This window comes from Litorivivens sp. (assembly GCF_057445395.1).
The window spans coordinates 1-42,632 of record NZ_JBVBUV010000030.1 but is presented as its reverse complement, the minus strand read 5'-3'; the positions used below and the strand labels follow the sequence as shown (position 1 = coordinate 42,632).

The window sequence follows — 42,632 nt, the reverse complement described above, 5'->3', positions numbered from 1 at the left end:
GTTTTTATGATGCTGGCGGGCATCAACTTTGCCGAACACTTCTTTACCTGGCGAACCAAACGGCTCTACCACTACCTGCGCGACTCCGAAACCCGCTTCTACTTGCTCGCCGTGGCGTTCGCTGCAGTCGTGGCGGCCGGCTTTCTCAGTTTAACCAACACCTACTCACCACAGGACAGTCTGATCCTGGGTATATTCCATACGGTGTCCATCGCCACCACCACCGGCTTTGCTGCAGCCGACTTCTCGGTATGGCCAACCTTTCTGCCCATCGGTCTTATACTGATGTCTTTTATGGGCGGCTGCGGTGGCTCAACTGCCGGCGGTATGAAAGTGGTACGGGTCATGCTGATTTCGAAACAGGGTGTGCGTGAACTGAAACAACTGATTCATCCCAACGCCATCATCCCGCTTAAGGTAGGCAACAAACGGGTAGACGCCAAAACGGTCAGTGCCGTATGGAGTTTCTTTGCCGTCTACATGTTCTCCTTTCTGCTGATTCTGTTGGTGCTGATGGCCTGCAATATGGACTACATCACCGCCTTTTCTGCCACCAGCGCCACCCTCAACAACCTCGGCCCCGGCTTAGGTGATGTCTCCGCAAATTACGGCGCCGTAACCCAGACTGCAAAGTGGGTGCTGTGCTACGCCATGCTGCTCGGGCGACTGGAAATTTTCACCCTGCTGGTACTGTTTACACCAGCTTTCTGGCGGCATTAACCGCGGCTATGAACCAGCGCGACAAATGGAACAAGCGCTACGCTACCGCCGACGCTCCCAGCAGTCGTCAAGCCTGCGAGGTGTTGCGGCGCAATGCCGCGTTACTGCCAGCCTCGGGCAGGGCACTGGATCTGGCCTGCGGTCTTGGCGCTAATGCCTTATTTCTGGCCGAGCGCGGCCTGGCCGTTGAAGCCTGGGATATTGCCGATGGTGCACTGGCCAAACTGGCGGACACAGCCGCGCACCAACAACTAGCCATTAAAACCCTTGCGCGTGATGCTGAGCAGCAGCCACCAGAGCCCACAAGTTTCGATGTTATTTGTGTAAGCCGCTTCCTACATAGGCCAACGCTGCCCGCGCTGCAGCGTGCGCTGCGGCCGGGCGGGCTACTGTTCTACCAGACCTTTAATCAGGACAAACCTCACGGCGGCCCCAGCAACCCCGACTTTCTGCTGATGCGCGACGAATTGCTGACAGTTTTCTCGGGCCTGCACCTGCGTTTCTATCAAGACTACGGTCAGCTTGGGGATACCGAACAGGGCAACCGCCATGAAACCCTGTTTGTGGGACAAGCACCGACCGTAGCGCCGAAGCGTTAAATGCGAATCGAGCTAACGTAACGCTTGCTTGTCATTTGTAAAACTCCATAGAATTAAGCGCTTGATTTGCCTGCTATACTTTCTCACTCAGGTTCGCAGGTGTTGTAGTCTTCTTTGCGCGCGGCCAATTCAATAACAAGCGCGCATCCGTACGCATAAGGGAGTCAATTATGCGCAGCCGGCAGTGGCTTTTGATACTGCTCACGCCTCTGCTGGTCGGTGTAATCGCCTATTCGCAGCTCGGTGTGTTGTATGGCCTGGCCGCAATTGCAGCGATCTACTTGCTCGCCTGCATTTACTTGATCAGCCGATGGTCGGAAGCGAAAGACACCGGTACCGCCTATAAACGCTACCTGGACCAGTTGCTGTTCGGGCTTGAAAGCAGTCCGCAATCGATTTTGTTCACCACAGCCGAAGGCAACATCGCCTACGCCAACGGCAACTTTTGCGAATTAATCGGCTTGGGCGGCAACGACCTGACCGGCAAAAACCTGCGTGATTACCGTGATATTGGTGTGCCGGACACACTTTTTGACGATGTAGGCGAAACTATTGCCAAAGGCGAAGAATGGCACGGCGAACTGTTCTTTGAGAAAGCCCCCCCTTCGGGTAAACACACCCTCACCACCTGTCGCCCCATCTTCAACGAAGACAATGAGTTCGTTTTCGTGCTGACGCTAATCGATGATATTAGCGACGAAAAGGTGTTTACCCAGCGGCTCTACATGAATGCCCACTACGATGCAGTGACCGGCCTCCCCAACCGCAGCCACAGTATCGAAAAACTTGAGCAGGCAACGCTGGCCGCCAAATCCCGCGAATCGTTTTTTTCACTGGTTTACATCAACCTCGACCGTTTCAAGTTACTGAACGACTCCCTGGGCCACAACGAAGGCGACCAGGTGCTCAACCAGATAGCGGGGCGCTTGCGCAACACCGTGCACAGCAACGATTTGGTCAGCAATCTCGGTGGCGACAAGTTTATGGTGCTGCTACAGAACCAGCGCGACGAAGACGCGGTGCGCAGTGTAGTGGCTATACGAAAAGCAATTGCGGAGCCGGTAGACGTAAGCGGTCAGGAACTGAGCCTGTCCGCCAGTATCGGATTGACCACCTTCCCAGACGACGCCAAAAACGCGCCAGATCTGTTGCGCAATGCCGAATCGGCCATGTACCACGCTCGTGAACAAGGCGGTGACGGGTTTTACCGCTACCGCCACGAAGTGGACAATCGCGCCGCCAGCCGTTTGGCCATGGAAAGCCATCTGCGCTATGCCATTGACCGCGATGAGCTTCATTTAGCCTACCAGCCAGTCATTTCCCTGGAACAAAATGAACTGGTTGGCGCCGAGGCACTGCTGCGCTGGCGCAACCGGGAGCTCGACAACCCGACGCCAGACATGTTTATCCCCATCGCCGAAGAAACTGGCCTGATCTTGCCCATTGGCGACTGGGTGCTGGAACAAGCCTGCCTGCAGGCCGTGGAGTGGCGGCGGCTAAACCCGAATTTCGTGATGGCGGTTAATATCTGTGCCAAACAATTTGAAAAAGGTCACATTCTCAATGCCGTAGAGCATGCGCTATCCGTTAGTGGCCTGCCGCCGCACTGCCTGGAACTCGAGGTTACCGAACGCCTGCTCATGGGTAACGACAGTCTGACCAAAAACCTGCTCTACCGCCTCAAAGACATGAATGTACGGTTGGCATTGGACGATTTCGGTACCGGCTACGCGTCACTGAGCTACCTGAAACAGTACCCCTTCGACCTGCTGAAAATCGACCGCAGCTTCATCGCTGACTGTCAGGAATCGGAGCAGAGTCGGCAACTGGTGCTGGCCATCGTCAGTATGGCTCACTCACTTGGCATGAAGGTCATCGGCGAAGGCGTAGAGCGGCTCGAGCAGCGCCGCCTGCTCAAAGATGTCGAGTGCGATATGGCTCAGGGCTATCTCTTTACCCCCGCCATTACCGCCGATCGCTTTACCAGCTGGGCAGACCAGTACCAGCAGCTGCAGATCAATTGACCCGGTTGACACTGAACACCACACACCCTTTTGCTTAAGCCCTTCGCGTAGGGCCCCGCCAGACGTTATAATTCCCGCCTTTTTGCACAAGACAGGTGGATATCACGTGAGCAAGGCAGACGTCAGTACATTTCAGGGGCTGATTCTCGCGCTTCAACATTTCTGGGCAGAGCGCGGTTGCGTGATTCTGCAGCCACTTGATATGGAAGTGGGGGCGGGCACTTTTCACCCCGGCACCTTCCTGCGCGCCATTGGCCCGGAAACCTGGAACAGCGCCTATGTGCAGCCCTGCCGCCGTCCCACCGACGGTCGTTACGGGGAAAACCCCAACCGACTCCAACACTACTACCAATTTCAGGTGGTGATGAAGCCCTCGCCCTTGGCCATTCAGGAAATCTACCTGGACAGCCTGCGCCATCTCGGCATTGATCCGGCAATCCACGATATCCGCTTTGTCGAAGACAACTGGGAATCACCTACCCTTGGCGCTTGGGGCCTGGGCTGGGAAGTATGGCTGAACGGCATGGAAGTGACCCAATTCACCTATTTCCAGCAGGTAGGGGGTCTGGAATGCTATCCAGTCACCGGCGAAATCACCTACGGCCTTGAGCGTATCGCAATGTATCTGCAGGGTGTGGATAGCATCTACGATCTGATCTGGACCAACGGTCCGGATGGCCCTGTGACCTATGGCGATGTGTTCCACCAGAATGAAGTGGAAATGTCCCGCTTCAATTTTGAAGAAGCCGACGTTGCAGAACTGTTCAAACAATTTGATCACTGCGAGGCCCAGAGCCAGCACCTGATTGAAAAAGGTTTGCCCTTGCCGGCCTACGAAATGGTGATGAAAGCGTCCCACGCTTTTAACCTGCTCGATGCCCGCCACGCCATCTCAGTTACCGAGCGTCAGCGTTTTATTTTGCGCGTGCGCACGCTGGCGCGCGCCGTCGCCCAGGCCTATTTTGACGCCCGCAAAGCCTTGGGCTTTCCCTTGGCACCAGAGAATCTGCGCAATGAAGTGTTAGCGGCAGAGGAGGCCAAAGCATGAAGCAGAACGATTTATTGATCGAAATTGGCACCGAAGAACTGCCGCCTGTCGCTCTGAAGGGCCTGCGCGACGCCTTCGCAAACAGCATAGAAAAACAGCTCAAGGACGCCGCGCTAAACTTTGCCAGCGCCGAACGCTTTGCCAGCCCCCGCCGCCTCGCCGTGTTGCTGCGCAGCCTCGACCAACAGGCTCCCAGTCAAACGCTGGAAGCGTGGGGCCCACCCGCCAAAGTTGCCTTCGACAAAGAAGGCAACCCGACCCGAGCCGCCGAGGCGTTTGCCCAAAAGAATGGTCTCGATATCGGTGAGCTGAAAAATCATATCGCCAACGACGGCAAGCAAGACAAGCTGTTCGTAAAAAACGAGCAGGCGGGTGCCCAAACCACCGCAATCATTTTCGACGTTATTGAAAAAGCCTTGGCGGCATTGCCTATTCCCAAGCGGATGCGCTGGGGCGCCAGCCGCGCCGAATTTGTACGCCCGGTACACTGGGTTACCGCCGTTTACGGCAGCGAAACGCTGACCGGTGGGGCGCTGAGCCTGACGGCAGGTAACACCACTCGGGGCCACCGTTTTCACGCGAACACTGAGCTTACCCTGGCCAGCGCAGCCGACTACGAGACGCTGCTGTTGAACGAAGGCAAGGTGGTCGCCAATTTCGAAAAGCGTCGCGACATGGTGCGCGAGCAGGTTATCGCCGAAGGCAAAAAGCTCGGCGGCAAAGCCGTGATCAGCGACGACCTACTGGACGAAGTAACCGCCCTGGTGGAATGGCCGGTGGCGCTGGCCGGTAGTTTTGAGGAGCGCTTTCTGAAAGTGCCCGCCGAAGCCCTGATCTCATCGATGAAAGAACACCAGAAGTACTTCCACGTGGTGGATGCTGACGGTGCACTAATGCCGCATTTTATCACCGTGTCCAATATAGAGAGCCTCGACCCCGGGCAAGTCATTGCCGGCAACGAAAAGGTTATACGCCCACGCTTGAGCGATGCGGCATTCTTCTTTGAGACCGACTGCAAAACCTCCCTATTTGATCGCCGGGAAAAACTGAAGTCCATCGTGTTTCAGGAAAAGCTCGGCACAGTGTTCGACAAGACCGAACGCATTGCTGCGCTCAGCAAGGTATTGGCAGAAAAGATCGGTGCCGATGTGACGCTGGCCGAACGCGCCGCGCTATTGTGCAAGAGCGACCTCGTGACCGACATGGTGTATGAGTTTGCCGATATGCAGGGCATCGCCGGTTTGTATTACGCCAACAATGACGGCGAGCCTGCGGACGTCGCCAAGGCGATGGACGAGCAATACCTGCCGCGCTTTGCCGGCGACAGCCTCCCAACAACGCAAACCGGCAGCGTGATCGCGCTCGCCGATCGTCTCGACACCATCACCGGCATCTTCGGTATCGGCCAGCCGCCCAGCGGTTCGAAAGATCCCTTCGCCCTGCGCCGTGCCTGCCTCGGTGTGTTGCGCATTATTGTGGAACAGAACCTGGAACTAGATCTGCGCGAATTGATCACCCAGGCCGCAAAACAGCACAGCGCGGTGAAAGCCGACGACGAGCTGATTAACACCGTACTGGCCTACATGATTGAACGCCTGCGTGCGGTTTACGACGAACAAGGCATTGCTGCAGAAGTGTTTATGGCGGTAACCGCCAAAAACCTGAGCGTTCCGCTGGATATCGACCGTCGCATTAAAGCTGTTAACAGCTTTACCACCTTGCCTGAGGCCGAAGCACTGGCTGCCGCCAACAAACGCGTATCCAACATTCTAGCCAAGGCCGAGGGTTTCACCACGAAAGCGGTTGACGACAAGCTGCTGCAAGAGGACGCGGAGAAAACACTGGCCGTTTCGCTGAAAAACGCCAGCGACACCTTCCAGCCACTTATTGAAAAGGGTGATTACACCGCAGCCTTGAAATCACTGGCCAGCTTGCGTGAGCCGGTCGATAACTTCTTCGACAACGTGATGGTGAATGCTGACGATGCAACCTTAAAAAATAATCGCCTGAGCCTGCTCAACCAACTGCGCGAGCTGTTCCTGCAAGTGGCTGATATCTCTCTGCTGGTGCGTGGTAAGAACTGATGCTGGTACTGCTCGATCGCGATGGCGTTATCAACGAAGATTCGGATAACTATATCCGCAGCGCCGAGGAATGGATTCCGGTATCGGGCAGTATCGAAGCGATCGCACGCCTGAGTCAGGCCGGCTATCGTGTTGGTGTGTGCACCAATCAGTCTGGCCTGGCGCGAGGCTACTTTTCCGCCGAGGACCTCAGCGCCATGCACCGTAAAATGTGCGCATTGGTGGGCGCCTGTGGCGGTCAGATTGACGGTATTTTTTTCTGCCCCCACCTGCCCGATGAAAACTGCGACTGCCGGAAGCCCTTACCAGGCTTGATCGACCAGGCCGCTGCAGCCTTTGGATGTTCGGTGAAAGGCGCTCCCTTCGTTGGCGACTCGATCAAAGACCTGCAAGCTGCCATTGCACGTGACTGCCAGCCCGTGCTGGTAAAAACCGGGAAGGGCGAGAAGAGCGCAGCGCAATTGTCTGAACATACATCACTGTCTCATACCCAGGTGTTTGCTAACCTCGCCGCCTTTGTTGAAGACTTACTCACGCAACGGTCGCAACCATGAACCTGTTTCTCACCACACCCGTACTTTTCCTCAGAACCCTGTTGTTCTATACCGGTTACATACTGCTGACCGGCTGGTTTAGCACCACCGGTGTATTGCTGTTCTGGTTTACGCCACTGGCCATCAGAGGTCGCTACCTGATCACCTGGAATCGCTGGGTGTTGATCTGGCTGCGCCTTACCTGTGGAGTAAAATTCCGGATCATCGGCAACATCCCCGAAGGCCACTATGTGGTGATGGCGAAACACCAGAGTCAGTGGGAAACCTTTTATCTGCAGTACGCATTTTTTCCAATAGGGATTGTGCTAAAGAAGGAACTTCTGAAGTTACCGTTTTTCGGCTGGGGTCTGAAACTGGTTGACCCCATCGCTATAGACCGAAGCAATCCCAAGGCGGCACTGCGCCATATTATGGAAGAGGGCACACAACGTCTTAAGGACGGGCGACGGGTACTCATTTTTCCAGAAGGTACACGCACGCCGATTGGCAAAAAGGGAACTTATGCCCGAAGCGGTGCCAATATGGCTATTGCTGCCGGCGTACCTGTCGTGCCCGTATCACACAACGCGGGCGTATGCTGGCCCGCAAAAAAATTCTTGAAGTACCCGGGCACCGTCACCGTCGTCATCGGTGAACCCATTGCCAGTGATAACACCAACAGTCGCGCACTCACTGCCCAGGTTGAGAGCTGGATTGAATCCGAGTTGGACACTATGCTCGACAAGCAAAGCCTAGCACCAGAGCTCGCCTGATCAGGTTTCATCTCGGGAATGCGGTTATCCCGACGTGGCAGACTTACGCACCCAATCACGCAGTGCAAGATAGTCCTTCAGCAACACCTCGGGTTCGTAAAACTCGCGCCCATCACGCATCCGCGTTGGCGTCAGAGCGGCGCGGAGACGTCCTGACTCGTCTATAAGATACAGGCGGAAGCCGTGAGCCACCTGATAGTCTTCATTGCCAACAGTGCCTGTTATTGTCGCTCGAATACCCAGACTACGCTCAAAGCTTTGCGCCTGCTTGGCGTCGTCAGCACGTAAGCCCACAAAGTCTGAGTCAAACCAGGGCACGTAGTTGGCCAGCGCTTCGACACTGTCGCGTGCCGGATCGATACTGTAAAACCAGATTTTGAGATCGCTAAACTCACCCTGCTCATCCAGCAACGATTGAAAGCGACTGAGGTCGGCAAGCAGGGTAGGGCAGACATCAGGGCAGTAGGTAAAACCGTAACTCACCAAATGCCACTGCTGTTGAAAGCTGGAACGGTCTACCAGCCCCCCGGAATGATCACGCAATTGAAATTCCGCTAATCTTTTCGGTGTAGGTAGCACAGCACCCTGAATAGGCGGCGCAACCTCCTGCGGCGAGCCGAGAATAGAGAGTGCAGCGGCAAACGAAAGCAGCAGCACGGCGCCGCTTATTAACAGGCTGTTACGTGCGGCGTTCATTTTCCGCCAGCGAGGAATTCCAGACGATTGAGATAGATGTAATCGGCTTCAATAGCGATAAATACGATAAACACCATGATCGCCAGTGTCGGCAACAACAGGGCCACCTTCAGGGTTGCCGGCTCCCAAGCAAAATGCATAAACACGGCTATGATCAAGCCGGCTTTCAGAAACATAAAAATCAGAATAAGCGTCCAGCGCAGCACACCCTGAAACTGAAAGTAGTCGACCATATAGGACAGGGTGCTCAATACAAACAGCAATATCCAAACCTTGAAGTACAGACCGATGGGATGCTCTTGTCCGTCGTGGCTGTCAGTGCTACTTACAGAACTCATAAACCACTCCTTACCAGAGGTAGAAAAACGCGAAGATAAACACCCACACCAGATCTACAAAGTGCCAGTAGAGCCCGGTAATCTCTACAATCTGAAAACCCTTTGTGTCGTAGTGGCCTCGCAGAACCTTAATTGCGACGATCGTGAGATAGATTACCCCCGCCGATACATGCAGTCCGTGAAAACCAGTGATCATAAAAAAGACAGAACCAAACTGGGCTGCGCCCATGGGGTTGCCCCAGGGTCGAACACCTTCCTCAATCAGTTTGCTCCACTCAAAAGCCTGCATACCGACAAAGCTGGCACCCAGCACGGCGGTCGCTAACATCAACTTGAAAGTTGCCGATTTACGCCCCTGATAAGCGCAGTTAACAGCCATTGCCATGGTGCCGCTGCTGGTGATCAGGATAAAGGTCATTATCGCAATCAGCAGCAAGGGCACGTTGGTACCACCCACGTGCAAGGCAAAAACTTCACTGGCCAGCGGCCATTGGTCGGTACTGGCCATGCGCGCGTTCATGTAACTGATCAGAAAAATACTGAAAATAAACGTGTCACTGAGCAGGAAGATCCACATCATCAACTTGCCCCAGGACAGCTTGAAGGTCTCCCTGTCGGCCGACCAATCGTTGACCATGTGTTTCCAGTAAGTGAGGTTTTCCTGTGTCGATGTCGTGGCCATTGGATTACCCCAGTCCGCAGAAAGCGGCGATGATTGCGTAGGTCTCTGGCGTTCGTGTCAGCATAAAGAACAACACCAACCAGAGCACAAACAAATAGTGCCAATAGGTCGCACAAGTGCGCAACGCCGCAGTGGCGTTAGTACCTGTCAGTAAACCCTGAGTTACCCAGGCCAGGGCGGTAAGGCCGCCGACGACGTGCAGTGCATGCACTGCGGTAAGCATATAAAAGTAGCTATTGGCTGGGTTATCTGACAGCCCGTAGCCCAGGCCATAAAGAAATTGCCAAACCGATATCTGTAGCAAGACAAACACGATTGCAAAGACCGCGCTGGCCACTAACAGGGTTACTCTCACACGGTTTTGTCGAGCGTGCGCTGCGCCGTGGATGGCAAGACTCGCCAACAGCAGCACCCCAGTATTAACCCATAGCTTCAGGGAGTCGGTAAAGGGCTGCCAGGGTTCGCCGGCCAACGCCTGAAAATCCTGGAACTGGGAGCGCTCGATAAAGGTCACAAAGAACAGCAGGAACAGAATCGTGATGGCGCCCAGCAACATGCGCAGGGCAATAACACCGGGTGGGTGGCCGCTATCGATCAACGGCACCTCTCCGGCCGGCTCCGGGAGCCAGGGTTTATCGGTAAAAATCTGCGTCCAGCTCATACCGTTCTCCTTTTGCCGAGCCACTCAGGTTTCGTGGCTTTTACGGCCGCCGGGTTCGTAGTCTACATCCTCTTCTGGCGTACTCTGGGGAATAAAATCCTTACGCGCACCGGGCACACTGTAATCGTAGGCCCAACGATAGACGGTGGGCAGTTTGTCGCCCCAATTGCCATGTCCTGGCGGCACATCGGGCGTGTGCCATTCCAGCGAAGCCGCCCCCCAGGGGTTGCGTTCGGAGCGCGAACCACGACACACTGTCCAGATCACGTTGAAAATAAACACTAGCTGAAACAGAGCAACAATAATTGCGGCCAGTGTGATGTCCTCATTCATCGAATGCACCGAGTCGGGCATAAAAGAGGAATCTCCCAGCGCGTAGTAACGGCGCGGCACACCGAGAAAACCGAGATAATGCATAGGCAGGTAAATTGCGTAGGTGCCGAGGAAAGTTCCCCAAAAATGTATCTTACCCATACCTGTATGCAGCTGTTTCCCGCTAATTAGCGGGAACCAGTGATATATGGCGGCGAACAACACCATGATAGGCGACACACCCATCACCATATGAAAGTGAGCGACTACGAAGAAAGTGTCAGATAGCGGCAGGTCGATAACCACGTTGCCGAGAAACAGCCCACTCAGACCACCGTGCGTGAATGTAAAAATAAACCCTATGGCGAACAGCATGGGCACTGTTAAATGGATATTTCCCCGCCATAGTGTGAGCACCCAGTTGTAAACCTTGATCGCGGTAGGTACGGCAATGATCAGTGTGGTGGTGGCAAAGAAAAAACCAAAATAGGGATTCATGCCGCTCACGTACATATGGTGAGCCCAAACGACAAAGCTTAAGCCACCGATAATCACAATGGCCCACACCATCATGCGGTAACCAAAAATGTTTTTTCGCGCATGCACGCTGAGCACATCACTAATCATGCCAAAAGCGGGAAGCGCCACGATATAAACTTCCGGGTGCCCAAAAAACCAGAACAAATGCTGAAACAGGATGGGGCTACCACCTTCGTGTTCCAGTGGCTCACCAAGCGAAACAATCGCCGGCATAAAAAAGCTGGTACCCGCAAGCGTATCAAACAACATCATGATTGCGCTGACCAGCAAGGCAGGGAATGCAAAGAGACCAAGAATGGTCGCGGTAAAAATACCCCACACGGTCAGCGGCATTCGCATCAGCGTCATACCCCGGGTTCGCGCCTGAAGCACGGTGGTAACGTAGTTGAGCCCCCCCATGGTGAAGGCGACGATAAATATCGCCAGAGAAACTAACATTAACACTATGCCGCTCCCGACACCGGGAGTTCCCTCGAGAATTGCTTGCGGAGGGTAGAGTGTCCAACCTGCGCCAGTGGGACCACCGGGCGCAAAAAAGCTGGCAAGCAACACGATAACTGACAACAGATAGAACCAATAGCTAAGCATGTTGAGATAGGGAAATACCATATCTCTGGTGCCGACCATCAGAGGTATCAGATAATTGCCAAAGCCTCCCAGCAGCAGTGCGGTGAGCAGATAGATCACCATGATCATCCCATGCATGGTGACAAACTGCAGATAGCTGTTCGGGTTGATGAAATCGAATTGATCTGGATAGCCCAACTGTAAGCGCATCAAAACCGACAGCGCCAGCGCAATCAGGCCAACGAAGATGGCGGTGCTGGCGTACTGAATGGCAATTACCTTATGGTCCTGACTCCAGATATATTTGCCGATAAACGTTTTCGGGTGATGAAGATGGGCTTCCTGATCGGCAATGGCGACGTGACTCATGGGCGATCACCCCCAGTAGAAGAAACGGATAGATTAGCTGAACCCTGCGGCGCTAACGTGGCAATGTAGGCAAGCAGGTCGTCCAGCCTCTCAGGGTTCTGGATGGTTCGGGTCATCAATCGCATCTGCGTGCCAAACTGATCTTCAGGATGAGTGCCGCGCCATCCCATACTGTAGTGTTTGAGCTGACGATACAGATACCAATCTGCCTGGCCCGCCAGACGCGGTGCACTTAACAGACCTTTACCCTGCGCCTCCACGCCGTGGCAGGCCACACACACCTCGAACACAGCTCCGCCGGCTTTTGCATTGCCGCTATTGCGACTCGGCGGGCTCGCAACCGGGGGTAGCGACTGTATGTAAGCCAGCAGATTGCGTTCATCGGCTTTATCACTAACCGTATACGCCATCGACACCATCTGCTGACCGATTGTGTCGCGGGGATGAGCTCCGCGTATTCCATCGCGGTAGTAGCGTAATTGGCGCGCCATATAGTCAGCACTGAGTATACTTAGGTTGGGAGCATTGAAGTTCTGGTTGCCAGCCCCGTCTGCGCCGTGGCAAACCGCGCAGTTACTGTAAAGCTGTTTACCTGCAATCAGATCGGCGTTATGCATCACCTGCGTTTGCGCAAAGGTTGGATAGCCTTGCAGCCACTGTTGGAACTTTTCCGCAGATTCAACCACCACGGTGCCACGCATAGTGAAGTGGGCGAGACCACATAGCTCTTCACAGAGAATGTCGAATTCACCCTCACGGGTTGGTTCAAACCACTGGTAGGTTTCGGTGCCGGGCACCAGGTCCATCTTCACGCGAAACTGTGGCACAGCAAAGTTGTGCAGCACGTCGTTGGAGCGCAGCAACAGCTTGACCGACTGATTAACCGGCAAATGCAGGCGCTGGCTGTTAACCAGAATATCATCGCGACCAGCGGGGTCAGTGGGATCAATGCCGAAGGGGTTCTCTGGCGATACAAAGCGCGCGTCGGCACCGCCCAATGCATTGTCTTTGCCTGGAAGCCTGAAAGTCCACTGCCACTGTTGGCCAATGGCCTCAACGATCAAGGCGTCGGCAGGTGCGTTAATAATACGCCCCCAGGCAATCAGGCCCGGGGTTAGCATGGCGACTACGCCAATGGTGGTGATAATGGTCAACCAGCTTTCTAGTGATTTATTTTCCGGCTCGTAGTGTGCCTTGTTATTACCATGCTTCCGGTATCGCCATACCACCCACGCTAGAAACAGGTTCACCGCGATAAACACAGCGCCCGTAACCCAGAAAGAAATTTCTATGGTGGTATCAATAGACTGCCAGTTCGACGCGATGGGTGTCAGCCACCACGGACTCAGCAGATGAAAGAGCACAGTCACGACAACCAGCCCCAGAATAATCAGCGCGATAACCATGTCGCTTCCCTATGGCGTTTGACCTGACGCATACCAGAAGACAGATACAGCAAGGCATACTGACAGGTATCGTTTTTATCATTGGGCTTACACGGTCTTCACTGGCAGCACCCCGACAGGGTCAGTCAATGCCCGGTTCGCCTTTTCTGATTTACTGCGTTAAGTACAACGTGATGGCGCTAAGCATCGGTCAGTTTTTCCTTAAACCGACGTCGAATTACTATAGACGAAAAACATAGGTTGCACAGGGCGTTTGTTCAAAATCTCTATAAGGCACGTACTTTGGTTTAGCAAATAGCGCTTTTAATACTCTAGGGAAATTAAAACGAGTTTTAACATTCTTATTCGCGTTAAGAACACAAAAATGAAACCAGCCTCAGTCAATACGAAAAAGGTCTAAAAAACATTTTTTATAGTTTTAATTGTTCATAGCGAGTATCCACAGTTGTTGTACAGTAATAAAAGGTCTGACTTTTCAGACAATCCGTACAAAGGATTTCACCAAAACCTGTTTTAATGGAGGGTGTGTATGGAACGGCACTATTTTATCAGTGACGATCTGGACGAACTTGATCGCGTAGAAGCAGAGCTGGAATCCGAAGGTATGGACAAGCCTCAGATTCATGTTTACAGCGAAGATGATACCGGTGTTGAAACGCACGAGCATCTGCACAATATGGAAGCGGTGCTGAAGAAGGATGTGGTTTATGGCACTGAACTCGGCGCCGTAATCGGCGTTGCTGCAGCCGCACTGGTGTTGCTGGTCGCTTGGGTCACGGGCTTGCCAGAAACAGTCACTTGGATTCCCTTCGTATTCTTGGCCATTGTGGCATTGGGTTTCTGCACCTGGGAAGGCGGGCTTTTCGGCATTCAGGAAATGCACCACGATTTCAAACGGTTTCAGGACGAAATCAAAGCCGGAAAACATGTGCTATTTGTCGACATTGACGCCAATCAGGCCTCAGCGCTGCAACGCGTTATTGCAAGACACCCAAGCCTTCGAGCAGCGGGTACCGGCTCAGGCACGCCGGCCTTCGTAATCACGGCTCAACGCAAGTGGAAGGAATTCGTCCACAGCATGCCCTGATAACTCTTTGACTGACACTACGCCGATCTGGGACGCAGGTCGGCGTTGCCACGTGTCATCTATTGCTATCGTCCTTCTCGCAAACCACTTACCTACCAGCAACGTATAGCGATGCCATCGCTGCGCGGCTCGCCAAAAATGGCCGAGGGAAACAGCGCATTGAAGCGGGTAATGTAGTACTCCTCACCGAGGATATGACGCGCCAGATAGACTCCACCCCGCCACTGAGATCCTGGGGGATCTGGTCATCGTTGTTACCCACGCCTCGCCTATCCATCCGCGCTGTTATTGTGCTGTTAGGATGCTGAGTGAATTGCAAATTTGGCACATCGGCACGCAGGCCAACCAAACTTGAAATCCCTTTTCCCAATTCATTGAACAAAAATGCCACAAAGAAAATCGGGGCGTCCTACAGCAATTCGGCTTTGCGTAGGGCTGTGATTACAACGTCTTCAAGCATAGCTGCCGTGAACGCGATATCCGCACTGCACGGCATTGCCAGTGCCAGGCGGGTAAGCGCCGCGCTGCCGCGAGCCATAGAATCTGATTTCATGGATTGGATTCTTCGAATAAGGAACCTACTTATTCGTAGGTAATCTGGCATGGCAGGGGACAATCCGTATCTGGCATACGTACTAGTCCAAACTGTCTACGCACGCCGTTGTATATATAGAACTGTTATTTAATCAATATATTACAGTGAGTTACCGTTACACAGATGCTATCAATCACGCCGGCGGCAGGCCCTCAGTTGCGCCCGTTATTGCGGCGGAGAAGTGACTAGTTTATAACCTACTTGCTGGTAGGCTGCGCACCGGATAGCCAAACCCGGGCTCCAGTATCGCAACCATTTACACGCTCACAAAAAGGAAATGGCATGACTCAGCAATGCAGTACCAGTCCTAACAGCCCCGTAATCGTCACCGGCGCGGCATCCGGCATAGGCTTGGCCTGCGCCGAGGCGCTGGTTGCAGCAGGTCGTCCGGTCGCGCTGTGGGACATCAGCGATACGGTGATCGCCAGCGCCGAAAAGCTCGCGCAGACCAGCGGCAGGGCATGCATTGGTTGTGTTGTCGACGTGGCCAGCGTAGCTGCCCTCAGGGCTGCGGTTGTCCAATCTCGCGCCGCGCTGGGGCCTATTGGTGGCCTGGTGCACGCCGCTGGTGTTGCCGGCGTCGGCCCATTGGATCAACTGGAACCAGCCCAATGGGATACTGTGATCAACATCAATCTGCGCGCTGAGATTTTTCTTGCCCAGGCTCTGCGCACCGATATGAAATCCCTGCCAGGTTCAGCCATTGTCGGCATCGCTTCTATCAATGCCACGCTTGGTAATGCAATGAACCCCAGCTACAGCGCCTCCAAGGGCGGCATGCTGGCGGCAAACAGGGCGCTGGCCGACGATCTCGCCCAAGATGGCATTCGCATAAACAGTGTGTCACCGGGCCAGATTCAGACCCCTATGATTCAACAGGCAATGGATGCTACGCCCGGCCTGAAGGAAAATTTTGAGCGCCGCATTCTGCTGGGCAGGCTGGGTGCGCCGGAGGAGGTCGCCAAGGCCGTACGCTTTCTTATGTCCGACGATGCCAGTTACATTACCGCCGCTGAGCTGGTAGTGGACGGCGGCAATATTTCCTCGCAACACTAGAACTGTATCAAATTCCGCGGCGTGTCCCTCGTGCATAATCGGGCCGGCTAGCCGAGTTACCATTTCACAAGGAAGGTCGAATGAAACAGTTCGTACTGTTAGTAACCGTTTTACTGCTGGTTATCCTGGTATGGAGCCAGCTCGATACACCGGAGAAAACCACACCCACAGCGCGTATCATTTCCGTTGAGGGCAATGGCGAAGTTGAGGTGGTTCCAGATATTATCCGGCTGCATTTCAATATCACGGCTTTTCACGACAGCGACGTTGCAGTCGCCAAGGCGGACGTAGATCAGCGCGCTTCCGCGGCGGCGCAAGCTCTCATCAAGCTGGGGGTGAAAGAGGCCGATATCTCGTCCTCCTCTTTTCAGGTAAACATCGTTGAAGACTATCGCCGCAGCGAACCGAGAACACGTGAACAGCGGGTTAGTCGCGCCGTCGAGGTGGTATTGCGTGATACCACACGCTACAACGCCGCCCTGCAGGTACTGGTAGATAGCGGCATTTCAGAGATCACCCATATTCAACCCGACGTCTCCAACTACGACGCCCTGAAGCAGCAGGCTCTTGCCAGCGCCGCTGAGGACGCTCGCAAGCAAGCCGAGTTTCTGGCTGACCAATTCGACGCCCGACTCAGTCGTGTTCACAAGATAGGAAGGCAAAACATACAAAGGCATTTCGGCCTGGAAGAGGTGATAACCACATCAGCCAAGCAAGATATGGCCGCACCGCAAGCACCTCCTCACGAATTTAAACCCGGGAAGGTGAAAGTCACTTCTCATGTGTATGCGGAGTTTGAGCTGGAAAACTAGCCCACCGTGATGGCGGGCGCCGTTCTGGTCGGAGTTACACCGCCTGTTTTGCGGCTTCGGAAACAGGCTTCGAGGCAGGCTTGCTGACTCGAAGCTTTGCCAGGTCGGTAGCCAAAAACCGCGTCAGCACACTGTGTTCCTCTTCCGGTGACTGCTTCCACCCATAAATCGCAGGCTTTTCCCTTTCTATTACCAGCGAGTCAAATACCAACCAGTCGTAGATTGCCAGAAGGTTGCACAGGTTGCTGCCGGAATTTTTACCGCGCGCGTGGTGATGATGGTGCTGGGTCGGAAAGGTCAGTATGTGGCAGAGACCGTACATGGTTTTTCGCACCCATGCCTGAGGGTGATTAAGAAAGTACAGGTCATAGTTCCAGTTCACATGGTTGTGCGCAGCCCACAACCCCTTGATCGCCGTACCCACCAAAAACACTTCCGTCAGACCGAGGTAAACACAAAAAAACTGGAACCAGTAATTAGGCATGATGAACCACCACAACCAATGCTCCACGAAGGTTTGGGTAACACTAAGCTGGCCTCTGCCGTCATTGCCGCCCGACAGGTGATGCGGGCGATGGCCCATTTTGAACAGCGCCTGCAGCCGCTGCATGTGTTGGCTTTTCGGCCGGCGCGCGTGGGCAAACCAGTGGCCTATACCGTGCAGAAATTCTTCAAGGGCAATATAGCCGAGCAATACCCACCAGAAATTGGCCGCCTCAAAATCGGCGAGCACGCCCTGCCATTGGGGCACCAGAAGACCGCCGATAAAAGCGGTAACGAGCACCAGTGCAGGGCGCTGCACCAGCACCATCACGGTAGCGGTCAGCAGAGCCATATTCCAGTCTTCCCGGGTTTTGCGCCCGTCGCGGGTGCGCCCGGCCAATACCTCCCACACCATGGCGACAACAATAAACAGTAGGACGAGATTTTCGGGTTTTATGGTTAAGTCTGGCATGGTTCACCTCCTGAGCAGTGATTGCCAGCTTAGCCCGCACGTGATATTTGTAAATTGAATGTTTTGTATATGTTATATCCATGAAGCTGAATTTACGTGGCATAGACCTGAACTTACTGACGATTTTTGACAGCCTGATGGATACCGGCAAGCTGTCTGCAACCGCCGCCGATCTGGGGATGAGCCAGCCAGCAGTGAGCGCCGCATTGCAGAGGCTTCGCCTGACGTTTGGTGACGAACTGTTTATCCGCCACCGCAGTGGTATGCAACCCACACCGCGCGCCCACCTGCTGCACACCGATATTCGCGAGGCGCTGCACCTGGTTAGGCGGGCTGTAAGCACCGAACCCATGTTTAACCCAGCGACAGCCGACCGCAGTTTTACCCTGCTCAGCGACGTGTTTTTTGAAAGCACTGTGATTGGCGAACTGCTGAACCGCCTGAGCGATATAGCACCCGGAGTGCGAATCGACACAAGCCCACTAGCACCAGAAGATCCGGCATCTACACTGACCAATCTCAAAGGCGACCTGATATTGGACTACGCCACACACAGTAGCACCCAGCTGTGTTCAGCACAGGTAAGCGTGGAACGGTTAGTGGTCATAGCAGCTCGTGCACACCCTCGAATCCAGAGTGCGCCAACACTCGAAGAGTTTCTATCTGAGGCCCATGTCATCCTGTCGCGACGCCACGGCAGGCTGACATCTCTGGAGTATGCACTTGGCAACATCTCTTTAAACAGGCGGATTCGCGCCACCCTGCAGAGCTATTCCTCAATGCCCATTGTGGTGGCTAACACCGATTGTCTGGCCACCGTACCGCAACGACTCGGCACGCTCTATGAACAAGCCTTTGACGTTCGCTGCTACCCCTTTCCGGTGGCAATGGAACCCGTTCCTGTGTATATGTACTGGCCGCGGGTGCTTGATCAGGACCCGGCACACCGGTGGTTCCGGCAACAACTGTCTGCCGTACTCGCCTCAGGGGAGGGTGTGAGCGGTTGAACTTACAAACGATTGCTTGTCTGCTATCCCTTATATTGTCTGGTTTTCGTGTTTAACCACTAAGAACTTAAGGAAATTTACCGTTTGGAACCTCTAGTCATACTGCTCGCGTTTGTCGCCGGTCTGGGCTTTCGCGCGCTGGGTTACCCACCGTTGCTGGGTTATCTGTTGGCAGGTTTTGTGGCACACGCGCTGGGGCTCGGCCAGGGACAAGCCGTGGGGACCATTGCCGACCTCGGTATTACGCTGCTGCTGTTTACCATCGGCCTGAAGCTGAACCTGCGTGAATTGATCGCGCCCCAGGTGTGGGGCACCGCCACCCTACAGATGATCGCCGTGGTGCCGCTCACCTGGCTAGCGCTGACGGGCGCCGGACTTCTGATACCGTCGCTGGCGCTACCCAGCCCTGAAGCAGGCCTTACCCTGGCCTTTGCACTGTCATTCTCCAGCACGGTGTTTACCACCAAAACCTTTGAAGAGCGCGGTGAAGCGGTCGCCATTCACGCCGCCATTGCCATCGGCATTCTCATCATTCAGGACCTGTTTGCCGTGACATACCTGGTTGCGGCTTCGGGCAAATTTCCCAGTGTGTACGCGCTAGCACTGGTGGCACTGCCGCTGTTGCGACCGCTTCTTGGCCGCTTGCTGGTATCCGTGGGACACGGCGAGTTACTGGTTCTATTTGGTTTTGTCGTCGCCCTGGGTGGCGCCGGCCTGTTTGAGGCGGTCAATCTGAAAGGTGATTTAGGGGCCCTAGTCATCGGCATGCTGCTGAACAGCCATGACAAGAGCACTGAGCTCTACAAAAACCTGATTCAGTTTAAGGATATCTTTCTGATAGGTTTCTTCCTTCAGATCGGATTTAACGGCCTGCCGGGCGGCGAAATGTTGCTGGTTGCCTTTATGCTAGGCGCGTTAATTGTGTTGCGCCCAGTGGTGTACTTGTGCCTGCTTATTTGGCTGCGGCAACGCGCCCGCACCTCGCTGCTCGCCGCGCTGTCGCTTGCCACTTACAGCGAATTTGGCTTGATCGTCGCTCAATTGGCGACCAAAGAGGGCATTATAGACTCGGCTTGGGTTACCACCATTGCGCTGGCGTTGGCGATCTCGTTCTTTGTAGCAACACCACTAAATAACCGCGCTCGGGATATCTACGCCCGTTTTTCCGGTAAGTTGCAAGGCTGGGAGCGCGGGCCGCGCAGCACTGAGGAATCGGTCAACACCCTCAGCGATGCCGACATTGTTATTGTCGGCGCGGGCCGGGTGGGTACCGGTGCCTACCGCTATTTGGACGAACGCTACCCTGGCAATGTGGTCTGTATTGAAGAAAACAAAGACAAAGTGGCGGGGCTAATGGCCGAAGGTATCAACTGTGTGCACGGCGATGGCAACGACCGGGATTTCTGGCAATTGGCCAGCCTCCCTGCACGCAAGTTGATACTGGTCAGTCTGACGAATCACCGGGAAAACATGGGCGTGGTAAAACTTCTTCAAAATGAACGATTTAAGGGGCAGCTCGCGGTGGTATCGCGGTATGCAGATGAAGAGCAGGAAATCCGGGAGGCCGGCTGCATAACCTTCAATCTCTATGCCGAGGCCGGTCACGGTTTCGCCGAACACGTGCTGACCCAAATCCAGCCCGCTAACTAAAGGGCACGTTTTCAGTTAGTTACGCGAAAGAAGCGCAGTAGCGTGAATCAACTATACTTATGCATACCGCGCTGAGATGAGTTCCTAGCGCCCAAACAGATTGGACGCGATGGCTTCAAAACGCTCTCTAACTAATGCCCCATCCCGCCGACCAGTGCAGATATTGCTGGCCGAGGACTGTCTCGGCGACGTAATTCTGGTTCGACGCGGCCTGGAAAAGCTGAACATCCCCTTTGAGTTGAGCGTAGTGGATGACGGTGAGCAGCTTCTCAACTATCTGGTAGATGCGCTTCGCCTTGAAGGGTGCAAACAGACCGTACCTACCCCTGACTTGGTTCTTATCGACCTGAATATGCCCAAGCTTGACGGCTTCAAAGCACTGGAACTGATAGCCCAAAAGGAAAACTATAAGGAGTTACCATTGGTTGTGGTGTCCTCCTCCTCCAATCCCGAAGATATACGCCTTGCTTATGAACTTGGCGCACATGGATATATCGATAAGGCGCTCGGACCAGCGGCGTTCATTGAACGGCTCCAGTTTTTAGAGCACTATTGGCGGCGAGAAGGTCTGCTCATCGCTGCAGGCAGTAAATCCAGACATTAATACTGGCATTTTTCGCAATATCGATTGCCAAGAAAGTAAAAAAACCAAAGGACGGCGATCTACTCTATGGGCTACCAGCGATTGTGCAAAGGGCTCGCCGTAGTCTGCGCCAGCCTCGCCATCATTTTATCCGCAACGGTGCTAGTCGGCTGGCACACTGCCAACGTGGATCTGGTCAACCTAGCGCTCGGCAACATGGCGATCCACTACCATACAGCGCTCGGTGGGCTGCTCGCTGGGCTCGCTCTGATTACCTACCAACGGAAAAAGCCTCATCTGACTACCGCGCTGGCACTGCCCGTCTGTCTCATTGGACTACTGCATTTTGTACAGTTCATCAGCAAGTCGCGCTGGCACATCGATCATTGGTTTCACGCGATAATTGAAAATAGCGCATTCACTAACACACTAAACCTAGCACCAACAGTATCCATTGCATTGATGGCTTTTGGTGCGGCCTTAGTGTGGTGGCCACACCGCGAGCACGACCCGGATGCCGCGTACGCTCTGCGGGCAGTTTGCTTATCACTGTTTGCCATTTGCCTGGTCAGTAGCTGGGCTTTATACGATCAAAACCAGGGTCTTTACGGCTGGGGCAATATCGCACGTATGGCTCCTGGTAGTATTTTGATCTTCGTACTACTCGGAATTTCGGGTCTATGTTGCACCGTAAGTGCAGCGTATAACAAATACCGACACCGCTTCATCCAGATGGTTGTCAGCGTGCTGGTGCCGCTCGTCATTGGTCTCTCCATCATGCTGTGGGCGGCACTAGGCAAAACAGAAGCTCGCCATCTTGGAGAAACTATTCGCCAGGAAAGCGCCATGACCCTCAGTGGTCTGCGTCATTCACTTCGCTCTCAGGCCTATTCTCTTCGTCGAATGGCCAACCGGCTCGCACGCAGTGCTGAGCCTGATCTGGCCGCCTGGCGACTCGATGCTGAAATGTACCTGTTAGACCACCCGGGCATGATTGCGCTGGCACGAGTTTCCGGCATTCCTCAAAACGTAGAGTGGATAGTTAGTGAACAAGCCCCGCAACAGATTCAGCCTGATGTTATACAGAAGGCTTTGAGCGAAGCTGGTAGGGCAAGCGAGCGATTAGCCATTTCCAACCCGAGTTTGCTGCGTGAAGGAAGCGGGCAGTTCATCATGGCCAGCCCAGCAAGTCGTGGTGACAAAAACACGGCTGTACTCGCTGTATTCGACGGTGCAGCACTGTTGCAAGGTGTATTTTTTCACGAGTATCTTGATCTAATGCACCTAACGGTATCGCTAGGCGGGGATCGCCTCTTCGAAACGACGGCCAAACAGGATGAGTTTCGTCGGTTTTGGGCGATAACTGACCAGGTGGAACTACTTGGTAAAACGTGGACATTAGAGGTCTGGCCAACGGCTCACTACTACAATGACATACACACAAACCTTCAAGACATGGTGTTAGTGTCCGGGCTTATTATCGCTGTGCTTTTGGTGATTACATCCCAGCTTCTATTACGATCCGATCGCAATTCAGATCTGTTGCGCACAAAAGAACGCCAGCTCACCCTGTTACTCGACAACGCAGGAGAGGGGATTTTCGGCCTAGATGCTGAGGGAAGAACAACTTTTCTTAACCAGGCCGCAGAGAGAATTACTGGCTACTCAGCCAAACAAATGCTCAACAAAAAACAACATTCCATCTTGCATCACTCGCACGCGGACGGGCGTCCTTACCCTGAAGAAGAGTGCAATATCTACCGCGTTCTGAAAGAGGGTGGCCAACATTTCGAACGCAACGAGGTATTTTGGCGTCCTGATGGAAAATGCTACCCAGTGGAATATACAAGCTCTGCGGTTGTAAATCATAAGGGCACGATCACCGGCGCAGTTACCGTATTTCGCGACATCTCAGAATTGAAAGAAATTGAGAACAAACTCCGCGCCATTAACGAGGAGTTAGAGAATTTTGCCTATCTCGCGTCCCACGATCTGAAAGCCCCGTTGCGAGTCATCCACAATGCTTCGCAATGGTTAAAAGAGGATCTCGCCGAGCACTTACGTGACGAGGATCGAGAGAATCTCGATCTGCTGCAGAATCGCGCCAACCGGATGGAGCGCCTGCTCGATGATTTGCTGCAATACTCACGAATAGGGCGGGTCACCGACGATCGCTTCCGTGAAAAAATTAGCGGTACGGAGATGATGGAAAATATCGTCAACCTGCTAGCCACACCAGAAGACGTTGTGCTAAATATTTCTGAAAATTTTGCAAATATCGCGAACGCACGTATGCCACTACAACAGATCCTATATAACCTAATTGGCAATTCGATCAAGCACCGAGAAGGCCGCTCACTGCGTATCGACGTCGACGTAAAAACAGTGGGCGACAGCTATATCTTCACCGTGGCAGACAATGGTCCCGGCATTCCGGCTAAGTATCACCAGCGCATTTTCGATATTTTTCGAACCTTGAAACCACGCGATCAAGTGGAAGGTAGCGGCATCGGCCTGTCAGTTGTTAAGAAATACGTGACATTGTATGGTGGTAGAATCGAGGTACATTCGGCAGTAGGCGAAGGTTGCTGCTTTACCATTACGTGGCCAATATCACCTCAGCAAGCCAACAGATAATGAATCAAAAAAACATAAACATACTGCTGCTCGAAGATGACGATGGCGATGCCAAAGCTCTACAGCGCGCACTCCGCAAGGCAAAATTAGATAACGCCGTCCATCGTGCGATTGATGGTGTTCATGCACTGGATATTCTTCTGGGTAGAAACGGTCAGGAAAAATTAAACGGCCCACACCTGTTGCTGGTTGATATCAATATGCCCCGCATGGACGGCATCGAATTCCTAACCGAATTGCGCCAGATACCCGGCTTAAATCGAACCGTTGCATTTATGCTAACCGCATCAGCACGTGAAGAAGATACCATGGCTGCGTATGACCTGAATGTTGCTGGCTACATTCGTAAAACAGAAGCAGAGCTTCTGAAGCTGGTGGAATTACTAGACTGCTACCAGCGTGTAGTGCGGTTTCCTACCTTAACTAGTTTTTCAAAGAATCGCATGGACACCGATTCTTGACGAATACAAAAGCAATTCAATGTCAGCTCGCCATGACAACTAGCCAAGGTTCTAGTAGGTCATTATTTCTGGCCCTGCCTCTTGCCACTAAACCTGTATTTATATACAGTTAGATAGACGAGCGACCATCAGTGAGGAAAAAATCATGGCGGTAATAGCCAAGTGGATGTGTGACCGGGACAACACCATGTTTGACAACAAGAAAGACGCGGACGCCTACGACAAAATGCTGGAACTGGCGGAGCAGCTAACCGAACTGCTGTTACACCACGTACCTAGTGCCGATGAGAAAGAAGCCGAGGAATTCGGAATTTTACTGGCTCGCAACAAAGAGCTTCTCATTCAGGCTAGCAAAGGAAAAATCGAGGTACTGGCAAACATCAGTGGCGAAGACAGCAACGTAACAACGCTGGCCGCTAATGGCTAGGCCTCTCCCCATCCGTAGCAGCCCCTCCTGACGGTGGTCCATACTACGGGTACGTAGTTACCGCTATAGCGGCGTTCCGTATCGCTGAGAGACACTAGATAAGTGCCTGCCAGCTAAGAGTTCGTCTGGCAGCTTTACCCGAAGCAACTACACGTACCCAAGGCCACCATGAAAATACTGCTGGTGGATGATAGCCCCGCTGACCGCGCACTGCTTCAACGTTTGCTGAAGAAGTGCGCTGCAACCACCGCAGTGCAAGAAGCCCACACTATCGCCAATGCACTGCGGCACCTCATACAAAGTAAGCCAGATGTGGTATTACTTGACTACCGCATGCCAGGTATTGCCGACTTCGAGGGGCTTGATCTTGTCAGAAATATTGACACTCTCATTCCCGTGATCCTGATTAGCGGTTTCGGCGATAGGAGGCTTGGTGCCACCGCGCTGTCAGCCGGCGCTGACGGCTATCTGCAGAAAGACGGCCTGACGGCACAAGCCCTAGAAAACACCCTGACCATCGCCCAAGGCAAATCCGAAGCACGTCGGCGTCTGGCTCAAGAACAGCGACATAGGGAAGACATTGCCCAAGAGATATCCGCAGACAGGGATCATTCAAATAGGACACCGCATGCCCTGCTCCCCGGAGTCACACACAACAAAGCGTTTGAGCAAAACTGCGATGATCTGATCAAGTCAGCTGGCGGTGTTACCGAGCTAATGAAAAAGGTCGCTTATTTTGTACGCACAGGTAGCAAAACCGACCAACAGGGGCTTGTAGACCTTGAGCACCTTGTTGCCGAAGCAGCAGCAACGAGTCGCCGTCTTTACGGGGGTACTGAATCGACGGTGACCTTTGGAAAACTCCCTATTATTAATAGTGACCGTTTACTACTTCAGCAAATCGCGGAAAATCTAATAAGTAATGGTTTGAAGCATAACGACCACGACAATCCGAACGTTTTCGTCTCTTACGCGCAGCAAGATCGACAACACTGCCTGGCATTTCAGGACAACGGCGCTGGCGTTGCGCCGCAATACCGCGAACGTATTTTCAAACCCTTTTTTAGGCTCACTGATCAATCGGGCTCTATGGGCGCGGGGATGGGTTTAGCGATAAGCCAACGAAATGCGCATCGCCTGGGCGGTGGCATTTCCGTTTACACCGCCCCAAGCGGCGGTTCGATATTCATGCTGCAATTTCCTGCGCAGTAGAGGCTGTCGCGTGTGCTAGTATAAATAAAGGCGTGTTTGGAAATCGCCAGTAAAAATAAGGTACGCCGAAAATTCATACCGGTTCATGCACAATCGTCTTGTTTCGTTTTTAACGACAATTTTAACAGGGTGCCCCCATGAACATATTGATAGTGGATGACGACAGGGCAGACAGAACCGCGACCAAGCGCGTGTTATCGAGAGCGGAAGGGCCCGTCTATATAGAAGAAGCATCATCCATCGACGAAGCAATAGAAAAAATCGATCTCCACCAGCCAGAGTTAATGTTACTGGATTACCAGATGCCTGACGTCGACGGTTTTCAGGGCTTAGAACTCATACGCGAATGCCACCCTTTTTTGCCCATTGTTATGGTAACTGGCCACGGCAGCGAAACGCTTGCGACCAGCGCGAGTCACGCAGGCGCAGATCACTATGTGCCAAAAGCGTCGATTTCCTTAGAAAACCTTGAAAATGCAATGGCTACAGCCAAGGCAAAAGCGCAGCTGCGCAAGACAATTCACGAGCAGCAAAGTGAGCTGAAGCAATTTGCACGTGTACTTTCTCACGATCTGAAAGCACCGTTAAATCGGATGCGAAATTTTGCGGATATCATTTCCGAGGACGTTAAAGCCGGTCAATTGGATGATTTAGAGGTCATGTGCGACCAACTAAAGCACGCCGCCAGCGATGCCATTGACCTGGTAAAATTACTAACCACCTTTCTAGACGAACCGGATATAGCTTACGAATTGATCGACGTAAAAGATCTTCTCAAGGAAATTGCGGAAGTCGCCAAATCAGATCAGCAAGGCCCTTGTTCTGTTGTCAACAACTCACCTGCGCTCACGATTGAAAGTTGTCGGCCTTTGCTTTTTCAGTTATTCCAGAACGTGATTAGCAATGGGCTGAAATATAATCGAAATGATAAACCAACCGTAACTATTACTTACCTGGAATCGGAAAGTCACCACATCTTTGAGTTCAAGGACAATGGCATTGGCATTGAAGAAGATCTTTGGGAAGAAATCTTTAAGCCTTTCGTTCGCTTACACGGCGACTCCGAATTCCGAGGATCAGGCATGGGCCTGGCAATCTGCCATAAAAACGCTAAGCGGCTAGGCGCAGCCATCTCATTTACCAGCACGCTCGGATCGGGCAGCTGCTTTCGCATTACGCTGCCCAAAGCGGCAGACGCCGGTTCATAAACAACGGGCCTCATCTCTCGGCCCTATTGTGATGACTCGCGCCGCTCGTTCTGCTGCATTGCCCACAGCGCGGCGTAATGCCCTCCCTGCATGAGTAGTTCGGTATGAGTGCCGCGCTCTACCAAACGTCCCTGATCGAGCACAATAATGTCGTCGGCATCGACCACGGTGGACAAACGGTGGGCGATGACGAGACTAGTATGATCGTCCGCGACACGACGCATGGCTTGGACAATACTTGCTTCCGAGCGGCTGTCCAGCGACGAGGTTGCTTCATCAAACACTAAGATAGGGGCCCGCTTGAGTATTGCCCTGGCAATCGCCACGCGTTGCTTCTCGCCACCGGAGAGCTTCAGACCGCGCTCACCAACCAGCGTATCCAAACCCTTCGGCAAACTCTGGATAAAATCTGCGAGATACGCCGTTTCAACCGCCTCCCAAACCTCTTCATCGCTGGCACCCACGCGACCATAGCGGATATTTTCGCCAATGCTCATATTAAACAGCACGGTATCCTGCGGCACCACCGCAATGGCTGAACGAAGCGACGTTTGTGTGACCTCGCGTATATCCTGTCCATCAATAAGTATCCGCCCCTCGGTCACGTCGTAAAAGCGAAACAACAGCTTGAACAAGGTCGACTTGCCTGCACCGCTACTTCCAACGATGGCGAGTTTCTTTCTGGAGGGTACCGTAAAACTCAAGCCGTGAATAATCGGGCGTTGCTCGTCGTAATAAAAATGTACATGCTCAAAATCGATACGACCTTCGGTAACCTGTAAGGCTGGAGCATTGTCCTTGTCCTGTATCGCAGGCGTCTGTTTTAACAACTTGAACATGGCTTCGATATTGGCCATCGCTCCCTTCATTTCCCGGTATACAAAACCAAGAAAGTTCAGCGGCATAAAGATCTGCATCATAAACGCGTTGATTAAGACAAAGTCGCCAATGGTCATTACGCCATTAATCACTTCCTGTGCAGCCAGGACCATGGCGCAGGTCATGCTGCCAGCAATAATAAACGCCTGCCCACCATTCAATACAAACAGGCTCAAGCGGTTGCGGCGTCGCGCCAGCTCCCAGGCCGCCAACTCGGTGTCATAGTGGCCCGCTTCATAGCGCTCATTGCCAAAGTACTTAACCGTTTCGAAATTGAGCAGACTATCTACCGCTCGCGTACTGGTACGCGATTCTGCTTCATTTGCCTCGCGCACATAACGCGTTCGCCACTCTGTCGCATAGACCGAAAACCCCACGTAACACGCAACAGCGAGGAATACGATCAGTGCGAACCACACGCTGTAGTTTACCCACAGCAAAACGATAACCAGCGCTATTTCGATAAAGGTGGGGACAATATTGAACACCATAAAACGCAGCAAAAAGCTGATGCCGTTAGTGCCGCGCTCAATATCGCGCGACAAACCACCGGTGCGGCGATTAAGGTGAAATTCGAGATCCAGTGCATGCAGGTGCTCAAATACCTTCAATCCAACGCGGCGCATGGCACGCTCGGTAACGCGGCCAAACAGCGTATCTCGCAGTTCGCCAAAAAGCACATTGGCAAAGCGCACCGAGCCATAGGCCAGCAGCAAACCCAGAGGCAATGCGACGATTAGACCAGCCTCATTTGCTTGTTCAAGGCCATCCACAAGGTGCTTGAGAATAAACGGCAAGCCAACACTGGCGACTTTTGCCCCGACCAGGCACAGCAGCGCCAACACAATGCGGCTGCGAAACTCAAATAGGTAGGGCCAAAGCTGGCGTAGAATACGCCAGTCGACGTCTTTGGCGTGAACATCGGTTTGCAAACTGCGCATAGTGAGCTCGTTGGGAAAAGCTCACAGTATACGTTGTTGTAGGAATTCGTGCCGCTTAGGGTTTGTCTGTCAAAGCCCGAATGACATCACCGGCAGCCAGTGGTCTTGCGTAGTAATAGCCCTGTAAGCGATCACATTGCAGCGCCGCAAGTACAATTTCCTGGCTCTGAGTTTCTACCCCTTCGCCCACCACATAATGCCCGGCGATATGGCATAGCGTGATCATGGATTGAATAAACGAAGACGCCTGGATATCCCTGCCGATATCTTTAACAAACACCTTGTCTATTTTGATGCCTTTTATTGGAAGAGAACGCAGCATCTGAAGACTGGAATATCCTGTGCCAAAGTCGTCCAGTAAAAAATCAAAGCCAAGTGCAGCTGCCTCTCTAATATTGGAGAGCGATAGTTCGAGGTCATCTACCAACGATTGCTCGGTAATTTCAAACTGTATGCTGTGCGCCGAAATGTTCCAGTGCGATAATGCATTTTTGATATCGGAGACAAAGTTAGTATCACTTAGATTATCTGCGGTTATGTTAATGGAGAAGGTTTTGTCACCGAGCAACTTTTCATTTCTCAATATTGAGACTTGTTCAAACACTGCATCCAAACAGTAGGTGAAAAGCCGCCTGGCGTAGCCAGCTTCTTCGGCAACCATGACCAGAATCTCTGGGTTTATCGGCTCACCCCTGGAGTCAAACCAGCGAACTAAACTTTCAAAGCCGAGAATACTGCGCGTTTTTGCATCAACAATTGGTTGATAGACAAATGTCAGGCGCCGCTGCCGAAAGGCTTCTTCTAAATGATCTCGGATGTAGAGACAACGTAATATATCAGCGTGGTATTCCCGGCTGTACATCTCTATGCAGTGTTCGGTACCGCGATAACGGTTGCGATAGTAGTAGGTAAAAAAACTGTATAACGTAGAGCGAGAACGAAAGTCCCAAAGCTCTGGGATAAGGCACCCAATCACGCTACAACGACGCTCATCGGCTGATGGGCTTAGCGCCTGCAGCTGGTAATGCAATGCTCCAATAGCTTGATTATCGGTAGCGTAGAGCACCGCAAATGTATTGTATTCCAGGCGTCCAACCGCCAGTGCAGAGTTGCCGAAGGTTTTTAAAACGTTAGCCACGTAACGTTCCTGAACCTGCTCTGGGATGGCAAAGCCCACATCGAGCAGGGTGTGGCAATCAAGGCGAAAAATAAACACACCGTGCGCCGCACTGTCGGTGGAAAAAACGTCCTTAATGGCATGATCAAATTCGCGCCGGTTCATTAATCGCGAAGACCGGGTTAATGTGATGTTTACTGTCTCATAAGACTTCGCAATATCCTGCGACAGTAACCCCGAAATCACATCTAATTTGGTTCGCCCACGAATCAGTGCTTCGACCAATCGGGCACAGAGGACGAGTCGCTCCCGGGTGGACTCTTCAAGCGGCGGCCGAGGTTTGTCGTCGAGAATACACAGGGTGCCAAGCGCAAACCCATCATCAGAATACAGCACCGCCCCAGAATAAAACCGGATATTAGGCTCTCCGGTTACTAAGGGGTTATTTGAGAACCGGGGATCCAAGGCCGCATCTGGGACGGTAAAGACACCCCCGGCGCGAATCGCATGGTCACAAAACGCTATCTCACGTGGGGTTTCTGTTACGCCAACACCCACTTTCGCCTTAAACCACTGCCGCTCTTCATCGACCAGGCTGATAAGCGCCATCGGTACGTCGAACAGGCCCGCGACCAACTCAACCAGCGCATCGTAGGCTGGCTCTGCTGCGGAGTCGAGTAAACCCGTGCGGGTCAGCGCAGAAATGCGAGCATTTTCAACGGCGACCGGTTCCTTTTCGACGTTCTCACTCATTGGGCTCCTCGTAAATCAGTAGCACAACAATTCATCATAGTTCAAAACGCGGTGGTCAAAGTAATGGACTTATTTCAATCTTAGTCGATCTCGCACATATCGCTTCAACCTGCAGCTAATTGCTTATAACCTATTGATGCATAGGAAATAAAAGGTATTTGTCAGTGGGCCAAAGAACGATCGAGCGGCTTATCGTCTCGACCGAAAAACTAATTTCTCAGGTGGGGACCAGTGGCCTCAGGTTAAACTCGGTTGTCAGCGACGCCAATGTCGGAAATGCCGCAGCGGTCAATTATCATTTCAAGAACAAGGCCGGGCTGATTCAAGCGACAATTGAATATCGCATACCTCAGATCATGCATCACCGCAGCGGGGTGGTCGCGGTGCTCTCGGAAACGCCCCGAGGCGATGCCTTTCACTATCAGCTGTTGCTGATACTCTTTCCAATCTTTGAAATCATTCGCACCCAATTGCCTGAAAGCTACTATGGGCGAATGTTACAACGCCTGGATGTTACCAACCCCGACATGGTCAAGACGTTGACCGACCGAACACGGGACCTGGATCTTGGTTTCCGATCGATCATGGAAAACGCACGCCTACAGCTGGAATATCTGGTCGGCGAACGCCGCTGCGCAGAACTCTCAACGTTTATTATAGGCGCTGCAGCGCAGGCTATTGGCGAAATTGAACGCGATTTATGTGCTGGAATAAAAGCGGGCAAGCTGCCACCAGAGCGGGTAACCGAAATAATGGACTACAGTCTGTTTCAACTTCTGACCTTCCTCGTGAACGGCGCATTGCAGAACGCTTTCTCGCTACCAGAACAGGATTTTCACCGTATTTTAAGCGAAAGTAGGCAGCGCAATAGTGACATAGACGGAACGTCGGAATTCGGCATTCAATTTTAGTTCATGTTCTCGGTAAGCTCTTCGTTCACAGCCGAGCTATCTGCGATATCCGACCCGTGCAATTTAGCAAGCTGCTCATCTTTGGCCGACCATAGCTCGCCAACCCATTGCTGAATATGCAGCCGAAAGGCCTCGTCTTCCTGGTAATTACGATTGAGCAGCTCAGCCGGTATAGAGACGGCTTCTCCGCGAACAACCACGCGCTGCAAGCGTCCACAGAGCAGAGCCCAGAAACCGAGGTTGCCGTCGGGGTAATGGATGGTCAGATTAAGCATGGTATGCAACTGATCGCCCATCGCACCCAGCACAAAGCCTGTACCACCAGCCTTGGGTTTGAGGAGGTAGCGGTAGGGTGATTGCTGTGCCTCATGTTTTTCCGGTGTAAAGCGGGTACCCTCCATGAAATTGAAGACCGCCACCGGCGTATGCTTGAATTTTTCGCAGGCGCGGCGTGTAGTTTCCAGATCTTTGCCGCGCAATTGGGGCTTCTTTCGGATCTGCTCCGAGGTGTAGCGCTTCATAAAGGGAAAATCGAGTGCCCACCAAGCCACCCCGATCACAGGAACCCATATAAGCTGTTGTTTAAGAAAGAATTTAAGCATTGGGGTTTTGCGATGGAGAACCTTCTGCACCACCAGAATATCGGCCCAGGACTGGTGATTGCAGGTTACCAGGTACCAGTCATCACGGCGTAACTTATCGAGCCCTTCGACATCCCAGGTAATATCGTTCATCACCTGCAACAGGGCGCTGTTAAAGCCAACCCAGATGGTCGCTATCTCGATCAATAATTTGGTGCACAGAGTTCTCAGCGCCTGTATCGGCACCAGCAATTTAACAAAAGCCAGCACAATCAACGGCACAAACCAAAAGGCCGTCGACAGAATGATTAACAGCAAACTCAGGCTGCCGCGCAGCCAATGGGGAAGAAAGCTCAGCACGTGTTATGTCCATCAGTGTTCTCCGTGCCAACATTGTAAAGTGCTTTCGCCTTATTTGCATGGTCTCAGCGCCGGGTTGCTATAGCCCCACGGCGGTCTGTTAGAGTCGAGCGACGCCGCAGCAATAGGTTAGTGGCTGACAGTTTTACACAGCTGATCACCGTAGTAGTCGTTGCTGTAATTACACACCCATTGGTCGCTCGCTGGGGGGATCAGAAGTCGTTTGATAAGCCTTGTCATTTGGATTGCTCCTGCAATACATAGATACAACGGCTCAAGCTTCTCACTTTACTCATGTGCCATAAATTTGAATTTATTTATTTTTATGATCGGTTTTTTAGGTCATTGCTTGAATCTTTTTTTAGCAAGGCCTCGCGAAATAGCCCCTTTAGATACTCAACATTTGGTACGCCCGCATAGTTGAGCCGAGTGATAAACGCCAGCCTTCGGTGTGGCCCCGGATCTTGTAGTGGGATCGCCACCAGCTCACGGTTGCTACCCAACAACGCGTCGAGAGCCATCTCTGGAACCAGAGTGCTGCCCAGCCGGCCGGCTGCCATCTGGATCAGTGTATGGAGGCTGGTTCCCGCCAGCGCCTGATCAGTCTCACTGGCGGGTAATCGACAAGCCGACAAGGCATGGTCTTTCAGGCAGTGTCCGTCTTTGAGCAATAATAGGCGGGAGTCGCGCAGTTGCTTCCCAGCAACTCGCGTTTTACCAGCCAGGGCATCCGCCCTGTGGGTCACCAGATAGAAATCTTCCGCCCAGAACTCAAAAGCGTGCAGGCCTTCGATTGGGTAGGGTAGTGCGAGAATCGCAGTGTCCAGCTCGCCGTTACGCACCTTATCAACCAATACAGCAGACTGTTCCTCAATGATGGTTATTTGGCTGTTCGGGTGCTGCTCTCTAACCCAGGGCAACGCTTGCGGTAACAGATATGGGCCAATCGTCGGGATAACACCGAGGCTCAAGGGCAGACTCAACGGCGCTTGTTCCTGTTCCGACAGTCGATAGAGATCCTTAACGCCCGCAACCACCTCCCGAGCTTTGGCCAGCACCCGCATTCCCTGCACTGTTACCAGTACTTGCTTATTGTTGCGCTCAAATATTTGCAGGCCCAGCTGACTTTCGAGCTCAGCAATCGCGGTACTTAAGGCCGACTGAGATACCGCGCATTCCTCAGCAGCCCGCTTAAAGTGGCGCTGCTTGTCCACGGCGATCGCGTAGTTCAGCTGTTTCAGAGAAATCATCGGGTTTCCTATTCAGTCAGTATGTATTCGTCAGCCCGTGCAGAGGGTGTTTTAGCGCCTCAATATCCCAAATAATAGAACATATGATTCAAGTTAATTCAATTTATCTGAATCATCACGAGCGCTATTGTGGTTTCCAACGGTGGCGATGTCACCACGGCTCAACGCATTAACCGAGAGGAAAACACTCATGGCTAAAATCAACCAAACCATTCCTGACTTTAAAGCAGAAGCGTTTCACAACGGCGAATTCAAGACCATCACTGCAGACGACGTAAAAGGCAAATGGGCTATTTTTCTATTCTACCCGGCAGACTTCACCTTTGTTTGCCCGACCGAGTTGGAAGATATGGCCAAACACTACGACGAACTGCAATCGCTGGGGGTGGAAGTATTTTCTGTTTCGACCGATACGCACTTTGTGCACAAAGCATGGCACGACACCAGTGATGCCATCGGCAAAATCCGCTACCCAATGCTGGGCGATCCCACAGGAAAAATAGCGCGTGGTTTTGACGTAATGATAGAGGAAGAAGGTGTCGCGCTGCGCGGAACCTTTTTAGCAGATCCAGACGGCGTCATTAAGGTTGCTGAAATCCACGATCTGGGTATTGGTCGCTCTGCAAAAGATATGCTGCGCAAGGTGAAAGCCGCGCAATATGTTCGCGACAACGATGGCGAAGTTTGCCCGGCAGCCTGGGAAGCGGGGCAGGACACCTTGAAGCCAAGCCTCGATCTCGTTGGCAAAATCTAGTCACAAGCCGCCCTCACTCTTGTCGAGAGTGAGGGCCTTTACAAAACACCGGCACAGGAACACAGACCATGTTAAGCCAAGATATTCTAGCCGCAGTTAAGGGCTACACGGAAAACCTGACACAACAAGTAACACTGGTTCTGCAGACCGGTGTTCATGAACAACGAGCAGAACTTTACGCCTTTCTTCGCGACATAAGTAATGTGTCAGATCTTATAAATTTTGTGGAGCGTGATAGTAATTTGCGCAGTCCAATATCATTCTCCATTGAAAACGAACAAGGCGACACTGGTATTCGATTTTCAGGAATACCAGGCGGTCACGAATTTAACTCGCTGATTCTCGCGATACTGCAGGCAGGTGGACACACACTTAAACTTGATGGCGCAATGCAACGACTGGTTCAGGCAATCGATGAGCCCCTGCATTTTGAGGTTTTTATCAGCTTAAGCTGCCACAATTGCCCAGATGTAGTGCAGGCATTAAATCAGTTCGCCTTGTTGAATAACAAGATTGAAACAGAAATGATTGATGGCGCGCTGTTTCAGAAAACCGTCGAAGCACGCGCAATACAGGGCGTGCCCGCGGTTTATCTTAATGGCGAACCATTCGCTAACGGCAAGGTAGACACTGCACAACTGCTCAGTAAGCTGCAACGACGATTTCCCAGCCTCAGCACCACGCCACCTGAGCAGCTACCCACTCAGGACGTTACCGTTATCGGCGCTGGCCCCGCCGGTGTAGCAGCAGCGATTTACGCGGCACGCAAGGGGTTGGCTGTTACACTGGTTGCAGATCGACTAGGCGGGCAGGTAAAAGATACCCAAGGAATTGAAAACCTCATCTCAGTCCCTAAAACCACAGGCCCGGAACTCAGTGGGAATTTGCGTGCTCACCTTCAAGACTACGCGGTCACCTTGCGAGAGCACCAGCAAGTCACTCACATCACAAAGGGAGATATAAAACGCCTGACACTCAGCTCTGGTGAAATCATCAATAGCCGCACGCTGATAATAGCCACTGGCGCCAAGTGGCGCGAACTCGGCGTGCCAGGGGAAAAGGAAAATGTCGGCAGCGGGGTCGCCTATTGCCCTCACTGTGACGGACCCTTCTTCAAAGGAAAAGACGTCGCGGTAGTTGGCGGCGGTAATTCAGGAATAGAAGCCGCTCTCGACCTTTCCGGCATTGTTAGATCCGTTACCGTGTTTGAATTTATGCCGCAGTTAAAAGCGGATCAGGTACTGATAGAACAGGCTCGCAAGCGCAGTAATATCCACCTGCTGACCAATGTGGCAACCCACGAAATAGTCGCCGACGAAGGGAAGGTGAGTGGGCTGGTGTATGTCAACAGAAGCACCGACGAGCGGAAAACACTACCTTTGGCCGGCGTGTTTGTTCAGATAGGCCTGTTGCCCAACAGTGGTTTTCTTCAGGGAGTCGTGGAATTGAGCGAGCGTGGCGAAGTGATCGTCAATGCGCGTGGCGAAACAAACGAAGCCGGCATATTTGCCTGCGGTGACGTGACAACCGTTCCCTACAAGCAAATCGTCGTAGCGCTGGGGGAGGGCGCCAAAGCAGCACTGACAGCCTTCGAGTACTTGCTGGCCACTACCGACGAAGCAGCTGATCTGGCCGCGTAACCCATAAACCGGGGTCGTATCGTATATTTTTTATACGATACGACCCCGGTTTTTCTAGACGTCCAGGTTGGCAACGTTGAGGGCGTTAGTCTCGATAAATTCACGACGGGGTTCAACCACGTCGCCCATGAGCGTTGTGAATATCTGATCGGCAGCTATCGCATCTTCAATCGTAACTCGCAGCATGCGGCGACTCTGGGGATCCATGGTGGTCTCCCACAACTGATCCGGGTTCATTTCACCCAAACCCTTGTAGCGCTGGATGTTGTATCCGCGTTCCGCCTGCTTCATCAACCAGGTGAGGGTTTCGCCAAAGGTTGTAACTGGCTGGGAGCGCTCGCCGCGTTTCACATACGCGCCATCTTCCAGTAGCCCCGACAGTTGCTCGCCAACAGATTTTATTTTTGCATACTCCGAAGAGCCTACAAACTCTCGCGTAATGAGATAGTCAGTGCTCACTCCGTGAGCGATAACGGTGATTTTTGGATAAAAATCGTGGCGTTCTTTGTCTTCGTGGACACTGATCGTATAGCGGTTGTGTTTAGCTTCAACGGTCGTGGCCAAGCGATCCTGCAGATCCTGAGCCCATGCCTCTACAACTGCGCGATCCTGCATCCCTGCCTGGGTAAGGGTGGGTGCATCGAGCATTTGCCACAAGGCTATGTCGGGGTAAACACGGCTGAGGCGATCGATAACCTTTTCCACACTTCGGTAGTCGCGCACCAACTGTTCCAGTTGCTGGCCGCTAATGCCGGGCGCTTCTGGGTGAACGAATAGCGCAGCATCTTCAAGGGCGGAGTTCGTCAGGTAGTCGTTAAGCGCTTCATCGTCTTTCAGGTAGGTATGCGATTTACCGCGACCAATCTTATAAAGCGGCGGCTGGGCGATAAAAATATGCCCCTGTTCAATAAGCTGCGGCATCTGGCGGAAAAAGAAGGTTAACAGCAGGGTACGGATATGGGAGCCATCCACATCGGCGTCAGTCATGATAATAATACTGTGATAACGCAGCTTCTCTATCGAAAATTCTGACTTGCCGATACCACAACCCAGTGCGGTTACCATGGTGCCCACTTCTGCAGACGACAGCATTTTATCGAAACGCGCCTTTTCGACGTTTAGTATCTTACCTTTCAAAGGCAGTATTGCCTGGGTGCGGCGATCGCGACCCTGTTTGGCACTACCGCCCGCAGAATCACCCTCCACAAGGTAGAGTTCAGACAGGGCAGGGTCTTTCTCCTGACAATCTGCCAGCTTACCCGGAAGACCGGCAATATCCAGGGCGCCTTTACGGCGCGTCATTTCGCGAGCTTTACGTGCAGCCTCGCGTGCGCGTGCTGCATCCAGCATTTTCTGTACGACAATCTTGGCTTCGTTTGGATTTTCCATAAGGAAGTCGCCAAACTTATCGCTCATGGCCTGCTCGACCACGGTTTTAACCTCACTCGAGACCAGCTTGTCTTTGGTTTGCGAGGAAAATTTCGGGTCCGGCACTTTTACAGAGATGATCGCGGTGAGGCCTTCGCGTGCGTCATCGCCCGTAGTGCTCACCTTGGCCTTTTTGGCCAAGCCTTCTTGTTCGATATAGTTATTCAGATTTCGGGTAAGACCAGCCCGGAAACCCGCCAGGTGAGTACCCCCATCACGCTGCGGAATATTGTTGGTGTAGCAAAACAGGTTTTCCTGAAATCCATCATTCCACTGCAGGGCAACTTCCACCCCAACACCACCTTCACCTTCGGTCGTGAAGTGAAATACATTGTTTATTGGACTCTTATTCTGATTCAAAAACTCAACGAAGGCCCGCAACCCACCTTCGTAGCAGAAGTTTTCTTTCTCTCCGCTGCGCTCATCGATCAAATCGATATTTACACCAGAATTCAGGAAGGCCAGTTCCCGCAAGCGTTTAGCCAGCAGATCAAAGTGAAACTCAATATTGGTAAATGTTTCCTCAGAAGGGTGGAAACGCAGCTCAGTACCGGAAGTATCCGCATCGCCAACGATGGCCAAAGGTGAGTCGGGTACCCCATGGGTGTAACTCTGTTCATGCACTTTGCCGCCGCGACGAATAGTCAGCACAAGCTTTTTTGACAGTGCGTTAACCACTGAAACGCCCACACCGTGGAGGCCGCCTGACACCTTGTAGGTGTTATCGTCGAACTTACCGCCAGCGTGCAGCACCGTCATGATAACTTCGGCCGCCGAAACACCTTCTTCGTGTATCTCCGTGGGGATGCCGCGACCATTGTCGCGTACCGTTATCGACTCATCGGGGTGGATAATAACCTCTATTTTAGAGCAGTAACCCGCGAGGGCCTCGTCGATAGAGTTATCAACCACCTCAAACACCATATGGTGCAGGCCTGTGCCGTCATCAGTATCACCGATGTACATGCCAGGGCGTTTTCGAACCGCATCTAGACCTTTTAAAACCTTAATACTGGACGAATCGTACTGTTTACCTTCGCTCATGGCGTCCTCTTATTCTGCAACTAATGGAGCAGGGGTGGTCGATCTTTAGGCGTGGGGGATAACCTGACCGTGTTTCACGTGGAACCTTTTCGGTTGTTCTTCGAAACAGGATGCCAGATCGTCTTGTTCTATACTCGTGTAGAAAACCTGGAGCCCTAATTGGCTCAAAATCCGGCAGAGAGCCCGTCGCCTGGAATCGTCCAGTTCTGCGGGCAAATCGTCCACCAATACAACGCTATTTATACCATATTGGCGCAATAACTTCGCCTGGCCGACCCTGAAACTTGCAATAAGACTTTTAAGTTGACCCCGGGACAGCACCTCAAGCGCAGGCTTACCTGCCGCTCTAGCCCTTATATCCGCCCTGTGCGGGCCATCGCGTGTATAGCCTAGCTCCAGATCCCTATCGAGCGAGCTTTCTAGCCGCTCACGAAGGGAGGTCTCACGGTCCCAGCCAGGGTGATAGGAGAGGTTGATTTCTACCGGCTGAGACGATTGCTCGTTAATCGTTCCATAAACCTCCATGACCACCGGAACAAAGGCACTAAAAAGACTTTCACGCAGGGTGTTTATCTCATCACCAGCCGTTGCCACTTCTCGCGTCCAATAGACAAGCTCTTCGGACACTGAAGCATTCTGCTGACGAAGTAGGGCATTGCGATGCTGCAAGGCCTTGCCGTAGCGCTGCCAAATAGGCAGAAAACGTTGAGGTTCCACGTGAAACACCAACCAATCCATTAATTGGCGGCGTTTCTCTGGCGCGCCCTCCAAAAGGGAAAAGGTAGCACTATCGATAACCTGAATTGGCAGCAGTTGCGCTAGACTGCTCGCGGTTTTCACCGTCTGTCCGTCGACCCTGACAAAGGCCGACGCTTCTTGAAGCGCTCTACGCACACCTAGTTTGGTTTCTACGCCGGCGGGATTGATGACACTGCCGGAGACCGTAAAGGCTGTTTCGCCATGACTGATCAACGAGCGCCATTTATGAGTACGGAACGAGCGGGCAGCGCTTAAGGTGTATATCGCTTCAAGAATAGACGTTTTTCCCGAACCGTTCTCGCCGTAGAAAAGATTGGTATTCCCAAAACCTGTCAGCGACACGGTTTTAATATTCCGAAAAGCTTCTATATAGAGACGATCTAATAACATCGGGTGTGCTTGCTCAAACGAAAAAGGGCGCCGCTATTGACGCCCTTTTTCCTTACCGACACGTTATTGATGGGACAATCACAGCCGCATCGGCATAACGACATAGCGAGTTTCTTCACTGTCGATTTCTTCCAGCAGTGCGCTGCTATTGGGGTCTGATAGCGACAGCTTTACGGTTTCGCCGCTTACAGCGCCCAAAACATCCATCAAGTAACTGACATTAAAGCCAATTTCGAGATCAGCCCCTTCGTAATCCACAGCCACCACTTCTTCGGCTTCTTCCTGTTCGGGGTTATTAGCCTGAATTTTAAGCTCGCCGCTGGTCAAACCCAGACGTACCCCGCGGTATTTCTCGTTCGACAAAATAGAAGTTCGACCAAACGCCTGGCGCAATGCTTCACGATCACCCAACACGGTTTTCGTACTACTGCGCGGTAACACGCGTTCATAGTCCGGGAATTTTCCATCAATAAGCTTTGACGTAAACGTAAAGCCCGGCGTTACCACACGAAGATGATTGGCGCTGATCATCACCTCGGCGTCGTGGTTTTCGTCACCCAACAAACGGGTGAGCTCGTTCACCCCTTTACGGGGAACAATCACTTGTAGTGGGTTAGGTGCATCTAATGCCGCCGTCAGGGTACACATCGCCAAGCGGTGACCGTCAGTGGCAACCGTGCGCAATTGACCTTCACTAACTTCCCACAACATACCATTGAGATAATAACGCACGTCCTGCTGGGCCATTGCAAAGGCGGTTTTCTCAATAAGGCGCTTTATATCGCCTTGTTTCAGCGAAAAGCTTTGCCCATTATCACTCTGCTCTACACTAGGAAAATCCGCTGCCGGAAGAGTAGACAGGGTAAAGCGACTGCGGCCCGATTTAAGTATCAGGCGATTCTCATCCAGATTAAATTCGATGTCAGAACCATCCGGGAGCGACTTACAGATATCCACCAGCTTACGCGCCGGTACTGTAATCTCACCCTCTGACTCCGGTGGGGTGGTCAACTCAACCCGACCTATCAACTCTACCTCGAGATCCGTGCCGGTAAGCGAAAGTTCCTGTCCATCCAGCACTAACTGTACGTTTGCCAGAATGGCCAACGTCTGCCGACGTTCCACAACACCAGCTACCAGATTCAAGGGTTTGAGTAAGGCCTCGCGGGCGATGACAAATTTCATGGTCGGAGGGCGATCCTTGTTGGATTTATTGGTTCAATTATAGGCACTTATCATACGGTACTCGGCGCTAAAAGTGCTAGCTTGAGGTGTTTAAAAAGGACACCCGAGCGTCAGGTTGTGAGCGAACGCAGCAGATTTTGATAGTCTTCACGAATGTCTGCGCTGGTTTCACGCAATTCCTTTATTTTCTTGCAGGCATGCAGCACGGTTGTGTGGTCTCGACCACCAAAACTATCACCAATTTCCGGCAGACTCTGGTTGGTTAATTCCTTGGCCAATGCCATGGCCAACTGACGCGGCCGCGCCACGGAGCGACTGCGACGCTTGGAGGTAAGATCGGCTACTTTAATTTTGTAGTACTCAGCTACCGTGCGCTGAATATTATCAATGCTGACCTGCTTATCCTGCAACGCGAGCAGATCTTTCAGAGACTCGCGAATTAGAGGTATATCAATCGAGCGCGCCATAAAGCGGGCACTGGCGATTACCCGCTTGAGAGCACCTTCGAGTTCACGCACATTTGAACGCACCCTTTGCCCGATAAAAAAAGCTGCGTCCTGAGGCAGATCAACCTGCTCCTGCTCAGCCTTTTTCATCAAAATCGCGACCCGCGTTTCCAACTCTGGAGGCTCTACCGCCACCGTCAGCCCCCAGCCGAAACGGGATTTTAATCGCTCTTCCAAGCCATTGATTTCTTTAGGGTATCTATCACAAGTCAGTATCATTTGCTGACCGCCTTCAAGCAGTGCATTGAAGGTGTGGAAAAATTCTTCTTGGGAGCGATCTTTACCCGCGAAAAACTGAATATCGTCAATCAACAAGGCATCGACACTGCGGTAATAGCGCTTGAATTCATTTATGGCATTCAGAGAGAGGGCTTTTACCATATCCGCCACAAACCGCTCTGAATGCAGATAAACTATCTTCGCATCCGGCTTCTGCTTGAGCATTGCGTTGCCCACAGCGTGCATCAAATGGGTTTTCCCCAAACCGACGCCACCATAAAGGAACACGGGGTTGTAGGCTTGGCCGGGATTTTCTGCCACCTGCATTGCAGCAGCGCGCGCCAGTTGATTCGACTTACCTTCCACAAAGGTATCGAAGGTATGGTTTTCAATCAGCGAACTCTGATGCCGAACGCTGCCTTCTACCTCAACGCGGCGTACCGAAGGCGCTGGTCTGACGACGGGCCTTTCCGGAATAGCTGCCAATTCGGCCTGCACCGGTGCCGGCTCGGATGCAACGGCCGGACGATCACTATTTTGCAACGACCGCACAGGAGGAACGCGACGCTCTGCACTGCGGCTACCAATCTCCACCACAACATCAAAAGGCCCAGGCCCAATTTCACCAACCAATTGGGAAATTCTGTCCAGGTAGCGATCAACTACCCAATCCTTTATAAACCGGTTAGGCGCGAATAGCTGCAGCTGGCTGCCATTGGCTACCGCACGCAATGGCCGAATCCAGGTGTTGAACTGCTGGGACGGCAACTCACTCTCTCAATAACCCAGACATTGGTCCCAAGCGACTTCCGGCACTCTTACCTCTCCTGCCTTTTTATAGTTGTGTTTGATCATGGCGACACGCGTCGCTGT

Annotated in this window: 37 protein-coding genes; 21 read left to right on the top strand and 16 right to left on the bottom strand. The window is 52.6% G+C overall.

The features are described 5' to 3' along the window. From AC222A_RS10460 to AC222A_RS10430, 7 genes are all read left to right on the top strand, one after another. A partial coding sequence (locus AC222A_RS10460) for a TrkH family potassium uptake protein (RefSeq protein WP_486774945.1) occupies positions 1 to 720 on the top strand: 720 nt, incomplete at its 5' end. Positions 721 to 728: 8 nt separating this feature from the next. Next, positions 729 to 1,319 carry a class I SAM-dependent methyltransferase gene (locus tag AC222A_RS10455; protein ID WP_486774944.1) on the top strand — a complete coding sequence of 197 codons (591 nt, stop codon included), beginning with the start codon at positions 729 to 731 and terminating at the stop codon, positions 1,317 to 1,319. A gap of 170 nt (positions 1,320 to 1,489) precedes the next feature. Further along, positions 1,490 to 3,343, top strand: a complete 1,854-nt coding sequence (locus tag AC222A_RS10450; protein WP_372765083.1) for a sensor domain-containing protein — start codon at positions 1,490 to 1,492, stop codon at positions 3,341 to 3,343. A 106-nt stretch (positions 3,344 to 3,449) separates the two neighbouring features. Beyond that, a complete protein-coding gene (gene glyQ, locus AC222A_RS10445; protein WP_372750026.1) occupies positions 3,450 to 4,391 on the top strand; it encodes a glycine--tRNA ligase subunit alpha in 942 nt (313 codons plus the stop codon). After that, positions 4,388 to 6,475: a glycine--tRNA ligase subunit beta gene (glyS, locus tag AC222A_RS10440; RefSeq protein WP_486774943.1), complete on the top strand. Its 2,088-nt coding sequence runs from the start codon at positions 4,388 to 4,390 to the stop codon at positions 6,473 to 6,475. The genes glyQ and glyS overlap by 4 nt, the downstream gene beginning before the upstream one ends. Further along, positions 6,475 to 7,029: a D-glycero-beta-D-manno-heptose 1,7-bisphosphate 7-phosphatase gene (gene gmhB, locus AC222A_RS10435; protein WP_486774942.1), complete on the top strand. Its 555-nt coding sequence runs from the start codon at positions 6,475 to 6,477 to the stop codon at positions 7,027 to 7,029. Before glyS ends, gmhB begins: the two co-directional genes overlap by 1 nt. Next, positions 7,026 to 7,781 (top strand): lysophospholipid acyltransferase family protein, encoded by a 756-nt coding sequence (locus AC222A_RS10430; protein ID WP_372810233.1) that lies wholly within the window; start codon positions 7,026 to 7,028, stop codon positions 7,779 to 7,781. Before gmhB ends, AC222A_RS10430 begins: the two co-directional genes overlap by 4 nt. A gap of 24 nt (positions 7,782 to 7,805) precedes the next feature. Here the strand turns inward: AC222A_RS10430 and AC222A_RS10425 are convergent, their stop codons facing one another. From AC222A_RS10425 to AC222A_RS10400, 6 genes are read right to left on the bottom strand one after another with little or no spacing between them, the layout of a single operon-like run. Next, a complete protein-coding gene (locus tag AC222A_RS10425) occupies positions 7,806 to 8,477 on the bottom strand; it encodes an SCO family protein (RefSeq protein ID WP_372763960.1) in 672 nt (223 codons plus the stop codon). Beyond that, entirely contained in the window at positions 8,474 to 8,815 is a 342-nt protein-coding gene (locus AC222A_RS10420; RefSeq protein ID WP_372748386.1) for a cytochrome C oxidase subunit IV family protein, read from the bottom strand. Before AC222A_RS10420 ends, AC222A_RS10425 begins: the two co-directional genes overlap by 4 nt. A gap of 10 nt (positions 8,816 to 8,825) precedes the next feature. Beyond that, entirely contained in the window at positions 8,826 to 9,497 is a 672-nt protein-coding gene (locus AC222A_RS10415; RefSeq protein ID WP_372748385.1) for a heme-copper oxidase subunit III family protein, read from the bottom strand. A gap of 4 nt (positions 9,498 to 9,501) precedes the next feature. Continuing rightward, positions 9,502 to 10,158 (bottom strand): cytochrome c oxidase subunit 3, encoded by a 657-nt coding sequence (locus AC222A_RS10410; RefSeq protein WP_372759418.1) that lies wholly within the window; start codon positions 10,156 to 10,158, stop codon positions 9,502 to 9,504. A 24-nt stretch (positions 10,159 to 10,182) separates the two neighbouring features. Beyond that, positions 10,183 to 11,946 (bottom strand): cytochrome c oxidase subunit I, encoded by a 1,764-nt coding sequence (locus AC222A_RS10405; RefSeq protein ID WP_372748383.1) that lies wholly within the window; start codon positions 11,944 to 11,946, stop codon positions 10,183 to 10,185. Beyond that, positions 11,943 to 13,352, bottom strand: coding sequence for a c-type cytochrome (locus AC222A_RS10400; protein ID WP_372810229.1), 1,410 nt, complete (start codon positions 13,350 to 13,352; stop codon positions 11,943 to 11,945). The genes AC222A_RS10405 and AC222A_RS10400 overlap by 4 nt, the downstream gene beginning before the upstream one ends. Before the next feature lie 529 nt (positions 13,353 to 13,881). Here AC222A_RS10400 and AC222A_RS10395 point away from each other — a divergent pair. Next, a complete protein-coding gene (locus AC222A_RS10395) occupies positions 13,882 to 14,439 on the top strand; it encodes an NAD/FAD-utilizing enzyme (protein WP_372748381.1) in 558 nt (185 codons plus the stop codon). Between the two features lie 409 nt (positions 14,440 to 14,848). Here the strand turns inward: AC222A_RS10395 and AC222A_RS10390 are convergent, their stop codons facing one another. Then, positions 14,849 to 14,992 carry a hypothetical protein gene (locus AC222A_RS10390; protein WP_486774941.1) on the bottom strand — a complete coding sequence of 48 codons (144 nt, stop codon included), beginning with the start codon at positions 14,990 to 14,992 and terminating at the stop codon, positions 14,849 to 14,851. Positions 14,993 to 15,316: 324 nt separating this feature from the next. On the opposite strand from AC222A_RS10390, the gene AC222A_RS10385 reads away from it, so the two are divergent. Both AC222A_RS10385 and AC222A_RS10380 read left to right on the top strand, forming a co-directional pair. After that, a complete protein-coding gene (locus AC222A_RS10385; RefSeq protein ID WP_372750561.1) occupies positions 15,317 to 16,090 on the top strand; it encodes an SDR family NAD(P)-dependent oxidoreductase in 774 nt (257 codons plus the stop codon). An 80-nt stretch (positions 16,091 to 16,170) separates the two neighbouring features. Next, a complete protein-coding gene (locus AC222A_RS10380; RefSeq protein ID WP_372750562.1) occupies positions 16,171 to 16,902 on the top strand; it encodes an SIMPL domain-containing protein in 732 nt (243 codons plus the stop codon). Between the two features lie 34 nt (positions 16,903 to 16,936). Here the strand turns inward: AC222A_RS10380 and AC222A_RS10375 are convergent, their stop codons facing one another. Then, the gene (locus tag AC222A_RS10375; protein WP_486774940.1) at positions 16,937 to 17,857 is read right to left on the bottom strand and encodes a sterol desaturase family protein; all 921 of its coding nucleotides are present in this window, start codon (positions 17,855 to 17,857) and stop codon (positions 16,937 to 16,939) included. A gap of 80 nt (positions 17,858 to 17,937) precedes the next feature. Here AC222A_RS10375 and AC222A_RS10370 point away from each other — a divergent pair, with 80 nt between their 5' ends. The 8 genes from AC222A_RS10370 to AC222A_RS10335 all read left to right on the top strand — a co-directional run bounded on the left by AC222A_RS10370 (position 17,938) and on the right by AC222A_RS10335 (position 27,042). Then, the gene (locus AC222A_RS10370) at positions 17,938 to 18,864 is read left to right on the top strand and encodes a LysR family transcriptional regulator (protein ID WP_372749326.1); all 927 of its coding nucleotides are present in this window, start codon (positions 17,938 to 17,940) and stop codon (positions 18,862 to 18,864) included. An 84-nt stretch (positions 18,865 to 18,948) separates the two neighbouring features. Next, positions 18,949 to 20,514 carry a cation:proton antiporter domain-containing protein gene (locus AC222A_RS10365; protein WP_372749327.1) on the top strand — a complete coding sequence of 522 codons (1,566 nt, stop codon included), beginning with the start codon at positions 18,949 to 18,951 and terminating at the stop codon, positions 20,512 to 20,514. Between the two features lie 109 nt (positions 20,515 to 20,623). Beyond that, complete coding sequence (locus AC222A_RS10360; protein ID WP_372759116.1) at positions 20,624 to 21,118, top strand: response regulator; 495 nt, start codon at positions 20,624 to 20,626, stop codon at positions 21,116 to 21,118. A gap of 66 nt (positions 21,119 to 21,184) precedes the next feature. Further along, positions 21,185 to 23,734 carry a sensor histidine kinase gene (locus tag AC222A_RS10355; RefSeq protein ID WP_486774939.1) on the top strand — a complete coding sequence of 850 codons (2,550 nt, stop codon included), beginning with the start codon at positions 21,185 to 21,187 and terminating at the stop codon, positions 23,732 to 23,734. Next, the gene (locus AC222A_RS10350; RefSeq protein ID WP_372749831.1) at positions 23,734 to 24,195 is read left to right on the top strand and encodes a response regulator; all 462 of its coding nucleotides are present in this window, start codon (positions 23,734 to 23,736) and stop codon (positions 24,193 to 24,195) included. Before AC222A_RS10355 ends, AC222A_RS10350 begins: the two co-directional genes overlap by 1 nt. Before the next feature lie 145 nt (positions 24,196 to 24,340). Further along, positions 24,341 to 24,622: a YebG family protein gene (locus AC222A_RS10345; RefSeq protein ID WP_372749830.1), complete on the top strand. Its 282-nt coding sequence runs from the start codon at positions 24,341 to 24,343 to the stop codon at positions 24,620 to 24,622. 168 nt (positions 24,623 to 24,790) lie between these two features. Continuing rightward, positions 24,791 to 25,834: an ATP-binding protein gene (locus tag AC222A_RS10340; protein ID WP_372749829.1), complete on the top strand. Its 1,044-nt coding sequence runs from the start codon at positions 24,791 to 24,793 to the stop codon at positions 25,832 to 25,834. Positions 25,835 to 25,986: 152 nt separating this feature from the next. Further along, positions 25,987 to 27,042, top strand: coding sequence for a sensor histidine kinase (locus AC222A_RS10335; RefSeq protein ID WP_372783387.1), 1,056 nt, complete (start codon positions 25,987 to 25,989; stop codon positions 27,040 to 27,042). Between the two features lie 23 nt (positions 27,043 to 27,065). Here the strand turns inward: AC222A_RS10335 and AC222A_RS10330 are convergent, their stop codons facing one another. Then, a complete protein-coding gene (locus tag AC222A_RS10330; RefSeq protein ID WP_486774938.1) occupies positions 27,066 to 28,862 on the bottom strand; it encodes an ABCB family ABC transporter ATP-binding protein/permease in 1,797 nt (598 codons plus the stop codon). Between the two features lie 55 nt (positions 28,863 to 28,917). Beyond that, positions 28,918 to 30,732 carry an EAL domain-containing protein gene (locus AC222A_RS10325; RefSeq protein WP_486774937.1) on the bottom strand — a complete coding sequence of 605 codons (1,815 nt, stop codon included), beginning with the start codon at positions 30,730 to 30,732 and terminating at the stop codon, positions 28,918 to 28,920. A 164-nt stretch (positions 30,733 to 30,896) separates the two neighbouring features. Here AC222A_RS10325 and AC222A_RS10320 point away from each other — a divergent pair, with 164 nt between their 5' ends. Beyond that, complete coding sequence (locus AC222A_RS10320; RefSeq protein WP_486774936.1) at positions 30,897 to 31,643, top strand: TetR/AcrR family transcriptional regulator; 747 nt, start codon at positions 30,897 to 30,899, stop codon at positions 31,641 to 31,643. Here AC222A_RS10320 and AC222A_RS10315 read toward each other — a convergent pair. Beyond that, a complete protein-coding gene (locus AC222A_RS10315; RefSeq protein WP_372750602.1) occupies positions 31,640 to 32,584 on the bottom strand; it encodes a 1-acylglycerol-3-phosphate O-acyltransferase, YihG family in 945 nt (314 codons plus the stop codon). The two genes, AC222A_RS10320 and AC222A_RS10315, sit on opposite strands and share 4 nt — an antisense overlap. A 323-nt stretch (positions 32,585 to 32,907) precedes the next feature. Continuing rightward, on the bottom strand, positions 32,908 to 33,834 hold the full coding sequence (locus AC222A_RS10310) for a hydrogen peroxide-inducible genes activator (RefSeq protein WP_372765123.1): 927 nt from the start codon (positions 33,832 to 33,834) through the stop codon (positions 32,908 to 32,910). 190 nt (positions 33,835 to 34,024) lie between these two features. Between AC222A_RS10310 and ahpC the strand changes: the two genes are divergently transcribed. Both ahpC and ahpF read left to right on the top strand, forming a co-directional pair. Beyond that, complete coding sequence (gene ahpC, locus AC222A_RS10305; RefSeq protein ID WP_372759909.1) at positions 34,025 to 34,588, top strand: alkyl hydroperoxide reductase subunit C; 564 nt, start codon at positions 34,025 to 34,027, stop codon at positions 34,586 to 34,588. A gap of 68 nt (positions 34,589 to 34,656) precedes the next feature. Continuing rightward, positions 34,657 to 36,228: an alkyl hydroperoxide reductase subunit F gene (gene ahpF, locus AC222A_RS10300; protein WP_372810672.1), complete on the top strand. Its 1,572-nt coding sequence runs from the start codon at positions 34,657 to 34,659 to the stop codon at positions 36,226 to 36,228. Positions 36,229 to 36,282: 54 nt separating this feature from the next. Here the strand turns inward: ahpF and gyrB are convergent, their stop codons facing one another. The 4 genes from gyrB to dnaA form a co-directional block, all read right to left on the bottom strand. Next, entirely contained in the window at positions 36,283 to 38,700 is a 2,418-nt protein-coding gene (gene gyrB, locus AC222A_RS10295; protein WP_372764511.1) for a DNA topoisomerase (ATP-hydrolyzing) subunit B, read from the bottom strand. 45 nt (positions 38,701 to 38,745) lie between these two features. Next, on the bottom strand, positions 38,746 to 39,849 hold the full coding sequence (gene recF / locus AC222A_RS10290) for a DNA replication/repair protein RecF (RefSeq protein WP_486774935.1): 1,104 nt from the start codon (positions 39,847 to 39,849) through the stop codon (positions 38,746 to 38,748). A gap of 78 nt (positions 39,850 to 39,927) precedes the next feature. After that, positions 39,928 to 41,034, bottom strand: a complete 1,107-nt coding sequence (gene dnaN / locus AC222A_RS10285; RefSeq protein ID WP_372810675.1) for a DNA polymerase III subunit beta — start codon at positions 41,032 to 41,034, stop codon at positions 39,928 to 39,930. A 110-nt stretch (positions 41,035 to 41,144) separates the two neighbouring features. Beyond that, complete coding sequence (gene dnaA / locus AC222A_RS10280) at positions 41,145 to 42,527, bottom strand: chromosomal replication initiator protein DnaA (RefSeq protein WP_486774934.1); 1,383 nt, start codon at positions 42,525 to 42,527, stop codon at positions 41,145 to 41,147. Positions 42,528 to 42,632: the final 105 nt, after the last annotated feature.

Excerpts from the sequence above, each read along its gene's own strand:
- AC222A_RS10455 (WP_486774944.1), top strand. The coding sequence starts at position 729 with ATGAACCAGCGCGACAAATGGAACAAGCGCTACGCTACCGCCGACGCT.
- AC222A_RS10450 (WP_372765083.1), top strand. The coding sequence starts at position 1,490 with ATGCGCAGCCGGCAGTGGCTTTTGATACTGCTCACGCCTCTGCTGGTC.
- glyS (WP_486774943.1), top strand. The coding sequence starts at position 4,388 with ATGAAGCAGAACGATTTATTGATCGAAATTGGCACCGAAGAACTGCCG.
- gmhB (WP_486774942.1), top strand. The coding sequence starts at position 6,475 with ATGCTGGTACTGCTCGATCGCGATGGCGTTATCAACGAAGATTCGGAT.
- AC222A_RS10430 (WP_372810233.1), top strand. The coding sequence starts at position 7,026 with ATGAACCTGTTTCTCACCACACCCGTACTTTTCCTCAGAACCCTGTTG.
- AC222A_RS10425 (WP_372763960.1), bottom strand. The coding sequence starts at position 8,477 with ATGAACGCCGCACGTAACAGCCTGTTAATAAGCGGCGCCGTGCTGCTG.
- AC222A_RS10420 (WP_372748386.1), bottom strand. The coding sequence starts at position 8,815 with ATGAGTTCTGTAAGTAGCACTGACAGCCACGACGGACAAGAGCATCCC.
- AC222A_RS10415 (WP_372748385.1), bottom strand. The coding sequence starts at position 9,497 with ATGGCCACGACATCGACACAGGAAAACCTCACTTACTGGAAACACATG.
- AC222A_RS10410 (WP_372759418.1), bottom strand. The coding sequence starts at position 10,158 with ATGAGCTGGACGCAGATTTTTACCGATAAACCCTGGCTCCCGGAGCCG.
- AC222A_RS10405 (WP_372748383.1), bottom strand. The coding sequence starts at position 11,946 with ATGAGTCACGTCGCCATTGCCGATCAGGAAGCCCATCTTCATCACCCG.
- AC222A_RS10400 (WP_372810229.1), bottom strand. The coding sequence starts at position 13,352 with ATGGTTATCGCGCTGATTATTCTGGGGCTGGTTGTCGTGACTGTGCTC.
- AC222A_RS10395 (WP_372748381.1), top strand. The coding sequence starts at position 13,882 with ATGGAACGGCACTATTTTATCAGTGACGATCTGGACGAACTTGATCGC.
- AC222A_RS10390 (WP_486774941.1), bottom strand. The coding sequence starts at position 14,992 with ATGAAATCAGATTCTATGGCTCGCGGCAGCGCGGCGCTTACCCGCCTG.
- AC222A_RS10385 (WP_372750561.1), top strand. The coding sequence starts at position 15,317 with ATGACTCAGCAATGCAGTACCAGTCCTAACAGCCCCGTAATCGTCACC.
- AC222A_RS10380 (WP_372750562.1), top strand. The coding sequence starts at position 16,171 with ATGAAACAGTTCGTACTGTTAGTAACCGTTTTACTGCTGGTTATCCTG.
- AC222A_RS10375 (WP_486774940.1), bottom strand. The coding sequence starts at position 17,857 with ATGCCAGACTTAACCATAAAACCCGAAAATCTCGTCCTACTGTTTATT.
- AC222A_RS10370 (WP_372749326.1), top strand. The coding sequence starts at position 17,938 with ATGAAGCTGAATTTACGTGGCATAGACCTGAACTTACTGACGATTTTT.
- AC222A_RS10360 (WP_372759116.1), top strand. The coding sequence starts at position 20,624 with ATGGCTTCAAAACGCTCTCTAACTAATGCCCCATCCCGCCGACCAGTG.
- AC222A_RS10355 (WP_486774939.1), top strand. The coding sequence starts at position 21,185 with ATGGGCTACCAGCGATTGTGCAAAGGGCTCGCCGTAGTCTGCGCCAGC.
- AC222A_RS10350 (WP_372749831.1), top strand. The coding sequence starts at position 23,734 with ATGAATCAAAAAAACATAAACATACTGCTGCTCGAAGATGACGATGGC.
- AC222A_RS10345 (WP_372749830.1), top strand. The coding sequence starts at position 24,341 with ATGGCGGTAATAGCCAAGTGGATGTGTGACCGGGACAACACCATGTTT.
- AC222A_RS10340 (WP_372749829.1), top strand. The coding sequence starts at position 24,791 with ATGAAAATACTGCTGGTGGATGATAGCCCCGCTGACCGCGCACTGCTT.
- AC222A_RS10330 (WP_486774938.1), bottom strand. The coding sequence starts at position 28,862 with ATGCGCAGTTTGCAAACCGATGTTCACGCCAAAGACGTCGACTGGCGT.
- AC222A_RS10325 (WP_486774937.1), bottom strand. The coding sequence starts at position 30,732 with ATGAGTGAGAACGTCGAAAAGGAACCGGTCGCCGTTGAAAATGCTCGC.
- AC222A_RS10310 (WP_372765123.1), bottom strand. The coding sequence starts at position 33,834 with ATGATTTCTCTGAAACAGCTGAACTACGCGATCGCCGTGGACAAGCAG.
- ahpC (WP_372759909.1), top strand. The coding sequence starts at position 34,025 with ATGGCTAAAATCAACCAAACCATTCCTGACTTTAAAGCAGAAGCGTTT.
- ahpF (WP_372810672.1), top strand. The coding sequence starts at position 34,657 with ATGTTAAGCCAAGATATTCTAGCCGCAGTTAAGGGCTACACGGAAAAC.
- gyrB (WP_372764511.1), bottom strand. The coding sequence starts at position 38,700 with ATGAGCGAAGGTAAACAGTACGATTCGTCCAGTATTAAGGTTTTAAAA.
- recF (WP_486774935.1), bottom strand. The coding sequence starts at position 39,849 with ATGTTATTAGATCGTCTCTATATAGAAGCTTTTCGGAATATTAAAACC.
- dnaN (WP_372810675.1), bottom strand. The coding sequence starts at position 41,034 with ATGAAATTTGTCATCGCCCGCGAGGCCTTACTCAAACCCTTGAATCTG.